43 protein-coding genes and 1 tRNA gene (2 of these 44 cut by a window edge) are annotated in these 57,671 nt (G+C 50.3%); 38 read left to right on the forward strand and 6 right to left on the reverse strand.

Annotated features, from left to right (window positions below; translation table 11 throughout):
* From MUG84_RS23410 to MUG84_RS23420, 3 genes are all read left to right on the forward strand, one after another.
* Positions 1 to 5,499 carry the 3' portion of a phosphodiester glycosidase family protein gene (locus tag MUG84_RS23410; protein WP_244729594.1) on the forward strand. 609 nt of this gene lie to the left of the window's left edge, so only the last 5,499 of its 6,108 coding nucleotides appear in the window; its start codon lies beyond the left edge, outside the window; the stop codon is at positions 5,497 to 5,499.
* A gap of 142 nt (positions 5,500 to 5,641) precedes the next feature.
* Positions 5,642 to 6,145, forward strand: a complete 504-nt coding sequence (locus tag MUG84_RS23415; protein WP_244729596.1) for a CYTH domain-containing protein — start codon at positions 5,642 to 5,644, stop codon at positions 6,143 to 6,145.
* Between the two features lie 65 nt (positions 6,146 to 6,210).
* Complete coding sequence (locus MUG84_RS23420) at positions 6,211 to 7,080, forward strand: EamA family transporter (RefSeq protein ID WP_244729598.1); 870 nt, start codon at positions 6,211 to 6,213, stop codon at positions 7,078 to 7,080.
* A gap of 70 nt (positions 7,081 to 7,150) precedes the next feature.
* Here the strand turns inward: MUG84_RS23420 and MUG84_RS23425 are convergent, their stop codons facing one another.
* Positions 7,151 to 8,101 (reverse strand): helix-turn-helix transcriptional regulator, encoded by a 951-nt coding sequence (locus MUG84_RS23425; protein WP_244729600.1) that lies wholly within the window; start codon positions 8,099 to 8,101, stop codon positions 7,151 to 7,153.
* Positions 8,102 to 8,276: 175 nt separating this feature from the next.
* Here MUG84_RS23425 and modA point away from each other — a divergent pair, with 175 nt between their 5' ends.
* From modA to MUG84_RS23480, 9 genes are all read left to right on the forward strand, one after another.
* Positions 8,277 to 9,134, forward strand: a complete 858-nt coding sequence (modA, locus tag MUG84_RS23430) for a molybdate ABC transporter substrate-binding protein (protein ID WP_244729602.1) — start codon at positions 8,277 to 8,279, stop codon at positions 9,132 to 9,134.
* Positions 9,135 to 9,151: 17 nt separating this feature from the next.
* Entirely contained in the window at positions 9,152 to 9,844 is a 693-nt protein-coding gene (modB, locus tag MUG84_RS23435; RefSeq protein WP_244729623.1) for a molybdate ABC transporter permease subunit, read from the forward strand.
* A 191-nt stretch (positions 9,845 to 10,035) separates the two neighbouring features.
* Entirely contained in the window at positions 10,036 to 10,290 is a 255-nt protein-coding gene (locus tag MUG84_RS23440; protein ID WP_244729626.1) for a hypothetical protein, read from the forward strand.
* 97 nt (positions 10,291 to 10,387) lie between these two features.
* Positions 10,388 to 11,506 carry a response regulator gene (locus MUG84_RS23445; RefSeq protein ID WP_244729630.1) on the forward strand — a complete coding sequence of 373 codons (1,119 nt, stop codon included), beginning with the start codon at positions 10,388 to 10,390 and terminating at the stop codon, positions 11,504 to 11,506.
* The gene (locus tag MUG84_RS23450; RefSeq protein WP_244729633.1) at positions 11,479 to 12,147 is read left to right on the forward strand and encodes a class D sortase; all 669 of its coding nucleotides are present in this window, start codon (positions 11,479 to 11,481) and stop codon (positions 12,145 to 12,147) included. The genes MUG84_RS23445 and MUG84_RS23450 overlap by 28 nt, the downstream gene beginning before the upstream one ends.
* Positions 12,148 to 12,360: 213 nt before the next feature.
* Positions 12,361 to 16,785, forward strand: a complete 4,425-nt coding sequence (locus tag MUG84_RS23455; RefSeq protein WP_280521471.1) for a collagen binding domain-containing protein — start codon at positions 12,361 to 12,363, stop codon at positions 16,783 to 16,785.
* 254 nt (positions 16,786 to 17,039) lie between these two features.
* Entirely contained in the window at positions 17,040 to 17,861 is an 822-nt protein-coding gene (locus tag MUG84_RS23470) for an MBL fold metallo-hydrolase (RefSeq protein WP_244729636.1), read from the forward strand.
* 178 nt (positions 17,862 to 18,039) lie between these two features.
* Positions 18,040 to 18,113 (forward strand) — tRNA-Pro (locus tag MUG84_RS23475).
* A gap of 587 nt (positions 18,114 to 18,700) precedes the next feature.
* Positions 18,701 to 20,428, forward strand: coding sequence for a methyl-accepting chemotaxis protein (locus tag MUG84_RS23480; RefSeq protein ID WP_244729639.1), 1,728 nt, complete (start codon positions 18,701 to 18,703; stop codon positions 20,426 to 20,428).
* A gap of 65 nt (positions 20,429 to 20,493) precedes the next feature.
* Here the strand turns inward: MUG84_RS23480 and MUG84_RS23485 are convergent, their stop codons facing one another.
* Positions 20,494 to 21,387 carry an AraC family transcriptional regulator gene (locus MUG84_RS23485; RefSeq protein WP_244729642.1) on the reverse strand — a complete coding sequence of 298 codons (894 nt, stop codon included), beginning with the start codon at positions 21,385 to 21,387 and terminating at the stop codon, positions 20,494 to 20,496.
* Positions 21,388 to 21,561: 174 nt separating this feature from the next.
* On the opposite strand from MUG84_RS23485, the gene MUG84_RS23490 reads away from it, so the two are divergent.
* Both MUG84_RS23490 and MUG84_RS23495 read left to right on the forward strand, forming a co-directional pair.
* Positions 21,562 to 24,912, forward strand: a complete 3,351-nt coding sequence (locus MUG84_RS23490) for a DUF5107 domain-containing protein (RefSeq protein WP_244729645.1) — start codon at positions 21,562 to 21,564, stop codon at positions 24,910 to 24,912.
* Positions 24,909 to 25,859 carry a DUF4432 family protein gene (locus MUG84_RS23495; protein WP_244729648.1) on the forward strand — a complete coding sequence of 317 codons (951 nt, stop codon included), beginning with the start codon at positions 24,909 to 24,911 and terminating at the stop codon, positions 25,857 to 25,859. The genes MUG84_RS23490 and MUG84_RS23495 overlap by 4 nt, the downstream gene beginning before the upstream one ends.
* Before the next feature lie 67 nt (positions 25,860 to 25,926).
* Here MUG84_RS23495 and MUG84_RS23500 read toward each other — a convergent pair whose 3' ends face one another.
* The 3 genes from MUG84_RS23500 to MUG84_RS23510 all read right to left on the reverse strand — a co-directional run bounded on the left by MUG84_RS23500 (position 25,927) and on the right by MUG84_RS23510 (position 28,570).
* Entirely contained in the window at positions 25,927 to 26,718 is a 792-nt protein-coding gene (locus MUG84_RS23500) for a CPBP family glutamic-type intramembrane protease (RefSeq protein ID WP_244729652.1), read from the reverse strand.
* Positions 26,719 to 26,790: 72 nt separating this feature from the next.
* On the reverse strand, positions 26,791 to 27,915 hold the full coding sequence (locus MUG84_RS23505; protein ID WP_244729655.1) for a cytochrome P450: 1,125 nt from the start codon (positions 27,913 to 27,915) through the stop codon (positions 26,791 to 26,793).
* Between the two features lie 76 nt (positions 27,916 to 27,991).
* On the reverse strand, positions 27,992 to 28,570 hold the full coding sequence (locus MUG84_RS23510; protein WP_244729657.1) for a TetR/AcrR family transcriptional regulator: 579 nt from the start codon (positions 28,568 to 28,570) through the stop codon (positions 27,992 to 27,994).
* 234 nt (positions 28,571 to 28,804) lie between these two features.
* Between MUG84_RS23510 and MUG84_RS23515 the strand changes: the two genes are divergently transcribed.
* The 13 genes from MUG84_RS23515 to MUG84_RS23575 all read left to right on the forward strand — a co-directional run bounded on the left by MUG84_RS23515 (position 28,805) and on the right by MUG84_RS23575 (position 40,428).
* Positions 28,805 to 28,993, forward strand: a complete 189-nt coding sequence (locus MUG84_RS23515) for a DUF3934 family protein (protein WP_244729659.1) — start codon at positions 28,805 to 28,807, stop codon at positions 28,991 to 28,993.
* An 18-nt stretch (positions 28,994 to 29,011) separates the two neighbouring features.
* A complete protein-coding gene (locus tag MUG84_RS23520) occupies positions 29,012 to 29,464 on the forward strand; it encodes a HEAT repeat domain-containing protein (RefSeq protein ID WP_425313272.1) in 453 nt (150 codons plus the stop codon).
* 78 nt (positions 29,465 to 29,542) lie between these two features.
* Complete coding sequence (locus MUG84_RS23525) at positions 29,543 to 29,698, forward strand: VOC family protein (RefSeq protein WP_244729673.1); 156 nt, start codon at positions 29,543 to 29,545, stop codon at positions 29,696 to 29,698.
* A gap of 75 nt (positions 29,699 to 29,773) precedes the next feature.
* Positions 29,774 to 30,712 carry an aldo/keto reductase family protein gene (locus MUG84_RS23530; protein ID WP_244729676.1) on the forward strand — a complete coding sequence of 313 codons (939 nt, stop codon included), beginning with the start codon at positions 29,774 to 29,776 and terminating at the stop codon, positions 30,710 to 30,712.
* Positions 30,713 to 30,758: 46 nt separating this feature from the next.
* Positions 30,759 to 31,607, forward strand: coding sequence for an NAD-dependent epimerase/dehydratase family protein (locus tag MUG84_RS23535; protein WP_244729679.1), 849 nt, complete (start codon positions 30,759 to 30,761; stop codon positions 31,605 to 31,607).
* Positions 31,608 to 31,848: 241 nt separating this feature from the next.
* Positions 31,849 to 32,460 (forward strand): glycerol-3-phosphate responsive antiterminator, encoded by a 612-nt coding sequence (locus MUG84_RS23540; protein ID WP_244729681.1) that lies wholly within the window; start codon positions 31,849 to 31,851, stop codon positions 32,458 to 32,460.
* Between the two features lie 195 nt (positions 32,461 to 32,655).
* The gene (locus MUG84_RS23545) at positions 32,656 to 33,969 is read left to right on the forward strand and encodes an ABC transporter substrate-binding protein (protein WP_244729683.1); all 1,314 of its coding nucleotides are present in this window, start codon (positions 32,656 to 32,658) and stop codon (positions 33,967 to 33,969) included.
* 15 nt (positions 33,970 to 33,984) lie between these two features.
* Positions 33,985 to 34,893: an HAD family hydrolase gene (locus tag MUG84_RS23550; protein WP_244729686.1), complete on the forward strand. Its 909-nt coding sequence runs from the start codon at positions 33,985 to 33,987 to the stop codon at positions 34,891 to 34,893.
* Complete coding sequence (locus MUG84_RS23555; RefSeq protein WP_244729689.1) at positions 34,847 to 35,920, forward strand: ABC transporter ATP-binding protein; 1,074 nt, start codon at positions 34,847 to 34,849, stop codon at positions 35,918 to 35,920. Before MUG84_RS23550 ends, MUG84_RS23555 begins: the two co-directional genes overlap by 47 nt.
* Positions 35,917 to 36,789: a carbohydrate ABC transporter permease gene (locus MUG84_RS23560; protein WP_244729692.1), complete on the forward strand. Its 873-nt coding sequence runs from the start codon at positions 35,917 to 35,919 to the stop codon at positions 36,787 to 36,789. Before MUG84_RS23555 ends, MUG84_RS23560 begins: the two co-directional genes overlap by 4 nt.
* A 108-nt stretch (positions 36,790 to 36,897) precedes the next feature.
* Positions 36,898 to 37,716 (forward strand): carbohydrate ABC transporter permease, encoded by an 819-nt coding sequence (locus MUG84_RS23565; protein ID WP_244729811.1) that lies wholly within the window; start codon positions 36,898 to 36,900, stop codon positions 37,714 to 37,716.
* A gap of 214 nt (positions 37,717 to 37,930) precedes the next feature.
* Positions 37,931 to 39,124 carry an amino acid deaminase/aldolase gene (locus tag MUG84_RS23570; RefSeq protein WP_244729695.1) on the forward strand — a complete coding sequence of 398 codons (1,194 nt, stop codon included), beginning with the start codon at positions 37,931 to 37,933 and terminating at the stop codon, positions 39,122 to 39,124.
* Positions 39,112 to 40,428 (forward strand): D-arabinono-1,4-lactone oxidase, encoded by a 1,317-nt coding sequence (locus MUG84_RS23575; protein ID WP_244729697.1) that lies wholly within the window; start codon positions 39,112 to 39,114, stop codon positions 40,426 to 40,428. Before MUG84_RS23570 ends, MUG84_RS23575 begins: the two co-directional genes overlap by 13 nt.
* Positions 40,429 to 40,534: 106 nt before the next feature.
* On the opposite strand, the gene MUG84_RS23580 is transcribed toward MUG84_RS23575, so the two are convergent.
* A complete protein-coding gene (locus tag MUG84_RS23580) occupies positions 40,535 to 41,290 on the reverse strand; it encodes a YheC/YheD family protein (protein ID WP_244729699.1) in 756 nt (251 codons plus the stop codon).
* Between the two features lie 232 nt (positions 41,291 to 41,522).
* Between MUG84_RS23580 and MUG84_RS23585 the strand changes: the two genes are divergently transcribed.
* The 11 genes from MUG84_RS23585 to lacZ all read left to right on the forward strand — a co-directional run.
* On the forward strand, positions 41,523 to 42,629 hold the full coding sequence (locus MUG84_RS23585) for a glycosyltransferase family 4 protein (protein WP_244729702.1): 1,107 nt from the start codon (positions 41,523 to 41,525) through the stop codon (positions 42,627 to 42,629).
* Between the two features lie 122 nt (positions 42,630 to 42,751).
* Positions 42,752 to 44,632 carry a molecular chaperone HtpG gene (gene htpG / locus MUG84_RS23590; protein ID WP_244729708.1) on the forward strand — a complete coding sequence of 627 codons (1,881 nt, stop codon included), beginning with the start codon at positions 42,752 to 42,754 and terminating at the stop codon, positions 44,630 to 44,632.
* A 122-nt stretch (positions 44,633 to 44,754) separates the two neighbouring features.
* A complete protein-coding gene (locus tag MUG84_RS23595; RefSeq protein ID WP_244729711.1) occupies positions 44,755 to 45,966 on the forward strand; it encodes an SEC-C metal-binding domain-containing protein in 1,212 nt (403 codons plus the stop codon).
* A gap of 183 nt (positions 45,967 to 46,149) precedes the next feature.
* Positions 46,150 to 46,623, forward strand: a complete 474-nt coding sequence (locus tag MUG84_RS23600; protein ID WP_244729714.1) for an SRPBCC family protein — start codon at positions 46,150 to 46,152, stop codon at positions 46,621 to 46,623.
* Between the two features lie 176 nt (positions 46,624 to 46,799).
* Positions 46,800 to 48,506: an amylo-alpha-1,6-glucosidase gene (locus MUG84_RS23605; RefSeq protein ID WP_244729716.1), complete on the forward strand. Its 1,707-nt coding sequence runs from the start codon at positions 46,800 to 46,802 to the stop codon at positions 48,504 to 48,506.
* Positions 48,507 to 48,718: 212 nt separating this feature from the next.
* Positions 48,719 to 50,464, forward strand: coding sequence for a sensor histidine kinase (locus MUG84_RS23610; RefSeq protein ID WP_244729718.1), 1,746 nt, complete (start codon positions 48,719 to 48,721; stop codon positions 50,462 to 50,464).
* Complete coding sequence (locus MUG84_RS23615; RefSeq protein ID WP_244729730.1) at positions 50,442 to 51,626, forward strand: response regulator transcription factor; 1,185 nt, start codon at positions 50,442 to 50,444, stop codon at positions 51,624 to 51,626. The genes MUG84_RS23610 and MUG84_RS23615 overlap by 23 nt, the downstream gene beginning before the upstream one ends.
* A gap of 133 nt (positions 51,627 to 51,759) precedes the next feature.
* Complete coding sequence (locus MUG84_RS23620; RefSeq protein ID WP_244729740.1) at positions 51,760 to 53,031, forward strand: ABC transporter substrate-binding protein; 1,272 nt, start codon at positions 51,760 to 51,762, stop codon at positions 53,029 to 53,031.
* A 41-nt stretch (positions 53,032 to 53,072) separates the two neighbouring features.
* Positions 53,073 to 54,062 carry a carbohydrate ABC transporter permease gene (locus MUG84_RS23625; protein ID WP_244729743.1) on the forward strand — a complete coding sequence of 330 codons (990 nt, stop codon included), beginning with the start codon at positions 53,073 to 53,075 and terminating at the stop codon, positions 54,060 to 54,062.
* Positions 54,059 to 54,871, forward strand: a complete 813-nt coding sequence (locus MUG84_RS23630; RefSeq protein WP_244729745.1) for a carbohydrate ABC transporter permease — start codon at positions 54,059 to 54,061, stop codon at positions 54,869 to 54,871. The genes MUG84_RS23625 and MUG84_RS23630 overlap by 4 nt, the downstream gene beginning before the upstream one ends.
* Positions 54,872 to 54,897: 26 nt before the next feature.
* Positions 54,898 to 57,671, forward strand: partial view of a beta-galactosidase, LacZ type gene (gene lacZ / locus MUG84_RS23635; RefSeq protein WP_244729747.1) — the 5' portion only. It continues 352 nt past the right edge of the window; 2,774 of the gene's 3,126 nt are visible here — the first part of the coding sequence; it begins with the start codon at positions 54,898 to 54,900; the stop codon falls past the right edge of the window.

Below are 57,671 nucleotides of genomic sequence, written 5' to 3' on the forward strand. Positions count from 1 at the left end.
ACCATGACCAATGATTTGGGTGATGAAGTGGTGCTTGATGTGGTGCAGGGAGAAGTGAAAAGCGGGCAGACCCTGCAGCTGAAGGTGGAACGGATACATAATGACAAGGGGAACACGTCGATTGATCAAGGCAAAGTCGTATTATCTGCTTCGGGCAATCAGCGTAATGTTCTCTCTGGTCTGAAGGTCGGCGATGATGTTACCTTGAGTCTGAATCTGGAAGGGGCTTGGAGCGATGTGACGATGGCGATCGGAGGCTCGACGCTGCTTGTCAAAGACGGGGTCGCCCAGCCTAACGGCGATCCTGCGGCGCATCCGCGTACGGCAGTCGGGACGAAAGCCGATGGCTCTGTCGTGCTGCTTGAAATCGACGGCCGCCAGCCGGGATTCAGTGAAGGGGTGACCTTGGCTGAGCTGGGACAGATCATGCAGGATATGGGGGTTGTGAATGCCATCAACCTGGACGGAGGCGGTTCGTCGACCTTCATTGCCCGGATGCCGGGTGAAACGGAAAGAAAGCTGATGAACTCTCCTTCGGATGGTGGAGAACGCAAGACGGCAAACGGCCTTATGCTGGTGAACAAAGCGCCAGAGGGAGCGGTGGACAAGCTTGTCGTTCAGCCGGAGATGCAGCGTGTACTTACAGGCTCGATGGTATCCTTCAAAGCTAACGCGGTTGATGCAAATCTGCATCCGGCAGCCTTTAACGGAACTTTGCAGTGGAGCGTTGATCCGCAGTTTGGAATCATAGACGATCAAGGGAAATTTACCGCGGGCGCAACTGCGGGCATGACGGATATCTCCGTTACATCAGGAGCTTTAAGCGGAAATGCGAAGATCGAAATCGTGGATACGCTGACTGAGCTTTCTTTTGGCGACCAGGTGAAGAGTATTGCGCCTGGCAAATCGGAAACGATGAAGGTTACTGCGCTCCGGGATGGCCAGGTCATTCAGGCGGATAACAGCCAGCTTCAGTGGAGCGTTGAAGGTCCGATTGGCACGATTGACTCAAATGGCGTATTCACGGCAACCAACGAGACGGAGCAAAGCGGAAAAATTATCGTCAGCTATAAAGGCATTACAGCCTCTGTGGACGTGAACATCGGTCAGCCTCCGGTTGTGCTGGAGGACTTTGAAAATGGTCTCGATAAGTACCTTCCATCGGCTGGTGCTCAGTTCAATTCGACGAAAGTGAGCATCGAAACCAATGAGGATCTGGTTCGGTTTGGCAACGGCTCATTGAAGCTGGAATATGATTTTACCGGTAAACCGGGTACTTCCGGCGCCTATCTCCAGACCAAAAGCCCTGCTGAAAACATCGTAATTCCGGGCTATCCGGAGAAGATCGGCATGTGGGTCTACGGGGATGGCAAGTCTCACTGGCTGCGTGCACAGCTGCGCGACAGCAAAGGGACGATCCCGCTTGATTTTACCCCTCAGGACATCGGCGTCGACTGGGTAGGCTGGAAGTATGTCGAGGCAGACGTTCCGAAGGGCAGAACGCTGCCGCTTACGATAGATATGCCGGTGCGTTACATGGAGACTTCCGGAGCGAAAAAAGACGCCGGTGTCATCTACGTGGATCAGATCCGTGCGCTGTACGGTCCGAATGAAGATGATTTGGACCCTCCAATTTTGAAAAACAACTCACCTGCGGAAGGGGCGACGGTTCATAAGAATCAGCCGACCATCACGGTATACGGTGAGGATGCAGGATATGATCCGGTGAAGAATCCTGGAACGACGCTGATTGATCCGAATTCGATCCGGTTTGATCTGGACGGCGTGCGGGTGCAGCATACCCTTTATCCGCCGGAGGGGAAAATCTACTATACACCGACTACGCCGCTGGCGGACGGAATTCATCAGGCAAAAGTGTCGGTGTGTGACTTGTCCGGCAACCGGACGACGAAAGCCTGGACCTTTAATGTGGACACCGGGTCTTCCAAATTAACCTATGACACTCCGAAAAGCTTGTATGCAGGAAATAAATATACGGTAGATATTAAGGGTGTTAAAGCTTCAGACTTGAAGGATGGACAGCTTAAGCTTACTTTTGATCCATCCAAAGTAGAGAACCTGAGCTTCATTCCAGGCGATAAACTGAACGCATCCCAAGCTCAGGCCGATATCGACAGCAGCACAGGGACGGTGACCCTGACATTAAATAGTCTTAATACGGCTTCATTAACGGATAACGATCTTATTGGACAAATTCAATATGATGTGAAAAAGGATGCCACGGGGACGAATATCATCCAGTTTGTGTCCGGAAGCATTTCGTTTGTCAGCACGGGTAACGTGCACTATACCTTCTTCGGTCTGCCGTTATCTTCTGAGATCAAGAACAATCTGTCGCTGGCCTGGAATGAAGACGGGAATATTCAAGGCTATGAGACCGTGTTCCAGGTCAAAGATGAGTCCGGAGCTCCTGTAAAAGGAGTTGATATCCTTGCCGACGGCAATGTCATTGGAACGACGGATGTAGAAGGCAAGCTGAAGACGGGTACTCTTACGTCGTTAGTGAAGACATACAAGGTACAGGCTGTAAAAGGGAATTTATACAGCCAGGTAGCGGGATTCAAAGTGTCCCCGCTATACGGAACTGAAACGCCATACAATATTAACGTCAGTATGGGTGAAGATCCTTCCGTTTCGAGAGGATTCACCTGGCATACGAATCCGGGGACGGAGCCAACCGTTGTCGAATATGCGAAGCAGGCCGAGTTCAGCGGATTTGATCAGCCTAATGTACAGAAGGCGGATGGAACAAGCTACCTGTATCAAACGCTCGATTTGGGAGCTGTCCGGGTGCATAAAGCGACCGTTAACGGCTTGGAGCCAGGTGCCACTTATGTATATCGGGTAGGCGACGGCAATGGGCATTACAGTCAGCAAGGAACCTTCAAGACAGCCGGAGCTGTCGGCGAACCAACGAAGTTTTTGTACTTTGCGGATTCCCAGGCCGGTGACCTTGCCGGGTACAAGCTGTGGGGCAACACCGTGAAAAAAGCGATTGAGAATACGCCTGACGCAGATTTTATGGTGCATGTCGGGGATATGGTCGACAAAGGATATCTTGAGCAGGAATGGAATTGGTGGTTCAGCGAGGCCCAGGATGCGCTGATGAATACGACGCTGGTTAGCGCCATCGGCAACCATGAAGTGATGGGTACGAAGGAGAATAATGATTTTCTGGCCCATTTCAATCAGCCGGGGAACGGGCTGGAGAGCCTGAAGGGAAGCAATTTCTCTTTTGATTACGGAGATATTCATTTCATGGTTTTGAACAGCGAATACCAGTATGAAGAACAGCAGCAGTGGCTGGAACAAGATCTGTCCAACACAACGAAAAAATGGAAAATTGCGATCTTCCACCGCGGTCCGTACGGCAGTATCTATGATACGGAGGAAATCAGACGGTTGTGGGCGCCGGTACTCGAAAAACATCAGGTCGATCTGGTGCTGAACGGACATGATCATATTTATCTGCGGTCGTACCCGATGATGAATAACCAGATCACGGAAGACGGCAAGGGTACGACTTATGTCATTGCAGGCTCCACAGGACCGAAGTTCTACTCGCTGACCAAGCGGGAGTGGCAGCGGGTGACGGATGACGAAGCCACGCAAATGTACGCCTCGATTGAGGTGGATGGAGATCAGCTGAAATATGTGACCAAAACGGTAGGCGGCCGTATCGTCGACGAGTTTACTTTGACCAAGCAGACGGTGGCTCCTGAAAGTGTCGACATTGAGGAACAGGATCTGCAGCTGGCCATTGGGGAGACCCGGCAGCTGACCGCACATGTGAAGCCGGAGCAGGCGACGGATAAGCGTGTTACATGGTCTGTATATAGCTCCAATCCTGCAGACCAAGAAGTGGTAACTGTATCTCCAGAAGGATTGGTAACAGCCCGAGGTATGGGAACAGCAGTCGTAAGAGCAACCAGCACAGTGAATCCAGATGTGTATGGAGAAACGACCATTACCGTGAACCGGGTTCCTGAAGGTCTGGTGGATTCCATATCACTGAAGGGTAAAGACACCCTGAAGGTTGGTGAGACGGATCAGACCGTAACGGAAGCCGTATATCAGGACGGAACGCATGTACCGCTTTTGGATGGCGTGGTATATAGCAGCAGTCAGAGTGACATCGCATCCGTGAATGACCAAGGTACGGTTACCGCATTATCGGAGGGAACGACGGTCATTTCGGCAACCTATGATTCCTTCCATGCAGAATATGTCCTGAATGTTCAAGCTTCCGACAATCAAGGTGGAGGCGAAGGCAATGGGGGAGATCAGGGTAATAACGGCGGAGGTTCGGGTCCTGTCACTCCACCGGTTCAGCCTCCTGTACAGCCAAAACCACCGGAGAATACAGGAAAGTGGAACGTGTCTGCAAGTGAGCTTTCAGCACTTTTGGCAAAAGGGGAGCCTGTCTTCAGCACAGATAAGCCTTTTGAAGAGCTGACCCTGCCTGGTAATGCTGCCTCGCTGCTGAAGGATACGCCGGTAACCGTGAAAGCCGGGAACGTTGGGGTGACGATTCCTACCGAAGTCTTACGCTCCCTAAGCGAGCTGGTCCCTGCCGATCAGCTGGAAGGAAGCACAATGAAGCTGAGAGCAGAACGGATGACCGGAAACGAAGGTAAGCAGTGGATCGCGAATGCAGAGAGCGAATCAGGCGCTTCGCTTCGTGCGGGAAGCGACCTGCTGAAATTCAGCCTAAGCATTATTACAAAGGATGGCAAAGAATATCAGCTGTCTGAACTGAAAAAGCCTCTTACGCTGATGCTTCCGGTGTCTTCCGATGTGAACCGTAAGCTGTCCGGCATATATACTCTGGATAGCTCAGGCTCGCTGAAGTTTATCGGAGGCGCAGCAGACAATGGTAATCTGAAAGCCGATATATACAGCCTTCAGTCTCCTTATGCCGTATTGGAATACAACAAAACCTTTACGGACACTGCTGGGCACTGGGCTTCTGAGGTTATTCAGGAGCTGGCGGCGAAGCATCTGATCGAAGGCGTCAGCAGCAGCCAGTTTGCACCGGATCAAAAAGTCACCCGCGCGGAAATGACTGCTATGCTGGTACGTCTGCTGGATCTGAAAGGAAACGGCGTGACTCCGTTCCAGGATGTATCTGCGGATAAGTGGTACGCGGAGGCCATCTCGGCGGCTGTTCAAGCAGGCATCGTTCAAGGTGTCAGCGAAACAAGCTTTGCACCGGATGCCGTGATTAAGCGCCAGGAAGCAGCTGCCATGATCGTTCGTGCCTACAAGGCTGCGGGAGGGCAGATCGGCAGCGATGCCAGCAAGGCCGTGTTTAAAGACGTAGCCGCATCGCCGGCATGGGTGCAGGAAGCGGTGCAATCCGCATATGCGAGCGGTTTGATGCAAGGGCAATCGCCGGAGCGCTTCAATCCGGTAGGAGCAGCGACCCGTGCGGAAAGCGCGCAGATGATCTACAATATGTTGAGCAAGCTGAAGTAGGATAGGGGAAACCCAAGCAGCGGCAGGGCCAAGCGAAATGCTGGTCCTGCCGTTTTTTGTTCTGAATCCATTTCATTTGTCTCTTCTATGTATTCATTCGTATAATGGATATATACAGACAACAATTGGGAGGGACCAACACATGTCGCTTGAAATCGAACGTAAATTTTTGCTGCCGGCATATCCGGCGGATTTAATGGAGAAACATGTGATTCGAATTCAAAAGGAGCAGCTCATTGAGCAAACGTATTTGGCCTTGGCAGGAGATCAGGAGCTTAGAGTCCGGAAAATCATAGATTTAACCGATGACCAGACCGAATATACCCATACGTTCAAGAAAGGGCATGGTATTGCCCGTGAAGAGGTGGAGTACTCCATCTCGGAGGGACTTTATGAGCAGATGATTCATACACATCAGGCTGTACCGCTGATAAAAAAACGGACCACGGCGATGTGGGGCGATACATTGATTGAAATCGACGACTATAAGCAGATTAACTTGATGGTACTGGAAGTGGAATTTGCCTCGGTGGAAGAGGCAGAGAGCTTTGTACCACCGGACTGGTTTGGCAAGGATATCAGCACCGAGAAGCAGTACAGCAACAAAAAAGTGTGGAGGGAGCTGCAGGAGCGGAAGGAGGGCTGAATGCGGCAAATATAATAATATAAAGGAAGCCGGAGGGTCTCCTCATATATAAGGGGGATTACACCATGTGGATCGCCTATGCATTCGGTTCGGCGCTGTTCGCCGGCGTTACATCCATACTCGCCAAGATCGGAATCCGGAATGTGGACTCCAACCTGGCGACGGCGCTCCGGACCTGGGTGGTGCTGCTCTTTTCGTGGCTGATGGTTTTTATTGTCGGATCGCAGGACACTATCAAGGATATCTCGGGGAAAAGCCTGCTGTTTCTCGTATTGTCCGGTTTGACGACAGGCGCTTCATGGATTTGCTACTTCCGGGCTCTGCAGCTCGGGAACGTCAACAAGGTCGTGCCGGTCGACAAATCGAGCAATGTGCTGACGATGATTTTGGCGTTCATTTTTCTCGGCGAGCAGATGACGTGGATCATGCTTGTAGGTATGGTGGTTATCGCGATTGGTACCTATATGATGATTCAGCCCAATAAATCGGAAAAGGCTGCTTCTGCCGAACATAAAGGATGGCTGATATACGCCTGCCTGTCGGCGCTGTTTGCGGCTTTGACCTCGATTTTGGGCAAAATAGGGATTGAACATGTCGAGTCTAACCTGGGGACAGCGATTCGGACCATTGTCGTGTTGATCATGGCTTGGCTGATCGTGTTCATTCAGAAAAAGCAGGGAGACATAAGGCGCATCGACCGGAAAAGCTGGCTGTTTATTGTTCTATCCGGTTTTGCGACGGGGCTTTCCTGGTTGTGTTTCTACAAAGCGCTCCAGGACGGACCGGCAAGCGTGGTGGTACCGATTGACAAGCTGAGCGTGCTCGTCACGGTGCTGTTCGCACTCTTGTTTCTCAAGGAAAAGCTGTCGCTCAAATCCACGATTGGACTGCTGCTGCTTACCGTTGGTACGCTGGCACTATTGATTAAAGTTTAACGAAGAAAAGCCCGCCATTAGGCGGGCTTTTCTCTTTCCTTTGTAACCATCCGGCATTGCCAGTTATCGATCAGGTCTCGAATAAAATTCCCCCCGTGCGGGAGAGATCATACCCAGCGATTGCCTTCAGCTCCTTCCGGAACTCTTCCGAACGTAAAATATCCAATAAAGACTGGATCCATGGCATATTATCCGCCGTTTTTAGCATCACCAGGTCATACCGCTCTTCGATCAGCGGGATAAAATCCACCTGACCGACGATGGCGGCGGCCTTTTCGATCCCGACACCCGCATCGGCTTCACCGGAAGCAACTTTGGCGGCAACGCCGATATGATTGGTCTGCTCCAGCTCGTATCCGTTCAATTGCTGCTGCTTGATGCCGTGCAGGCGGAGCTGCTCGTCCAGAAGAACGCGGGCGCCAGAGCCTTTTTCCCGGTTCATCAGGCGCAGGCCTGGACGGCTCAGGTCAGACCAGCTTTGAAGCCCCAGCGGGTTGCCTTTTTGTACATATAGTCCGGCATTTCTGGACAGCAGGTTGACGACCATATAGGATGAGCCGACCAGCAGCTTGCGGATGTATGGGATATTGTATTCGCCAGTGTCGCCGTCCAGCAGATGGGTACTGACGATATCGGCTTCGCCGCGGTACATGGAGATCAGGCTGTCGAGGCTTCCCACGTATTCCCGCAGCGGGCGGATGCCGGAGATTTTTTTCTCCATATATTTGACCAGAATATCGAGGCTGATGTCCTGCCCTGTAATGACAATAGGCCGCATACCGTTTCCAACTGTAGTGGAAGGATGTTGAGCATGCTCTGCCGCTGGAAGGATCTGAGGGACCGTCTTAATCCCTTTGGCTCGCTGTTTGTATGCTTCAAAATCCGTAGCATCCACCCGCATCTGCTTGCCGACTCGGTAGGAAGGAAGCTCGCCCTTTTTAATGAGATCGTAGACGGTGAGCTTGGATATTTTCAGCATTTTAGCGATTTCTTCAGTTGTATAGGATATATCGCTGGACATGGGAATCCTCCTCATTCAAAAAACAATCCGTTCGTTCACGTCTTTCTTGATTCTTATTGTAACATACTTGATGATTAGATTTTCTTGAAGAAGGTTTACAACGCAAAACCAAACTAGGTATAATTTATATTATTTATATCTAATTATATCTAAACATAACAATGGGGGCAGAGAGATGGATGCTAGAAAGAAAAGTAGTATAATCCTGTGTGTTTTAGTAGCCATGATGCTGCTTGTGGCAGGCTGCGGCAATAGCTCCGAATCTAAAGCGGACAACAGTGCAAGCGGTGCGGCTGCAGGTTCCGATACGAACACTTCGAATGACACTCCTACGGAAAAGGTAGACCTGACCATCTCCGCGGCAGCAAGCATGACCGATGCATTGAATGAGATCGCGAAGACCTATGAAAAAGCACATCCGAATATTCAATTGAGCTTTAATTTTGGCGGATCAGGGGCCTTGCAAAAGCAAATTGAGCAGGGAGCCCCGGCGGATCTGTTCCTCTCCGCATCCACCAAGAACATGAAACCGCTTGTTGAGCAGCAACTGATCGAGGAAGGCCAGGAGAAAACGCTTCTAAAAAATGAGCTGGTGGTTGTTGTTCCGTCGGATGCCAAGACTTCCGTTGCGAGCATCGGAGACCTAAGTAAAGCGGAAGTGAAAAAGGTTGCGATCGGTATTCCGGAAAGCGTACCTGCGGGGAATTATGCCAAAGAAGCCTTGATGAGCTCGAAGCTGTGGGAGCCGCTGCAGTCCAAAACGGTTCAGGCCAAGGACGTTCGCCAGGTTCTTCAATATGTGGAGACAGGAAATGCCGATGCCGGATTCGTGTATAAAACGGATGCCTTAACCTCACCCAAGGTGAAGATTGCGTTTACCGTGGATCCTAAAGCGTATTCGGCGGTGGAATATCCAATCGGAATCGTGAAGGCGACCAAGCATGCCAAAGAAGCCGAGGATTTCTACAACTATCTGCAATCCCAGCCGGCGATGGATGTATTCACCAAGTACGGATTTACGGTTCCTGAGTAAAAAAGGATGTGTCATTCATGAACTGGCATGATTTTTGGTCTCCCATCAGGCTGTCATTGCAGGTATCGCTGCTGTCCAGCGTGGTCGTTTTAATCCTGGGCGTGGCCGCGGCCTTCTGGATGTCCAAACGAAAGTTCAAAGGGAAAACTCTGCTGGAAACCGCGTTGATGCTGCCACTGGTGCTGCCGCCAACGGTCGTCGGCTTTCTGCTCCTCGTTATTTTGGGCCGGAAAAGCTGGGTAGGACAGGCCATCGAATGGCTGTTTCATGCTCCTGTGATCTTTTCCTGGTGGGCGGCGGTGATCGCGGCGGTGGTGGTATCCTTTCCGCTGGTGTATCAGACGATGAAAAATGGTTTTGCCTCTGTAGACCCGGAAATCGAGAACGCGGCACGATCCAGCGGCGCCAATGAGTGGCAGGTGTTCAGATACATTACACTTCCAATGACGCTTCACTCGCTCGGTACGGCTTTTATCTTGGGCTTTGCGCGGGGATTGGGTGAATTCGGAGCGACGCTGATGATTGCAGGGAATATTCCTGGGAAAACTCAGACCCTCCCGACAGCCATTTACGTGGCCGTGGACGCGGGCAATATATCCATGGCTTGGGCGTGGACCTGTGCGATCATCCTCATTTCATTTCTGATGCTGCTGCTGACAGGTCGCGGTAATCCGGCGGCAGAGGTAGAGACCGTTTCGAAAACCAAATAATCATTTTGAGGGCGAAAGCTCTCTTTTTTTATTACAAGATATAAGTGTCCGGACAACCCCAATGTTCAGAAAATATTCAGAGACTTGTGTTGTAATGGTTATATACTCGCTGGAATTGGGATGAACGGGTAGCTGAACCAGGCCCGGGGCCCAGCAGCCATTTTCAATGAATGAAGTGTGTGGTGAATCGTATGGTTTTATCGGAAATACAGCAGGAAGCGCTGGATCAGGCGCGAAAGCATGGCGGAAAACTCATACGCTGGGAGCAAGGCGGATATTGGACGTATGCGGAGGCTATACCGGAACAAGAGCATCCTTCCTCGGGAGCTTCGGCTCTGGATTGGTACTGCACTACGAACACCATCTTTGCTTTGGTCAGGCGCGGATATATGATCATGGATGATTGGAAGAACTGTTCGCTTATGGATAGGTATGTTCAGGATTAGCTATATGAAGTGGAAAGTGAAAAGAATATACTCCTCTGAGTATTTTGTTGCTAAAATGAAGAAGACATGCAACAAAACTCAGGGGGAGGGAAAGGCATTGAAGACCATCATCGTCGACGATGAAAACCTGGCTTTGCGGAAAATGGAAAAGCTTCTGCAGTCACAGGATGGATTTGATGCGAGCGTGGAGCTGATTGGAGTATTTCAAAGTCCACACAAGGCGCTCACTGCGGCTGGTGAAGAGGTGCCCGATCTTGCTTTTCTGGATATCGAGATGCCTGAAATGAGCGGCTTTGAACTGGCTGAACGGCTTTTGGAGCTGCATCCATCCATGCAGATCGTTTTCGTTACCGCCTATCAGGATTTCGCGGTGAAGGCTTTTGAGATCAATGCCCTTGACTATCTGCTAAAGCCTGTACATTCCTCGAGACTGGCTGTGACCATGAACAGGGTATCCCAGTTTTCATCTAGCAGGCAATATCAATCCGCATCGCTCTGCTGTCTGCAAAGCCTGCATTTGCTGGATCAACATCAGCGGCCGCAGTCTTTCCCATGGAAAACGCTGAAGGCGCCCGAGTTATTTGCATATCTGATTTATTACCGTGACAAATCGGTAAGTAAACAAACACTGATGGATCTTCTCTGGCCAGATCACGACATCAAAAGAGCGACCACGCAGCTGCATACTGCGATCTATCAGATCCGTAAAATGATCAAAACCTACGAACTGGATATAAAAATCAAATATCAGGATGAGGGTTACCGGTTGGAATGGGGGAACGTTACACTGGATGCAGAGGTGTGGGAAACCAGCTTGCGGGAGGCTCCTTCAGTCACACCGGCGACGCTCGAGCAGCATCTGTCGATTATGGAAAAGTACACGGGGGATTTTCTGGAGGAACATCGGTATATGTGGGCGGAACCGGAACAGGAGCGTATTCGTCTACTCTGGCTGAAACATGCCAAGGAAATCGCGGAATGCCATTTTGAGCTGTCACAGAACTCAGAGGCGATCGGAATGTACCAAAATATGATTGAAAAGCTGCCATATATCGAAGACGGCTACGCAGGCTTGATGCGTATATACGCGCTGCTTCACCATCCGGGTGAGGTTAGAAGGCTGTATCAGCAATTGGAGGAGGCGCTTGAGGAGGAATATGGCATAACTCCGAGCAAGGAGCTCACAGAATGGTATTGGAAGTGGGAACGGGAGTGAAAATCAAAATAGGATCCATACTGCTGATCATCGCCGGCATTATCCTGCTGTGCTACCCAAAATTCTCGGAAATGATCGAGGATGCGCAGCAGCAGAAGCTGGCCCGGGAATGGGAGACGAGCTTTCAAAATATAGACAGCCCCAATGATACCGCGGTCTCCGGCAAGCAGGCGCCAGCAAAGGTTGAGTCCTTGTCTGCTTCGAACGCAAAACCGGCGTTTAAAGCTCCTTCAGATGCTGAAGTCAAGGTAGAGGGAATGCTTACGATCGATAAAATTAATCTGAAGCTTCCCATTCTGCATGGTGCGACCAAGCAAAATATGAAATCGACTGTAGCCAGTATCGAAAACACAGGCGAAGCCGGAGAAATCGGAAATTATGCCATTGCGGGACACCGGAACCGGACGTACGGCAGAAATTTTAACCGGCTGGATGAACTCGAAAAGGGCGACAAGATTGACGTAGAAACGGAAGCGGGGCGGTTTGAATATACCGTAACAGAGAAGCTGATCGTGAAGCCTGAGGATGTATGGGTGCTGAAGGGTAACGGCAAGGATCAGGAAATTACGCTGGTGACCTGTCATCCGATAGTGAATCCAACGCACCGCCTGATCATTAAAGGTAAAATCACCAATATGTAAACCACGCATGTCCCCCTGAGGGAAATGGGTGGTTTTTCTGTGTACCTATCGTGTTCAGAAAATATTCAGAAAATATCCAGATATATTCAGAAAATATTCAGTGCCATGCTGTATAGTTTGATTGTTATGTCGCAGTTCGACATAAACGGGCAAAATATATGTTTTTTTGTCAGCTGCATATCAAAAAAAGAGAAAGAGAGGGGAAACATTCGGATGTTAAGGAAATATAGAAAGCTGCCTTATTTGATGATGGCGTTCGTCCTGCTGCTTAACCTGCTGTCTCCTTCTGGCCTGGTCAGCGCTGATGCGGCTGCAGTCGGAAATGCAGTGGAAGAGACGGTGGGAACCGCTCCCGCAGATGCAGGCAATTCAAGTAATGATGTGACAGCGGAAGATTCTGATGATGCTTCCAAGAATGATATACAACCCATATCAGATTCGACTATAGAGAAGAACAAGACCATCACGGAAAATATCATTACCGGTGTTCAAATGAAGGATGAGAACGGCAACAATCTTCAGGAAGTGCGCGTCGACCAAGGTGCAAGGGTTCAGGTTGACGTCTATTGGGAACTTCCTGCTGATCATGATTATGGGAAAGGGTCAACCTTTACGTTCCAGCTGCCGGACAAATTCGAGGTCACGAAAATCTTGACCGGCGATCTGGACGGTAACGTCGGTACATATGAGGTAACGCCTGAAGGCCAGGTCACCTTTACCTTCAATGAAAAGATTGAAGGCCAAGGGATGCAGGGCAATTTCTATGTCTGGAGAGAATTTAGCGAAGAAAAGCTCTCGGGCGGCACCCATCAGGATATTGTCTTTGATATCCACGGTGACTCATTTAAAGTTCCTGTTCATTTCAAAAGTAAGTCAAAAAGTGAAATCGACAAGACCGGTACACCGGATAAGGTCATGAATCCGGGGAAGATCAACTGGACGGTTGATGTTAACAAGGGTGAGAAAAAAGTTACCGATATGCTGTTTGAGGATACGCTGCCTCAAGGTGTAACGCTGTATCAGAGCTCCTTGCAGGTATATGTCCTTGAAGTACAGCTGGACGGCACGGTTGTGGAAAAAGGGCTTATTGATCCAAGCAAATACGCTTTTACCCAAACGACTGGCGGTTTCCAGCTGAAGTTCAGCGGTACCTCCGACACCGCATACCGTGTGAAGTATGCTACCGCGATTGATTCGCCGGGGGATGCGACGTACAGCAATACGGTAAAGGTAACCGGCGATGGGTTAACGAATCCGCTGGAAAAGACGACAGGCGTACCTGTGAAATTCAGCAAACCGCTTGGCAAGGAAGCCAGAGATTATAATTCCGCGACCCAGACAATTACATGGGCTATTCAATACAACTATAACGAACAAACCATGCCGCAGGATAAAGCATGGATTGATGACAAGTTCGATACGCTGAATCAGGAACTGGTCGATGGTTCCTTCCATGTCTATGAGATGGCTATCGATGCAAACGGCAATGCTTCCAAGAAAACGGGAACGGAGCTCGTTAAAGATACGGATTATACCGTAACCCCAAATGCGGAGGGCTTCCGCTTCCAATTCACTAAGGGAGTAAACGCCGCTTACGAAATCACATATCAAACGAAAGCGAAAGACCGCATTCATGATGACAAACTCAACGTGAAGAATACGGTGAGCATGCCGAATGTACCGGCGATTACAGTCGGCAAGGACATCAATCAGGTGATTTTTTGGAAGAGCTACACGGGTATTCATTATGACAGCAAAACGATCGACTGGAAGATCAGCCTGAATGACGATAACAAGACAATGACCGATGTCGTCATTACCGACCACTTTGCCGGACAGCATATGAAGTTGATTCCAGGGAGTGTGAAAATCGGCGATTTAAAGAAAGACGTTGATTATAAGCTCGAAGCCGATCCTGATTTTAAAACCGGCTTTAAGATCACCTTCCTACATGAAATTTCAACAAATTACGTGATTACGTATCAAACCACCTTCGACCCGACAGCAGTGAAGAAGGACTCTTACAGCAATACGGCTGAGCTGAATTGGAAGGAAGGCGGCGTACAGCAGCCGAGCATTGATAAGACGGTGTCCAGACCAGTTGATGAATATACACAGGATAATGGCGGCAAAACTGGTTCCTATGACGCCAGAACCAAAGAAATTACTTGGACACTGGACGTAAACTACAATCTTCATGAGATTGAAAAGGCTGTGGTTCGGGACTTCTATACGGGTGAACAGACCTTTGTAGAAGGGTCTCTGGTTGTCCAGCCGCTGAAGCTTACTGGCGGGGCGAATGGTGTGGCGCCAACAGGCGCACCACTCAGTGTAGATCAAGACTACACCTTTAAAACCGACAAAAAAGACGGCAAAGACGGGTTCGAATTGAAGTTTAATCACAAGATCAACTCCCCTTACCGGATTACGTACAAGACCAGCCTGGTAAATCATCCGGTCGCAGCCGAGTACAATAACGATGCCGAGCTGTATGATGAAAGCCAGCCTAATACCAAGCTGTTCGAAAAGTCGGCATTGGTAAAACCGAAGTTTGGCGGTGAGTATATCGTAAAAACCGGGGTGCAGGGAAAAGGAGAATTTGAAGATTACGCGTATTGGACGCTCAATATCAACCGGAGCCAATCGATCGTCGAAAATGCGGTAGTGAAGGATCACTTATCCGCGAATCAAATCCTCGTACCTTCTTCGTTCAAGCTGTACCAAACCACGGTAGCCTCAAACGGCAATCTGTCGAAGGGCGCACTTGTGAACGAAGCCGACTATACACTTGAAGTGAAGGACAACTCGTTTACTCTGACCTTCAAAAAGCCGCTTCACGAAGCTTACGTGCTGGAATATCAGTCGTTTATCAACGCGGAACACGGCGAGGAGATCAGCAATAATGCCGAGTTTGCCGGTCAATCCTCAGGCGCTGTTGATAAGAACGAAGATAAGATCATTAAAGTCAGCTTTGCGGGTGCCGGAGGCGGAGCACAGCCTGCGGGCAAAGGCGATTTAACCTTGATTAAGGTAGATGCAGCCGGCGGTAAGCCACTTGAAGGAGCACGCTTTGGATTGTATGACAAGACGGGCAAAACGCTCCTGCAAGAGCTGGTAACAGATGCCGAAGGTAAAGCAGTATTTAAGAATTACAAGTACAATAGTAATTTCATTATTAAGGAGCTGTCCGCCCCAGAGGGTTATCTCATCGATGATGCGTACCTGAAAGGCAAGACAATTAACTTTACCAAGACTGCAGATACGGTAACAGTCGAGGATACCAAAGGCGTTTGGGATCTTGAACTCACGAAAGTGGACAAGGATGTCCCTAGCAAGTTTTTACCTGGATCGGTGTTCAAGCTGCAAAAGCATAACGGCCAGGTCTTTGAGGATGTGGCAGGACAAACAGAGCTCGAGACCAATGAGAACGGCAAAATTCTGCTGGCACATCTCACTCCGGGAAGCTATCAACTGGTCGAAGTCAAGGCTCCTAAGGGGTACAAACTTGATCCGACTCCAATCGCTTTTACCATCGATGCCAACCAATCTAAGTCGAAACAAGTAACGGCGAAAAATGAAATCTATATAGGTTCCGTCGAACTGACGAAAACCGATGCATTTAACGGAGCGCCGCTTGCCGGAGCTGAATTCGATCTTAAGGACGAATACGGTAATACGCTGAAAACCGGATTAACGACAGATGCAGACGGGAAACTGTCCGTGAAGGATCTGAAAGCTGGTAGCTATATGTTCGTAGAGGTTGCAGCTCCTGCAGGCTATGAGCTGAATTCCGATCCACTGAAATTCGAAATTGTGGACGATCAGCTTCTGCAACTTTCATTCAAGAATGATATGACTACCGGATCGGTTAAGCTGACCAAGATCCAAACCGGACGTTTGGATGTGCCGCTGAAGGGCGCAACGTTCCGGATCTTGGATTCGGACAAAAAACCGGTTAAGGACAAGGATGGGAAGGAAATCGCCGGATTACAGACAAACGATAAAGGTGAGCTGAACGTTTCCAACTTAAGACCCGGCAAGTATTATTTTGAAGAAACTGCGGCTCCTGCAGGTTACACGATAAAACAGGCACTGACTGAATTCGAAATCGTGCAGGGGAAGGAAACATTGGTTACTGTCGAGAACAACCGCATTACTAGCGGAGGCGGCGGAGGCGGAGGCGGTACCGACCCGAATCCACCAGTGACTCCACCAGTGACTCCACCGGTGAAGCCTGAAGAACCTGATACTCCGAGTGTACCAGGAACGGTTGTAGATCCAGATACACCAAGCAAGCCTGGTGAGACGACCGACCCCGGTAAACCCGGTGAGACGACGGATCCAGGGAAGCCAGGGGATACGACGAATCCAGGCAAGCCTGGCGGAGGAACCACTCCGGGTTCGAATGGCTCCGTTAAACTTGATGCCGGAAATGAGCATAAGAAGCCTGGCAAGGGCCATGATCAAGGGACTACACCTGCCGGTGACGGAAGCGAGCCGGATCCGCAATCTGAGGGAGGAATGCTGCCAAAAACCGGTGAAGAAAGCCATCTTCCACTCCAGCTCGCGGGCCTTGGCCTGATTGTCCTGGGCGGAGCACTGTTGCTATTCAGAAAGATGCGTGTACATCATAAGTAATCATAAGAAAGCAGCCTGCTGATGAACTTAGCAGGCTGTTTTTTATATCTACCATTCTTATATAGCAGAGAAGGTTGAAATGTCGATACTTGACAGGCCTTACAATCAGTCATACCATTATTGCAGCCTGACATGAAATGAGTAAGCAAACCGCCATCTAGAGGAAGGATTTCATCTGTTCACAGCTTTCTCCGTCGGGACTGATTAGACTTTAGCATGAATAGCTATGAATACAATCAGGGAGTGATGAAGCAATGAAAATCCGCTTTTTGGGTACGGCGGCCTTCGAAGGCATTCCGTCGTTGTTCTGCCGGTGTGAGTTATGCGCCAAAGCTAGAGCCGCTGGTGGCAAGGAAATTCGTTCCCGTACCTCGGTCATGCTGGATGATGACCTGAAAATCGATTTCCCGCCGGATACCTTTATGCATATGGTAAGGGACGGGCTGGATTTGGAACGAATCAAAGACTTGATATTCACGCATTCGCATTCGGATCATTTATATGCGGAGGATATGGCTGCAAGGCTCCCGGGCTATGCTCAGTCTGCGGCTCATCCGATCGATGTATATGCCAATGATGCTGTCCTGCTGCGAATCAAGCAGACGCTTGATTTTAACGGGGGACTGCAGGGGAAATTCACGCTGAACCAGGTAAAGCCTTTTGAGCAAAAAGAGCTGCAGACGGCAGTCATTGTGCCGCTTCCAGCCAGTCATGATCCGATCGAGACCTGCCTTTTGTATTACATCGAAAAGGATGGCAAGTCGATTTTGTACGGACATGACAGCGGCTGGTTTCCTGACGAAACCTGGGCTTGGCTTCAGGATAAGACATTGGATCTGGCTGTGCTTGAATGCACAGTGGGGCGGTCGAATTACCGTAAAACCCATATGAACATCGATGCCGTGCTGGAAACGAATCAGCGTTTCGAGGAGTATGGCATTTTGAAGCCAGGGGCAAATATCGTAGTCACTCACTTTTCCCATAACGCACAGCTGTCCCACGCCGAATTGACGGAGATATTCGAGCCGCATGGAATCCAGGTGGCTTACGACGGCATGATCCTTGAACTTCTATAGTATGAAACCAACGCTGATGCCGCCAGGCATCGGCGTTTTTTTATTCAAGGCGGCAAGCTGTGCCGATGGAGGCATCAAAGCATCAGATAAGGTATAGCCTTCACCTCTATTTTTGCTATTGAAATAAATGGAATGAATTCATATAATGAAATTGCGATCGTTAAGTAATCGCTTTCATCGGGGTATGGCGCAGTCTGGTAGCGCGCACCCTTGGGGTGGGTGAGGCCGTGGGTTCGAATCCCGCTACTCCGATTTTTCACTTTGACAGTTCTCGTTTTTATTTATGGCAACAGCCCCTTTAGGAGGGCGAATAGACAAATTGGAAGATGCATCAGCTGCGCGCCTGACTTCTGCGCAATGGACCATAAGGATGCTGAAGGTCAAAGCAGCAGCGACAACGGAGTGCGTGGACTTGGTTTTCACGATTTCACCGCCTCGTGTTCTCTTATTTATATAACGCTTTCATTTCTGAAAAGTTCCAAATTATTTGATCGATCCATCATTAAACCGCAAACGTGGAATTTGCTTCATGTTACTTTTTTTGGTTGCCATCAATAAAAAATCGGACGTTTCTTAGGGCGTAAGCCTGAAAGCTGTAGCTTTCGGTTTGCGCTTTTTTTTGTATTATATATTTCCGGGGTCCCCGCAAAGTACCTGAATCGGCTGCGAAGCCAAGGCCCCACTTTGTGGGGTTATTTTGCTGGGGACAGTGCTTGATGCAGGATTCACATAAAAAGCTGTGGCGGGATGCCGATAATACCTATGGGGGAATTTGAAAAGTTTTGTAGGCCAAAATAGGTTACGAGAATAACAACTAGAGAACATAGGGAGGTTTTGGCATGATATTTCAGCGGAAGCTTTCAAAGGCCGATGTGGTTAAGCCGCTGGCGCCATCAGATATTTTAACGACGGAAGAGATGAAAGCGAAGCTGTATCTGCTTCAGATCAACAAGGTGGATACGGACAATATGCACAAGCTGGCACAGCTCATGGATGAGAAGGCAGAGGGAATTACGAAACGTCATTATGAGCTGCTGTCACAGGTGCAATATACGCGGGAGCTGATTGAGGGCAACAGTACGTGGGAACGGCTGATGCGCACATTTACCGATTATTTAAAATCCATTCCCCGGATGGAAATCAACAGTGAATATATCGAATCCAGAATACGGATCGGGCTGGTTCACGGCCGGATTAAGCTCCCTTTGGAGTGGTTTATCGGATCGTTCATGCGCATCTATGAAGAGTTGGTGCCGGAAATTTTGGTCCGGTTCCCGAACCCGACAGAGGCTGCTTCCATTCTGTTGTCACTGAACCGGATTCTGACGCTCGACTCGCAGCTGGTGGTGGAGGCGTATCAAGGCTTCCATGATTTCAAGCTGGTGGAGAACAACAGCAGGATCATTGAAGAGCTTATTCAAATGGACCAAATCAGACCTCTCCTTGAGGCGGTCGAATTGTCTATACATGAAACGACGAATGTCAGTTCAGGAGCCGGGCAGCTATCGGTCTCCATACAGGAAGTGGCGCAGCATGCTGTGCAGGTGGCGGAGAACAGCGATGCCATGATCAAGCAGGCTAAACACGGGCAAGAGGCGATCGATGAGGCGCTGAACGGCTTTTTGGCTGTTGTGGAGCAGTTCGCAGAAACACGCAATCAATTTGAAGAGCTGCATACGTCCATTAGGGATGTCACGAAGATGGTGGGCTTTATCCGCGAGGTTTCGGAACAAACGCAGCTGCTGGCCTTGAATGCGGCGATTGAAGCAGCAAGAGCAGGAGAAGAGGGACGGGGATTTGCGGTCGTAGCCAGCGAGGTCAGAAAGCTTGCCGATCAGGCTAGGGACTACACGGAACGCATCACATCGGTCATATCCCAAGTGGACCGGACAGCGGATCAAGTTGGCATGCAGACTCAAAAAATGGGAGACATCATTGCCAGCCGTGTTGAACGTACACAGGAGGCGATCGGCATTCTGGAGCAGATGATGAAAGGGGTTCAAACGATCGGAGACGCTACATCGTATATCGCCGGCATCGTAGAAGAACAGTCCGCAGCTACCGATGATATTTCATCGCGTACAGCCATCATGCTGGGGCATCATGAGCAGGTTCAACAGCATGCCCTGGCGACAGGCCGTGATATTTATGAGGTCAGCCAGAAGGTGAATTCGTTAAGGCTAGAGACGCTGGAGGTGTTCCCGGAATTAACGGAAGAGCAAACGCTGCGGACGGTTCAGACGGATCATCTGTTGTGGCGCTGGTGGGCATATAACAGCCTGCTTGGATTTCATCAAATAGAGGCTGCGCAGGGGGATCATCATGCATGCAGACTCGGGCAATGGATTGACCATAAAAAATCCGACAGCCGAACGGCGGGTTTGCATTCATTTCAGGTTCTGGAGGAACCGCATGCGAGAATCCACAGGCTAGCGAAGGAAGCGGCAGATCTGCTGAAGGAAGGGCGGATAACGGAGGCCAAGCAGCTCCTTGAGCCTATAGAACAGGCTTCTCATGAAGTTGTCGGACATCTGGAGCAGCTGCAGAAGGATTTACATAAGCACTAAAGGGTTATCCGCAGCCGAGTGTAATGCTGTCACCCGCCTCGTAAGGGCGGGCGGATATGGGAAAGCTACCCCTTCCGAGTGTTCCGGTACTCGGTAGGGGGCTTTCCCATTATTTTTTTGAACAGGCGGGAGAAATAGTAAGGGTCCTGGAATCCTAGGCGGTGGCTGATCTCCTTGATACTTTGCCCTGTCAGATCAAGATGTCTGCAGGCGAGCTGGATTTTCAGGCGCAGGTAATAATCGATTGGAGAATATCCAGTTGCTTCTTTGAAGCGTTGCGTAAAATGGGGAACCGACACATTGGCATGGGCCGCCAGCTCTTTCAGCGTCACGCTGCCCTCCAAATGATCCATCATATAACGCACCGTTTGCGTGATATCCTGCTTGCTGTGCTGGAAACCGCCCGCTTGCGGCTGCATCCGGGAATACCTCAAAATCGCGGCCAGATGGCAGGCTAGCTGCGAGACATAAATAATATGGTTCAGTGTATATCCCTGCTCCAGCAGGTCATATCCCTCGTGAAAAAGCTCTGTCACCTGCCGGGATTTTTCAATGGGTAAGGCGATAGGGTCCCATGTTGAACCGAGTCCGTCGAAAAATGCATGTACATGCTCGCCTTTCATATGCCACCAGTAAATACTCCAGGGATGCTCTTCCGACGAAGCGTACTCATGAGGTGTATTTGCTGGAATGACAACGGCATGTCCCTGCTGAATCGTCTGTTTCCGGCCGCCGTCCAGTCGGTACCAGCCTTCTCCTTCCATACAGTAAATGAGTATATACGCTTCGCTGCCCGCAGGTCTCTCCCGGTAGTGATGCAGGGCTTTTGGAAAGTATCCCGTATCCGTTACATAGAGTGGGCGGACAAGGGGATGTTCGGCTGCTTCTTTCATAATATGGTCCGGTAAAACGATCAATTTCTCGGATCTGAATCCATCGGGTTTTCGTATCATATCCATGAATACACTATGCTTTGTGGCCATGAGGTTTGTCAATGTCTGATTCCACATTAAATCATCAAATAGTCCATCATCATCATGATATCGTCAATGGCAGGCGGCGGCGCTTGCACTTAAGATGAGGTTAGATCAAGTAGATGTTCAGAAGTTCTGATGAGGAAAGGATGAGTCAACATGGCAAAAGCGCCTGAAGCAGTAAAGGTATGGGAAGAAATGGTCGAGATTCCGACCTATGAGGTGGGCAAGCCCGACCCCAACCCGATGTTTTTGGAAAAACGCGTCTATCAGGGCAGTTCAGGACGGGTGTATCCGCTGCCTGTAATTGATAAAATTTACGATGAAAAGGTATCGAAGCCATATCGCATCGTGTTTCTGGAGAACGAATTCGTGCAAATCCAGGTGATGCCGGAGATTGGCGGACGTATATACCGGGCGATTGACAAAACGAACCAGTACGATTTTGTATATCACAATCAGGTGATCAAACCTGCCCTGGTAGGCCTTGCGGGTCCGTGGATTTCCGGAGGGATCGAATTTAACTGGCCTCAGCACCACCGCCCTAACACGTTCGGTGAAGTCGAATACAAGGTGGAGCATAATGCGGATGGCAGCAAGACGGTGTGGGTCGGAGAAATCGACCGGATGTACGGGACGAAGGTATCAACCGGTTTCACGCTGCATCCCGGAAAAGCCTATCTCGAAATCCATGCCCAGCTGTATAACCGCACGTCTGAGCCGCAAACGTTCCTGTGGTGGGCGAACCCGGCCGTAGCTGTTAACGATCATACCCAGTCGGTGTTTCCTCCGGATGTGCATGCGGTATTTGACCATGGAAAACGGGATGTGTCCAAATTCCCGATCGCAACCGGAACCTACTATAAAATGGACTACTCTGCCGGCGTAGATATTTCAAAATACAGCAACATTCCGGTTCCGACGTCATACATGGCCTATCATTCGGACTACAACTTTGTAGGCGGGTATGATCATGGGGTGGATGCAGGCATTTTGCATATCGCTAACAAGCATGTTTCGCCAGGGAAAAAGCAGTGGACCTGGGGACATGGTGAATTCGGCCAGGCCTGGGACCGCAATTTGACGGATGAGGACGGACCTTACATTGAGCTTATGACAGGGGTATACACCGATAATCAGCCCGACTTTAGCTGGCTGCAGCCGTACGAGGAGAAGAGTTTCAAGCAGTATTTCATGCCTTACAAAACAATAGGAATGGTGAAAAACGCTTCGATTGACGCCGCTGTGAACCTGGAACTATCGGGACGAAAGGCGATCGTCTATGCCTACGCAACCTCTGTGTTCGAAGAAGCACGCATCCTGCTGAAGGGAGCCGGACGGATTTATCTAGACAAGAGCGTGAAGCTGTCGCCGGTGGATACGTTCAAGGTAGAGGTGGAGATTGGAGAGGATACGCGGGAAGAGGACCTGCAGGTGATCGTGCTGGCAGCTGGTGGAAGAGAGCTAATCTCTTATCAGCCGAAGCCCAAAAAGATCGAGCAAATCCCTGATCCGGCCAAAGCCATTGAGGCACCAGAGCAGCTCCGGAACACGGAGGCGCTGTATCTGGCAGGACTGCATCTGGAACAATACCGGCATGCCACCTATGAGCCGGACCCATACTATCTGGAAGGTCTTAAACGGGATGCCGGTGATATCCGGCTGAACAATGCTTACGGTCTGCTCCTGCTGCGGCGCGGACGCTTTGAGGAGAGCGAGACTTACTTTAGAAAAGCAATCGAGACGCTGACGCGGCATAACGCCAGACCTTATGACAGCGAACCATTTTACAATCTGGGCAAAGCACTGAAATGGCAGGGTCGGCTGGAAGAAGCGTATGGAGCCTTTTACAAGTCAGTATGGTCGGCGGCATGGCAGGGTGCCGGATATTTTGCCTTGGCCCAGATTGCCTCCGAGCAGCAGGAGTATGATGAAGCACTTGAGCTTATCGAGCGGTCCTTGAATGTTCAATACCGCAATTACAAAGCCCGTCATCTAAAAAGTGTTATCCTGAGAAAGCTGGGGCGCGTGGCGGAAGCTGAGCAGCTCGTGCTGGAAACCATCCGCCTGGATCCGATGGAGTTTGCCGCAAGAAATGAATGGATTGCCATACACCGAGAATTGAAACGTACAGACGCTGCAAAAGAAGCGCTGGAGACACTGACAGGACTAATGCGCGGTGACGCACACAATTACATCGCCCTAGCCCAGGATTATGCCGATGCAGGCCAGTATGATGAAGCGCTGGATGTACTGGACCGGATCGGAGGCTTGAATCAAACCGGGGTATATCCTATGGTCCACTATTATCAAGGTAGTTACAGCATGAAATTGGGGAATACGGAACAGGCCAATCTTTATTTTGCAGCGGCGGCCAAGGCCGATCCGAAGTATTGCTTCCCGAACTCTATCCATGATTATGTGGTGCTGAAGGAGGCGGCTGCTTTACATCCGGAGGATGCGAAGGCATTGTATTATTTGGGCAACTTGCTCTATGACAAGAAGCGGCACGAAGGAGCGGTGTCCTGCTGGGAAGCTTCGGTCGCCTTAGACAGCAGTTTTGCCACACCTTACCGGAATCTTGCGCTCGCCTATTTCAATAAATTGAACAGCCCTGAGAAAGCCCTGAAGGCGCTGGAAACCGCATTTGCTTTGAACACATCGGATGCCCGGGTATTTTACGAATTGGATCAGCTCTATAAAAAAATCGGATATTCGCCACAGGCCCGCCTGAAGGCGCTGGAAGAGCATCTTGAGCTGGTGGAGCTGCGCGACGACTTGTTCCTCGAATACATTACGCTTCACAACACGCTTCACCGGCATGATGAAGCGGTTCGGCTGATCCTGAGCCGTAATTTCCATCCATGGGAAGGCGGAGAAGGCAAAGTCCCGGCCCAGTATGTGATGGCCCGCGTCGAGATCGCTAAGAAGCTGCTGAAGGACGGGCAGCCGGAAGAAGCAATCGAGCAGCTGCTTCATGCAAAGCAATATCCACTGAACATAAATGAAGGCAAACTGGAGGGCGCGCAGGAGAACAACATTGACTATTACTTGGGCCTCGCCTATATGCAGCTAGAGCGGTCTGGCGATGCGGAAGCCTCTTTCCTGAAGGCATCCGAAGGTCTGGATGAGCCGGCCAGCGCCATGTATTACAACGATCAGCCACCGCACATGATCTTTTATCAGGGAACGGCACTTCGTAAGCTGGGCAGGGAGCAGGAGGCGCGAAGCCGCTTTAATAAGCTGGTGGATTACGGGGAAAAGCATATTTTCGACCAGCCGAAAATCGATTATTTTGCTGTATCGCTCCCGGATTTCCTAGTGTTTGAGGATGATTTGACCAAAAGGAACGAAATTCACTGCCATTACATGATGGGTCTCGGCCATCTGGGTCTTGGGCAGCTGCAGGAAGCCGAGAAGCACTTGAAGCAGGCGCTTACGCTTGAGCCTCATCATCAGGGGGCTGCGCAGCACCTTGTGCTCTGCACTGGGAAGGGTGAATCACATTGATATGGACGCACCACATGATGAACGGCCATAATGCATGGACGGGGCAAACTTCTGCCATGCAGGTCACACTACTCCCGGAGCTGGGGAGCAAAATGGTTTCGCTTAAGAACCGCCTGACGGGCCGGGAGTGGCTGTCCCAATCCGAGGGGCCACTGGGCAACCTGGGCTATGGGAGCTCATTTAAGGGCAGTGACGGAAGCGGCTGGGACGAGATGTTCCCGACGATTAATGTCTGCCGGTATCCGGAATTTCCTTGGCTTGATACGACCCTTCCTGATCATGGGGAGGTCTGGTCCATTTCTTGGCAGGCCGAGGCGATAGAGAATAAACTTGAGTGCAATGTGCACGGGGTAAGGCTCCCCTACCAATTGCGCAAAACGTATTCCTTCCCTACAGAGGACCGTCTACGCATCGATTATGCGGTGACTAATCTCAGCTCGTTTCCTTTTTCGTTTTTGTGGGCAGCCCACCCATTGTTCCAAATAGAAGAAGGGATGGAGATTATCGTGCCGGAGGGACTATCGCAGATTGCCGTCTCATACTCGGAAAATGGCAGGCTTGGGCAGACAGGCGAGCTTCGTCCTTGGCCGCAGCCTCTCGGGGACAATCCGGAGATTCGCTTGGACCGTACCGGAGGTAAGCAGGAGAAAACGGCCGAGAAGTTTTATTTTACCGGTGACCTGCCGGAAGGAAGGGCTTCAATATACGATCCGAAGAAGCAGGAAGGCTTATCCTTCGCTTTTCCGAAAGAGAAAGTACCGTATTTATCGGTCTGGGCCAATTATGGCGGATACCAGGGACAATATCATTTGGCACTGGAGCCAGCCACGGGTTTTCTGGACGACTTGGCTTATGCCATGGAGCGGAAGTCAGTGGCAACCGTAGAGGCAGGGGAAACATATGACTGGCATTTGGAAGTTAGTTGGATAGGGCATGAAAAAGCCTAGCGCCGCACAAATAAATCCTGCATCCATTCGGATGCAGGATTTTTGGGGAGAGGGGGAACTCGTAACATCAGGCGTACCTGTACCGGGCCAATGTTCTGTAACCCCACAGGAAAGTAACGATCACAGCCGTAATGCCGGTCAATACTCCTGTCATACCGGGGACGTAACTCGCTTCATAGTTTGGTAAAAAAGAACCGATGATATTCAGCATATCGTGAATGATGATAGCTCCAAACATGCTTTTTCCCGTATTGTTATACACCCAGACGATGATGACTCTTGCTGCGACAGTTCCAAGGAACCAGCCTGCGATCCACACCGGGGGATGATGGGCCTCAATCAGCGGAATAACATGCCATATTCCCCACACGCACCCCAAAATAAAGCTTGCTCCCAGCGCGCTCCACCGGTCCTGCATCGGCCCGATTGCGTAGCCCATCCATCCTACTTCTTCAAACGCAGCGGAAATAAAAAACAAAGTGAACAGGAGGGGGAGGGTCAACCAATGAGTCGGAACACCGGATAGAGGCAGCCCCATCATGCGCAGGATCACATATGAGAGCAGTCCGACCATCGGAATGATAAAAATAATGGGTATATACCAGACTTTATGCGTGATTCTTTTGTAATCGAACACTCTTGCTAGTAACCGCTTTACGCCTTCTGCTTGATCTTGTTTATAAACTAGAATAACTGCAGCGATCGTGGGGCAAAAAACCATCAGGGCACTCGTTGGGAGATTCATCGGAAGCCAGTTAATGCTTCCCGTCATGGCACCAACCACCCAAAACGGTATCGAGAAAGTAAAAATGAGGGTAAGGAATACGAACAATGATCTAGAGGACGTGACGGATTTCATGTCTTACAGCCTCCTTAATATCATTTGTTTGGTAGAAGCGTTTTATCTAGCCGAAAATACTCGGAAAAGGCATTATTTTAAAATGATAGGCAATTCCTTCAGCGCGAACATCATCGTGCTGTCCTGCCGTACAAGCTCTACCGACCGGTCACGGCGGTAATTCGGGAAACGTTCCAGCAGCGTTTCGATGGCAATTTTGGATTCCAGGCGGGCAAGCTGTGAACCAAGGCAGAAGTGAATGCCGCTGCCAAGACCCAGATGCGGATTCGGATTCCGGTGAATATTGAATTCTTCCGGCCGCTCAAACACATCTTCATCGTGGTTAGCCGATGCCATCCAAATGTGGATGAATTGTCCCTTTTTCAGCTCCTGCCCTCGCAGCACGGTATCCTCTTTGACCTGGCGGAACATCAGCTGCACCGGCGAAAAGTACCGGAAGGTTTCTTCGACCGCTGCTGGGATCAATGTTCGGTCGGCGAGGAGTTCCGCACGTACTTCTGGCAAACTATCGATGCCGAGCATGGCTGAAGCGATTAGATTGGTTGTCGTCTCATTACCTGCTACCAGGAGAAGAATGCAGAAACCGATGATTTCCATATCGCTCAGGTGCTCATTGTCGATGCGGGCCTGCACCAGTTTGGTGATCAAATCATCCTGTGGATGACGGCGACGGTCATCGGCGATGACCGAGAAATATTCACTCATCTCCTGCTGGCACTGGTAATAGTTTTCAGGATGATCGCCAACAAGGGCGTCTGACCATTCCTTGAACTTTTCCCGGTGCTCCATAGATACGCCCAGCATTTCGGCAATGACGGTGATCGGGAGCGGGCTGGTAAAGTCAGCGATGGCATCCATCCTGCCGTTTTTCTCCGCCTCGTCAAGCAGTGAAGTTGTGATGGCCTGGATTTTTGGAGTAAGAGATTCAATAACGCGCGGGGTAAAAGCCTGGGACACCAGCTTGCGCAATTGTCGGTGTTTCGGCGGATCCTGGCGCAGAAGACTGGATTCAAGCGGATCTTCGGAAGAGGGAAGGCCTTGTGAAGAGAAGACCTCATAATTCGTGAAGATGGCTTTGACATCCTCATATTTGAAAACGCTCCAGACTTGCTTATTTTCGGATTCGATCACCGGAGAATTCATGCGCATTTGTTTGAACCATTCCAGAGGCAGCAAACCGTTTTCGTTCCATTCCATGCTAATACACCGTCACTTTCATTTAAGATTTTTTGAACTGACTGGTCAGTTTTAAAAGCTTAAAAAGAAGGCCATACTAATCGATCGATACAAACAGGCCTTTGGTAATGATCGTGAAGACGAAATGCTCCAAGTCATCGCGTGAGTATTCATTTTGATGGCTCAAGTAATAATTGCATGTGCTCTCCAGTGTACCGACAATGCTGGCTGCGGCCAGATTCGGATCAACATCACGGAGCAGATTTTCCTCGCACTTCCCTTCTTCGAGAATCGCCGCCAAAAAACGGAGATGCTCGCGCCGGAGCTCCTTCAGCTCATCCAAAACGTCCTGCTCGATTCCGTTCGAAATCTCATTGAACACGATATGAGCAAAATGGCGGGATTCCAGGAACAATTCCAGATGGTGGCGAATCGTCCGCAGAATCATCTCCTCGAGGGGAAGGGGAGAGTTCAGATCGGCCTCTGTCCGCCGCATAATGTCCTCAAATCCAGCTTTGACAACCGTTTTGAACAACTGGGATTTACTCGGGAAATTGTAGTAGAGCGTTCCCTTGGCGACCTGCGCCCGTAGGGCAATCTCGTCCATGCTCGCTCGGTGATATCCGTTTTCGGAGAATACTTCAATGGCTGCGCGTATGATTTTATCTTTACTCAAGGTTAATCTACCTTTCACAAGCGATTTCGGATAATGATTAATCTGACTGGTCAGTTCAAAAATAAAATAACATGCTGGGAAAAATTAGTCAACCGAAAAGGGCTCTGATGCTTTTTCCATGTGCAGCATGTACATATTGGCCGTAGTGGTGTATATTTCTACAATGCTGGTTAATTCATCAGTAGAAATGGAAATGATTAAACCAAGAACACCACACGGTAACGGAGTGATCAATTGAGCAAATCAAAAGGCAAGGGTGGAACAGGCAGAGGAACGGGCAAGAAGGGCTGGACCCGCTGGGATGCGAAAGCCCGCCGGATCAAAAGCGCCCCGAAGCCTTATACCAGCAAAGGTACGAAAAAAGCTGACGATGCTAAAGGTGAAGGACCCGTCAAAAACGACAGCAGCGTAAAGCGCGGCTGACATTCATAAGGAGATGACATGCAATTGGAAAATACAGAACCAGAAGTAAACGTGGCAAGCGACTTACCGGAGAATTACAATGAACTAAAAAATGCTGCGAACCGCACGGCGAACTGGAGAGAGCGGTTAGAAGCGGTCGAGCAATTAGGTCAATGGAAGAGCCAGCAATCCATCGACATTTTGAAGCACAGATTGCATACCGATCCGGTATTTCAGGTTCAGGAAGCGGCCTACGAGAAACTGAAGGCTTGGGGAGAAGATGCCCTACAGCCGGTCCGCAGCAAGTATGATGTGGTGAAAGGCATTCAGAAAATTTTGCTGCGTGTGAAGAAAAGCCTTCCGAGAGATCACTCGTATGAAGAGTTTAAAGAGAAGCTGAAAAAAATGAGAATCGACGTGTATGACACGTATGAAGGAGATAAGGGCGCTGATTTTGATGCGTGGCTTGAGGGCATGTGGAAGTCGCTGTAAAGCACAGAATCCTAATCTTCGACTAACTTAAAATTTCACGGATATCGCTGATGCCAAGAGCATCGGCGATTTTTTTGTGTGGGAGAATTGCAGGGCATCGAAGCTTTGCGGGCATATTTGCTGCAAAAGAACATAAACGTTATAGATGATGATGCCCGTGTGGATGAAGGGGTTAAAAGGTTCTATCTGAACGATCCGTTTGGCAATCGGCTTGAATTTTTGGAGTGGCTGTAACTTCTTCTTCAAATCGGATACGAACTTTTATAGAATGAAAGTATAATCAGGATTATCTCAAGGAGGAATGTAAACATGAAATACCGGAGATTAGGAGGCAGCGGCCTCAAGGTCAGCGAAATCAGCTTGGGAAGCTGGCTTACATATGGCGGTTATGTGGAACGCGAAAATGCGGTGAATTCAATTAAAACAGCATATGATCTGGGTATTAATTTCTTTGATACAGCAAACGTTTATGAAAGAGGCGCGGCGGAAGAGCTCGTAGGCGAAACCCTGAAAGCGTATCCGCGCGAATCGTACGTGCTGGCGACCAAAGCATTTTGGCCTATGGGCGACGGTCCCAATGACCGCGGTTTATCCCGCAAACATATCATGGAACAGGCTCATGCCAGCTTGAAGCGTCTGAACCATGACTACGTGGATATTTTCTATTGCCACCGTCATGATCCGGAAACGCCGCTGGACGAAACGCTCCGTGCGATCGACGATCTGGTTCGTCAAGGCAAGGTGCTGTATGTGGGCGTAAGCGAATGGCAGGCTTCGCAAATCGCGGAAGCGCTTGGCGTAGCCGACCGGTACCTTCTGGATCGCATTGTCGTGAACCAGCCGGAATACAACATGTTCAACCGGTATATCGAAAAAGAAATCATGCCTCTCTGCGAGCGCTCCGGCATCGGTCAAGTGGTATTTTGTCCGCTGGCACAAGGCCTGCTGACAGGCAAATACACATCCGTTTCTGAGATTCCGCAGGACAGCCGTGCTGCCAAGCTCGAATGGATGCGCAAAGGCATTACGGAAGAAAAAATCAATCAAGTTAAGCAGCTTGAAGGCGTTGCCAAAGAGCTTGGCATTTCCGTGGGCAACCTGGCTCTGGCCTGGATTCTGCGTAACAGCAACGTAGCAAGTAGCTTGGTTGGCGCGAGCCGTCCGGAGCAGGTCATTGAAAATGTGAAGGCTTCCGGTGTGGAATTGAGTACAGACGTAATCGAACGTATTGAAGAGATTTTGAAATAGAGGGAAGTTCCGAGACCACTTTTGATCAGCGAGGAGGGTATTTTCGATGGCAAAGGTAGTGATTACAGGCGGAAGCGGTATGCTTGGACGCTGGGTTGTGAAGCATTTTGTCGAGCAGGGGTATGAGGTATTGAACGTGGACTCCCGCCGTCCGGAGGAGGAGCTCTGTCCAACACTCATCGTGGATTTGGAGGATCTAGGACAGACCTATAGTGCCTTGGCCGGAGCGGATGCCGTTGTGCATCTGGCCGCGATACCAGCAGCACATATCCGGACGCCAGAGGTCACATTCCGTAACAATGTCATGTCAACATATAATGTGCTGGAAGCCGCGTCGAGCCTCGGAATTCGCAAGGCAGTCATAGCGTCCAGTGAATCATCATACGGCATTGTGTTCGCGGTGAATCCATTCTCACCTGAGTATGTGCCGCTTGACGAAGAACATCCGCAGCTGCCGCAAGACAGCTATGGACTATCCAAGGTTGTCAATGAAAAGACAGCGGAGATGTTCCACCGCCGGACAGGAATACAGGTCGTGTCACTCCGGCTTGGAAATGTCATTCCGCCAGAGTGGTATGAACGCTTTCCGTCATTTATCCATAACCCGCAGGAGCGCGAGCGTATCCTATGGAGCTATATTGATACCCGCGATGCAGCCGAAGCGTGCAGGCTCGCCATTGAGACGGACGGATTGGGAGCGGTAGCCCTCAATCTGGCTTCCGATGATTCGAGCATGGCGATTCCAAGCCGTGAACTCATGTCGGAATGTTATCCCGGCGTAGCAGACTTCCGAGCGGTGCTCGAGGGCCATGAATCACTGCTCAATAGCGAGAAGGCCAAACGTCTCCTCGGCTGGCAGCCGAAGCACCAGTGGCGTAAAGAAGTGAACCAATAACAGTCAATGTACCAGAAATGATTGACCCTAGGGAGACTCGGTCCCTGGGGTCTTTTCGTGTCTCGTACTCTCGTCTGATTTCCGTTTAAGGGAAAATGAAACTTAATTTACATAATGTGCCTGTTAAATTAATAGTAAAAAAACACTCCTACGCTATGATAAGGAAAACCTTCCTCGGATTTGGACAGGCTGGGGAGGCTCCGCAAACGGATAGAAACTATATATGGGAGGCTGAGCACAGATGAATGACGTGATAACTCGCGAAGTGTTTTACAGAGGTCTCGCCAAGCATAAGCGTATCGCCTCGATTAAAGATCCACGGCATATTGAGCTGGCTCTGAAGCTGCGGAATCAATTAAGCGGCATCTTTTTACTGATGGGGCATATCGGGGTGGTGAAGGGCTACGTCGATGTGTTTAAAGAACACGGGTTGCCTGTTTTTCTACATCTGGAGAAAATCGGCGGTCTTAGTACCGATCACTATGGTCTCGAATATTTGGCGAAAAGCATCAAGCCTTCCGGGGTCATTTCAACTAAAACGAATGTCGTGAAGAATGCCAATAAAATGGGACTGCTCACCGTTCAGAGATTTTTTCTCGTGGACAGTGAAGGTCTGGACAATATCTCGAAGAGCCTGTCGCAGACCGAGCCGGACATCATTGAGCTTATGCCTGCCCGGATTCCGGATATGATCTGCAAGGTGAAGTCTTTTACATCGGTCCCGATCATTACGGGAGGACTATTGTACGAGGAGTCCCATGCGGAAGAATGCCTGAGCCATGGGGCCACGGCGATCTCTTCCTCCAGGCCGGCGCTATGGGGGAAGCCGGAGCGTAATTTGATCAAGATTTAATCTTTTGCCTGAACAGATTTAACAATTGTCCTTTAACATAGGCTTTAGTTCAATTAATTTAACAAGTAAATACAACGGTTGGAGCCTTGGAGAAACCTGATCTGCTGTGGACGTATACGTTCGCGGTGGTATTCAGGTTTCTTTTTTGCTGCTTCAAACAAGAAACTGTACAAAAAATAGGGTGGAGGAATGGTTATGTTGAAGAAAAAGCTAACGGCTTTTACGCTGGCAGCTCTGATGATGACAACACTGGCAGGATGCGGTTCAGGCGGGAGCGCAGACAGCGCCGGCGAGGGGAAGGCAGAAGCAGCTGCATCCTCGAAGAAGATTGTCATCAAGTATTGGTACGCTTACGGGGACAAGATTGAAGAAGCGAAGCAGCACATGGTCAAGACGTTTAACGAATCCCAGGATAAATACCAGGTCGTAGCCGAGCATCAGGGGAATTACGGTGATCTTCATGCCAAAGTGCAGGCCGCATTCGCAGCAGGCAATGCTCCTGCCGTAACGGATCTGGAGATTGCATCGACCGGTGTTTTTGCCCACTCGGGCATGCTGGAAGAGCTGACGCCTTATGCGGAGAAGGACAAGGAGCAGCTCAAACTGGATGATTTTATTCCGGGTCTGATGGGGAACGCCTATGTGGACGACAAGCTGTACGGGCTTCCTTTTATGCGCAGCACCCCGATTATGTATAAAAATGTGACGATGCTTAAAAATGCCGGCCTCGATCCTGCCGGTCCCAAAACATGGGATGAGCTGGAGGAGTATTCGCGTGTGCTGAAGGAAAAAGGTAAGGTTGGCATGACGCTTCCGGTGGATATTTGGTACTACGAAGCACTGGTAGCCCAAAGCGGCGGTCAAATGCTGAGCGATGACGGCAAAAAGGCGGCATTTAACGAACCTGCGGGCGTGGCTCCCGTTGAATATTGGAAAAAGCTGTCCACAGAGGGTCTGATCAAAATGCCTGTCGGCGATGAAGCAGGAGCGACCGCGGGGAAGGATTGGGCTAACCAAATATCTGCCTTCAAATTCGGTTCGACTGCCGGCGTAGCGGGTAGTCTGGAAATTGCCAATGGTAACGGATTCGAGCTGCAAACGGCATTTATGCCTGCCAACAAGGATTACGGCGTTCCAACCGGCGGCTGTCAGCTTGTGATGACGTCCAAGAGCACTCCGGAAGAGAAGAAAGCGGCATGGGAGTTTATCAAATGGATGACCTCCAAGGAAAATACGATTTACCAGCATAAGCATGTCGGTTACTTGCCAACCCGCACGTCTGCTGTTGAAAGCGATGAGCTGAAAGAGCATTTTGCACAGAATCCGCAGTTTAAGGTCGCGGTGGATCAATTGGAATATGCAAGACCACGCCCGATGGAGAACGCTTATCCGGAAGTGGAAAACATTTTGACCGATGCTATTCAAAAGGCGATCATCGATCCGAAAACGACGCCGCAGGATGCGCTGAATCAAGCGGCTGAGAAGGCAAACAAACTGCTTGGAAAATAGAAAGGATACGTAGATATGGCAGACGACAGCTGGCTCGCGGACATCAAAGTCATTATTTTCGATATGGATGGCACCTTGTATCAGGAAGACACCTTCATGGAGCGTTATATCCGTCATCTGCTGAAGGGAACGGAGCATGAGCCGGATACGGAGGCAGCCGTGATGACGGCAGAAGCGATTCGCTCTGGAGAGCATGCCTTCGGGCTCGGGCACTTCTATCATCTCCGGGACGGCCTTATGCTCACCTGGCAGGGAGACCGCATGGCGCAGGGATATCTATGGGACGGAACAACCGTCCCCGTACAGGGGGAAAGATACGATTTCGACTCCATTCATCGGGCGGATTTGCTCCATATCGGCGATCCCTGGGGCATTGTAGCCATGCTAAGCCATCAATACAAGCTGCCGGATACGAAGCTGAGTGAAGCTTTTGACAAGGTGCGCCAGGAAATGCTTCTTGCCCCATACCACTTTGAGATTCACACAGGCTTAATGCAAGCTATCGAAGAGCTCGATGTGGATAAAAGAGTGCTGATGACCAATACGCCTCTGGAGTCAGGCATCGAATTCCTGGAATATATGCAAATTCGGCATGCTTTTGACGAAGTCTACTTTGGAGCAGGGAAGCCATCGGGGCTGGAGCTTTACTTGGCCTCCCTGCTGAAGCAGGGGTACAGAGCGTATGAAATTTTATCGATCGGGGATAACCCGTGGAATGATCTACATCCGGTGAAGCGGATGGGGGGAAGAACCTGCTTCATATCCCCTTATGCCAGCCGTGATACTGAAGTCTGGGATTTGCGCCTGACCTCCCTGGATGAACTGGAGCAGCTCCTACGCGCCATACGAAAGCAGCAAATGAAGGAGGGAATGACGGATGGCACAAATTCTGCTGAAGAGCATCAGCAAGAAGTTCAAAGATGAAACTGTGATCGAGGACTTGAACTTGGAGATTAAAGACGGCTCCTTTACGGTTCTCGTCGGACCGTCAGGCTGCGGCAAATCGACTACACTGCGCATGGTGGCGGGGCTTGAGAAGCAGACCAGCGGCGAAATATGGATTGACGACATATGCGTAAACGATACGCCGCCCGGGCTGCGGGATGTTGCCATGGTGTTTCAAAACTATGCGCTGTACCCTACGATGACCGTTCGCGGGAATATCGAGTTCGGCCTGAAAAACAAAGGCGTATCCAAAAGCGAACGCGAGAAGCTGATAAAGGATATTTCCGAAATTGTCGGCCTCGCTCCCTATCTGGATAAAAAACCGCAGAACCTGTCCGGTGGACAACGGCAGCGGGTGGCTCTGGCCCGTGCCATGGTCAAAAAGCCGAAGGTATTCATTCTCGACGAGCCTTTGTCCAATCTGGACGCCAAGCTGCGCAACCAAATGAGAACAGAGTTGATCCAGCTTCATAAGCGGCTCGGAACCACTTTCGTATACGTTACGCATGACCAGGTGGAAGCGATGTCGATGGGGGATGAAATCGTCGTCATGAACAAGGGCGCTATCCAGCAGGCGGATTCACCGATGAAGCTTTATCAGGACCCGGCGAATCTGTTTACCGCCCAGTTTATCGGCACGCCAGCCATGAACATCATGAACATGCAGGACGTGAAAGGGCTTGGTGTCCGTTCCGACCGTCCTGTCGGTTACATCGGCTTCCGGCCGGAGCAAGGGCTGATGAACCCAGCGCAGCAGGTGGAGGGACTTGTTCTGGAAGGCGAAATATTGACCCGCGAAAGTCTGGGGGCAGAGAATATCTATCAGATCCGTTCGCAGGCAGGGGTGTTTTTCGTCAAAGCCTTCCTAAAACCTTTGGAGTCCGCGGATCACGTGAGCATTACGGTTCCGTATAACCGGCTCTTTTATTTCGGACCGGACGGCGAGAGACTGTATGGCGCAGAAATCCATGCGAAGCATGTGGCGGCCGGAGGCGTGTTGATATGACGGTATGGCATAAGCTTCGCCCTTATAGCATGGTTGCACCGGCCATTATCGTGTTTTCGGTGTTTTTCATTTATCCGATTTTTTACATGATCTATCTGAGCATGTTCGATTGGAACTTCGTCAGTCCCACCAAGGACTTTGTGGGTATTCAGAACTTCGTGGATCTTCTGACAGAGCCGGAATTCCGGCAGGTGCTCACCAATACAACCATGTACACGATCTTAACGGTGACGTTATCGACGGGGTTGTCCTTGCTGCTGGCGCTGTGGCTTAACCGGGGGAGTTTCTTTTACGGCATCGTGCAGGGCGCCATTTTCAGTCCGCATATTATTTCGCTCGTATCCATTTCACTCCTGTGGAGCTGGCTGATGGATCCGGAGTACGGGCTGCTGAACTGGGTGATTGGACTCTTCGGCTTCGAGAAGCTGCAATGGCTGTCCCATCCGGACACTTCGCTGATCTCCCTTGTCATCGTCGCGGTATGGAAAGGCGTCGGGTACAACACGCTCGTGTTTATCGCCGGACTGCAGAGCATCCCCGCCGATATCTATGAAGCAGCTTCTTTGGACCGCTCGAGACCTTGGACGACGTTCATCAAGCTGACGATGCCGATGCTGTCGCCCACGATCTTTTTCCTGGTCATCATCAACATGATCGGATCGTTCCAGGTGTTTGAGACCATCGCCATTATGACCCAGGGCGGTCCGGTTAATTCGACGAATACGCTGGTCTACTACATTTATGAATACGGCTTCCGGTTCTTCAAAATTGGTTATGCTTCGGCTGCGGGTGTGATTCTGCTGTTCATCGTTGGTATTTTAACCATTATCTATTTCAAACTGCTGTCGAACCGGGTTCATTACCGTTAGAAAGAGGTGAAGCTCTTGAAAGCCGCAAACCGAGCCATTGATATCGGAACTGCCGCCGGAAGTCCGCTGGGCGGGATCCGGACGAAGCAAATCCTTTTACGAAGAATCATGTCCTATATTCTGCGCCTGCTGAATGCTGCGGGGCTTCTGCTGCTGATACTGATCTTCGCGCTGCCTTTTGTCTGGATGCTCTCCACATCGCTGAAGACGCTGCCGGAGACGATGATTTTTCCGCCGGAATGGATTCCGCATCACCCGGTCTGGAGAAATTACATCGATGCCTGGAAGACGGGGCCATTCCTGCACTACTTAACGAACAGCGTCATTATTTCTGTGAGCATCCTGATCCTGCAGATGCTGACGATCATTCCGGCTTCCTATGCATTTGCGAGATACAAGTTTGTCGGATCGGGCTTTTTATTCGGTGTTGTGATGGTGACACTGATGATCCCGAACCAGCTCATTTTCCTGCCGGTTTACCTGGAACTGAGCGCCTTTAAGCTGCTGAATACCCATCTCGGGCTCATTCTGCCCTTTGCCTCAAGTGCCTTTGGCATCTTCCTGCTGCGGCAGGCGTTCCGGCAAATTTCGGATGAACTGCTGGAAGCGGCGAGACTGGATCAGGCGGCAGAGTGGAAAATCATTGTCCGGATTATGGTACCAATGGTGAAACCGGTGCTGGTCACGTTCGCCCTGTTCAGCTTCATTGCCCACTGGAACGACTATTTCTGGCCGCTTGTCATGACCACGAACGAGGTCGCCAGAACGCTGCCGATCGGGATTGCGAAGATCCGCGAGGTGGAAGGCGTGGGAACGTGGAATATTCTGATGGCGGGCAACATGATTCTCGTGACGCCGATCCTGATCGTGTTTTTCTTGTCACAGCGCAATATCATTAAGGCTTTTGTGTATAATGGCGTGAAGTAACTCCATGGGTTGAAAGGATAAGAAGGGATAGAGAACAAAAGCTGCCTGAATCGCTACACGGCCGATTTGGAGCAGCTTTTGCTTGTGCACGTAACAATAGGTTCACGTGAAAATAAGCGATTGCCCTCCGAAATCTTTTCAGCTAAAATAATTGCAAACTATAATGACAGCGCTTACTTCGCTTGAGATCTCAGCCTTATGAAGGAGGGGGAAGATGCAGCGGAATTATTCCTACTATAAAAAGGTATTCGAAGACGTACCTAAGCCGTTCGGGTTCGTGGACCTGGACCTGCTGGATGAGAATGTCGGGCAGATTATTGCACGGGCCGGCTCCAAAAATATCCGGATAGCGACCAAATCAGTCCGGAGCACCGCTCTTCTGAAGCGAATCCTTCATCGAAGTCCGCTTTTTTGCGGGCTGATGTGCTTTTCACCGGAGGAGGCCATATACCTGGTAAAGCAGGGCATGGATGACATCGTCATGGGTTATCCCATATGGGAGCCGTCAGCGCTGTCCGGTCTGGCCGAGTTGATCCGACAGGGCAAGTCCATCACGCTCATGGTCGATTCCATCCGCCATATCGAGCATATCGAGCGGATTGCAGAGCGCCATGGCGTCCGGTTCCCGGTCTGTCTCGACATGGATATGTCGATGGATATTCCGGGGCTTCACTTCGGAGTATGGCGTTCACCGATCCGTTCAGCTGCAGATGCGATGCCAGTCGTGGAGAAGATCTTGTCTTCCGGCGGGGTCAGTATGGATGGCGTCATGGGATATGAAGCGCAAATCGCCGGAGTGGGGGATCATTATCCGGGCATGGCTGCCAAAAATGCCTTGGTTCAGAAGCTCAAGCAGCGCTCGGTCAAGCAGATCGCTGGAAAAAGGGCGGAGCTGGTCGACATGATCGAGGATGCGCTGGGAGCGCCGCTGCGCTTTGTGAATGGCGGCGGTACAGGCAGCATGCATACGACAACGCTGGAACATGCAGTGACCGAGGTTACCGTAGGCTCCGGTTTTTTTGCGCCGGGACTATTCGATCACTACAAGGATTTCCGCTACAAGCCTGCGGCGGGATTTGCCGTGGAAATTGTGCGGAAGCCAAAAGAGCAGCTGTATACCTGCCTCGGCGGCGGGTACATTGCTTCGGGGGCGTCCGGCAAAGACAAAATGCCCAAGCCGTATTTGCCGGAAGGCGCCGTTCTGTTGTCCCTGGAAGGGGCAGGAGAAGTGCAGACGCCGGTATTGTACAAAGGGGAGGAGCAGCTTGAGCTGGGAGATCCGATTTTTTTCCGGCATGCGAAGGCAGGAGAATTATGCGAACGGTTTAATCAGCTGTATGGCGTATCGGAAGGCCGAATTGTTGAACATATCTCAACGTACCGGGGGGACGGACAATGCTTTCTTTGAGTGAAAATCAGAAGGTATGGAAAAATTGGTCTGGAATTGTCCGCAGCACGCCAAGGCATATGGTATATCCTGCTACCGTCAATGAAGTGATTTCTCTGGTACAGTCATGCGCCAAGGAGGGAAAGGGGATCCGGGTCGTCGGAGCAGGACATTCCTTTACGCCCCTGGTACAGACGGGAGATGTGCTGGTATCACTGGATCATCTGGCGGGCGTCGAACCGGTGGAGGAAGCTTCTCGCAGTGTATGGATTTGGGCCGGAACGAGGCTTCGAGATGTAAGCGAGGCGCTTTACCAGCAGGGCTGGGCACAGGAGAATCTTGGGGATATTGATACGCAGTCCATCGGAGGCGCGATCGGGACGGGAACCCACGGAACAGGGATACGGTTCGGATCACTGTCTACCCAATTGCTTGAGGTACAGGTAGTGACTGCTTCGGGTGAACTGCTGACTTGCAGCGAGCACCAAAACCGTGACATTTTCAAATCGTTGCAGGTTTCGCTGGGGATGCTGGGTATTATCGTCAAGGTCCGAATCCGTGTCGTGCCACTGACCGTTCTTCATTACAAAAGCGAGCGCTTTTCCATTGATGAATGCTTTCAGCGGTTAGCCGAATTCAGGGATAATCATGACCACTTTGAGTTCTACTGGTTCCCGTATACGGATGTCGTGCAGGTCAAGTGGCTGGATGAAACGGACGAGAGGCCGTCCGGGAGCCGTTTTTGGAATCATGTGAATCAGCTTGTGATGGAAAATGCATTTTTCGGGATTCTGTCCGAAGGCTGCCGCATGTTTCCAGGGTTGTGCAAACCTGTCAGCCGCCTGTCGGCGCGCTTTGTCCCTACGGGACAGGATGTGGCGTACAGCCACCAGCTTTTTGCCACACAGCGGCTTGTACGTTTCAATGAGATGGAATATAGTGTCCCTGCCGAAAAAATAGTGGAAGTCGTTAGCGATATCCGGGCCAGCGTCGCTACGCAATGCCATGCCGTTCACTTTCCGGTGGAATGCCGCTATGTCAAAGGTGATGATATATGGCTCAGCCCGGCATACGGACGTGACTCAGCCTATATTGCCGTTCATATGTACAAGGGGATGGACCATCAGGCGTATTTCCAAGATATCGAGGAGATATTCCGTCGCTATGAGGGTCGCCCTCATTGGGGAAAAATGCATACCCGAACGGCAGAGGAATTATCCGGTTTGTATCCGCAGTGGGAAGCATTTCAGGATGTCCGTAAGCAACTGGACCCGAGTGGAATGTTCCAGAACGAATATTTGAGGAAGCTGTTTGCCGTGGATTGAACCACCGAAGCGGCTGATTGCTAGCTTTTTATGGCTGGGCGGGACGATGGAAATGATAGGCAGAGCTCCTCGATTTAGCGAAGGAGCTCTGGAAATGAGTCGAAGACTATTTTGTGAGTGCTTTTCTGTATCTCATGACTTTACGGTACATCGTTTTATCCTTTAGCTGGTTGAAAATATACGGATCCGGATTCGTATTGACTTCAATTATCCAGGGGGTCCAGGAACGATCGAAGCCTATGTCGAGGCCGATTTGCCTAAATCCGGGATATTTCGAATGTAGAAACTTCGCCGTGTTAACCCCCAGTTTATCCAGCGCAGCAATCGTCTTCCCCATCTTTTCAGGAGGGAGATGCGCAGCTAGCAGGCTTTTTACATCTGTTGGCGTGCCCCCACTGTGGTAATTGGTTACGATTTTCTTCGGATGAGCCACTCTCCCGATCATTCCTGTTGTTTCCCATGCGCCCTTCGGACTCAGCTGCACCATAACCCGTATATCAAAGCGCCGATTATTATACTTAAGCAGATAAATTCCTTTTTGAATGAGATAGCTTTTCTTTCCTGTGGTCTTCAATAGAGAACTGTGCAATGATTGGAAATCGCCAAGGGTCTTCTTTGTCATTCCAAGCTGATAGGTATATTCTCCGGAATTCAGTTTTTCTACGCGGATTACCCCTTGGCCAAAGGTACCATTCTCCGGCTTAACGTATACCATATTGTAAGAGTCCAGCATTGCCTTCAAATCGGATTTACTGAATTTTCGGGTATCCGGAATAAACGGACGCACCGCATTGCTGCCAAGAAGAACCTTTGTTTTGGTCCATTTGCTCATGAGTGTTCTACGGGGCTTACTTTTCCACATACCATCGACCTCTCTTGTTCAAGCAAATTGATTTCATTTTCCTCTTAATATCATATGCATCGATTCTTGTCTGGGACAGGGCGCTGATACATCCTCAGAAATAATGGGTATGCTGCGATGATGGAAAACTATACGATCTATAAGCTGATTGCATAGATAGTAAGATAAAGCCGAAAATAGCGTTTGGTGTGCTACTCTCGGATCTATATAGCTGGACAGGAGGAAGCTTGATTTGAAGATATTGATTGTAGCACCTGAACAACTCCCTGTTCCTGGCAGCGGTTCAGTCGAGATTTGTATTCTGGCCATTGCCCAGCAGCTCGCCCAAAACCATAAGGTAACTGTTGTAAGCAGAGCATCGAATGGCATGCCCTTTCAAAGCACCATAAACAGGGTAAAAATCGTCAGGGTCTCTTCAGAGAGCTCCGAAGTGTATTTGGCCTCCGTGCTGCGTTTTATTCAAGGAAGTTCATATGACGTGATCCAAGTGGATAACCGTCCTCATTACATGGCGTCGATCAAAAATATGTATCCACAAATGAAAGTGACACTATTTCTACATTCCCTTACGTTTGTTCCTCATACACGGCATATTGCTAACAGCTTAAAGTATGCTGACCTCATCATTGCCAACAGCAATTCACTAATGCATGAATTGATCGTTCGTTTCCCTTCCCAAGCTCACAAAATACGTACGGTAGAACTCGGTGTCGACATCATTACATTCACCCCTCCAAGTGAATCTGAGCGTTCAGAAGCCAGACAGAAATATGGTATTGGCAATAGGTTTACTGTTCTGTTCGTAGGGCGGATTATTCCCCGCAAGGGAGTCCCTGTGCTGCTGCGAGCAGTGTATCTTGCCCGTAAACAGGTTCCTCTTCATCTCATTATTGCAGGTAAGGGGAGGGCTTCTTATCTAAGAAAGCTGCGCATGCAAGCAAAAAAGCTTGGCGTACCTGTAACGTGGCTCGGTAAGCAAGATCATTCAGAGATTCATAGGATCTACCAGATGGCCGACTGCTTTGTCTGCCCTTCCCAGAAACATGAGGCCTTCGGTCTTGTTAATGTGGAAGCCATGGCAACCGGTCTGCCTGTTATTGCCTCACGGATTGGGGGGATTCCTGAGATTGTGAAGCACGGCAGCAACGGCTATCTAGTAGATGCATACCGCCATCCGAGTCGTTTTGCGAAATATTTGATCAGATTAGAGAAGAACAGAGAGCTGCAGTGTACTCTGGGCAATAATGGCCGCAGCACCGTACTTCAACATTTCACATGGAGTCAGACTGCGTCCAAGATCGTCTCATTGTACTCACAAGCCACCAGATCAGAAGTCTGAAGCTCTCATTCTTCTGTTACATATTGACTTCGAAAATAAAGGTATGATATATAAAAATAAGAATTAGCACTCGGGATGATAGAGTGCTAACGAAACGTTTGATATCGAAAGGAGCCTGACCCATGATCAAAAAGGAGTTTAAAGCCGAATCAAAACGATTGCTGGAAATGATGATCAACTCGATTTATACGCAGAAGGAAATCTTTCTGAGAGAATTGATCTCGAATGCCAGCGATGCGATCGACAAAATCTATTACAAAGCGTTAACAGATGATCAGCTTGTATTCAATAAAGATGATTATTACATCCGCATTACTGCCGATAAGGAAAACCGCACATTAACCATTGCAGATACAGGGATCGGCATGTCGCAGGAGGATCTTGAAAATAACCTCGGTATTATCGCGAAGAGCGGATCGCTTGCTTTCAAGAGCGAGAACGAAGCGAAGGACGGGCACAACATCATAGGCCAGTTCGGGGTCGGCTTTTATTCCGCGTTCATGGTTGCAGATCAGGTGACGGTAATCAGTAAAGCGCTGGGCAGCGACCAAGCTTACCGCTGGGAGTCCGAAGGCACGGATGGCTACACGATCGAGCCGTGCGAGAAGGATTCGGTCGGTACGGAAATTACGCTTAAGATCAAAGAGAACACCGAAGACGACCGGTATGATGATTACCTCGAGGAGTACCGCCTGAAAAGCATCATTAAAAAATATTCCGACTTCATTCGTTATCCGATCAAGATGGATGTTACCGGACACCGTCCAAAAGAAGGCGGCGAAGGAGAGTTCGAGGAATACAAGGAAGAGCAAACCGTCAACAGTATGGTACCGATCTGGCGCAAGAACAAAAGCGAGCTGACGCAGGAAGACTATGAGAACTTCTATGCCGAGAAGCGCTACGGGTTCGACAAGCCGCTGTCGTATGTACATGTTAAGGCGGATGGCGCTGTCGTATATAATGCGATTCTTTTCATTCCGGAACATACGCCTTTTGATTATTACACGAAGGAATACGAAAAAGGGCTGGAGCTCTATTCGAACGGCGTGCTGATTATGGACAAGTGTGGCGATTTGCTGCCGGACTATTTCAGCTTCGTGAAAGGGATGGTCGATTCCGAGGATCTGTCCCTCAACATCTCCCGGGAAATGTTGCAGCATGACCGCCAGCTAACGCTGATCGCCAAGAATATCAAGAGCAAAATCAAGAGCCAGCTGCAGTCCCTGCTGAAGGATGACCGCGAGAAATACGAAACCTTCTTCAGAGCGTTTGGCAGACAGCTGAAATTCGGCGTATACAATGATTACGGCGCGAATAAGGACACGCTGTCCGACCTGCTGATGTTCACATCCTCCAAAGAGAAGAAGCTGGTTACTCTCGATGAGTATGTGTCCAGAATGCCGGAAGACCAGAAGTATATCTATTATGCTTCCGGTACATCCGTAGAGCGCATCGAGAAGCTTCCTCAGACCGAGCTTGTTGCTGACAAAGGCTACGAAATTCTGTACCTGACCGATGACATTGACGAATTCGCGATCAAGATGCTGATGAACTATAAAGAGAAGGAGTTCAAATCGGTATCTAGCGGCGATCTTGGCATCGAAACAGATGCGGAAGACGCTTCGTCCGAAGCAGAAGCGGCTGAGAACAAGGAGCTGTTTGAAGCCATGTCGAGCCTGCTCTCCGGCAAAGTGAAGATCGTTAAGGCTTCCAAGCGGCTGAAGTCCCATCCGGTGTGCCTGACGGCCGAGGGCGATCTGTCGATCGAGATGGAAAAAGTGCTGAAAGCCATGCCAAACGGCGAAGGCATTCAGGCGGACAAGGTGCTGGAAATCAATGTCCATCATGAAGTGTTCCAGTCGCTTAAGGCTGCGTTTGAAAAGGATCAGGAGAAGCTGGGACTGTACACCAGCCTGCTGTATAATCAGGCGCTGCTGATTGAAGGGCTGCCGATTCAGGACCCGGTTGATTTTACAAACGATATTTGCAAGATTATGGTGTAACCTGTTTATAGGCAAACATCAACGATGCCCGGCCTTCCGGAGGCCGGGTGTATTTGTAAATTATTAGTATAGAAGATGATTTTGCCGGAATAGTGTATAATGGGTAAAGGTGCGGCTTTTTTTTGGTTACGCCGCGCATGTTTATCAATCTGGAAGAGGTGTACATGTTGGAAGACCCTAGGTTACAAATGGAAGAACGTAATATACAGCACGCCATCATTGGGGACGTGATGACACGTTTGCCGGAAATCTTGCAAAGCTTGACCAAATCAAGACTTTCTTCGCTTGCTACCGTCAATCAAATTTCCGGACGTTCCAAGATGAAGAAGGAAGAACTTGCGGATGCTCTTTCAGCATATTTGACCGATCCCGAGCAGTTGAAGTCCATCGTTCTAGTCACGGATGCGGACGAGTGGGCTCTTCTGGAAACGTTTATTAAGGAACCGTCCATTCAGAATAATGAACTTCCTTTTGGACAGTATTCATACTTTTTGGAGCGCGGACTGGTATTCAGCTTTTTCAGTGAAGGCAAGCTGTACGTGTTGATGCCGGAGGAAATTAAGGCCGCTGCATCCCAGATTAATCTGTCCGAGCTGAACAAGGAGCATGGCTCCAAGCAGGAGGCCTATGAATATATCGCCGCTGCCGCTCATTTGTATGGTGTCATCAAGCTGGACAAGCTTGTTCATATATTCAATTCTCAGAATAGCGAAGCCGTAACCGAAGAGGAACTTTCTAAGTATGCAGGTGAGATGATCGAACGCGGTCAGAATGTCCTGCTCCACGATGGTGTTCTTTTCAACGGATTCGTTGCAAACGGTGCGGATGCAGACAAGCTGGCTGAACTGGCTCAAGACCTGGACAGCAAGCCGTTTTATATTCCGGAAAAAGAAGAGCTTCTCCGCTATGCGGACCTGAGCTACTTCGAAATGACGCCGCAGCTTGCCGAATTGAAAGGTTTCGTACTTAACAATATGACCAAGGATCAGGAACTTGTAGAGTACCTGATTGACGATATTCAATTGGCCTGCATGAACAAATCTTCGATGCAGGAGCTGATTAATCAGTTCGAGAACCGCAAGATTTCCTTCAAAACACCGGTTCATGCACAGCGCGTCATTTCCCTGCTTGCAGAGGTGTACAACAGCACCAGAATGTGGGCGAACGGCGGACATACGCTGGTAGAGATGAGCGCTATGAAAGAGGGAGAAGATCAGGGCAAAGGGCTTGTCAGACTCGTGGACGATTCCGAAAACGTTGTTACTAAAGTCGGAAGAAACGAACCTTGCCCATGCGGAAGCGGCTTGAAATATAAGAAATGTCACGGTAAGTAAGGATTAATTTAAATCATATGATATGATGAATGATTCACCCTGCAGATTTGGATTCTCCTTAGGGAGTCCGATGTACTGCAGGGTGTTTTTTTTGCGTCCCTGATTGATACCTGCAATAATAAGGGAAATGATAAGTATGGCATGAATCAAGAAAACCCATTGACCAGAAAGGAATGAGAATGAATGACCGAACCTATCACTATACCTGATCTTTCTTCAAGACCGTTCCATTTACAAGTGGAGCGTCGAATGGAATCAGCACCGGGCGTGCTTTTCAGAGCGTGGACACAGCAGTTTGACCGGTGGTTTGCAGCACCTGGGACGGTAATCATGAAGGGGGAAGTCAATACGCCTTTTTTCTTTGAGACTGTCTTCAAACCCGAAACGGAGAGCGAAGCAAAGCGACATCCCCATTACGGACGTTTTTTGAGACTCGAACAGGATCGTCTCGTCGAATTAACGTGGGTGACTGGGGAAGGGGGAACGAAAGGGGCGGAGACCGTTGTTACCGTTGAACTGGGGCCCCAAGGCAGCGGCACGCTGCTTCGTCTTACCCATGCGGGGTTTCCGGATCAGGAATCGCGGGACGGGCATGAACAGGCCTGGCCGTTTGTCCTTGAACAACTCGATACGCAAATGATGGCGGGGAATGAATGAGGCGGGTGATTCTAACAGTACTACACCTTTTCTCTAACAAAAAGACACCCGGAGTGGACCAGTAACTGAATTCCCAACAAAATTCCCTCTGCCGCAAAAACACCTGAACGTCCTCATCTCCTGAGCAAAGAGGTAAAATGAAAGCGTATTATTCCTCTTGATGAAGGAGAAAAGCCATGAAATTTGACCTGAGCATAGTGCCCTTCAGCCGCAGAGAAACGTTCCTAGCGGTATCACTTCTGCCTGAAGGAAAGAATAGACAGCAAGGCCTTTACCTGCGAACCGTCCGTGGCGGTGATGACAAGTTCGGTGAGGCATTCCGTATTGAACTGATCGATCAGCACAGCGAGCCGATTCCGTTTACGGCTGAAGGCTATCCCGAAGTTGTCAGGCTGAATTCCAAAGCGCCCTCTATTTATGCCGAAATCTGCATTTCGGACAGCCGGACGTTCCGAATCCGTTCCAAGGGCTGCGGCGTCCGGCTAACCTTTATGCCCGCAGCATACGATTATGCCTATGAAGTGAACAAGGACAGCTGGGAGATGAACAGCTTTACCCATGAATGCCGCTTTATGCTGACCCGGCTTGCGGGCGGTATGAAGATGGAAGTGCCGTGGGACAAAATCAAGAGCTCGCGTGTGGTAGCGGAGTTCAGCGCGGATCCACTCACGAAAACTTCGGAGTTTGCGGTAGAGGAGTTTCGTACCGTGTGGGAGCCGAGGGAAGTGTGGGAGTCCTTTGATGCTGCAGCGGATTCTGCCCAAAAGGATTTTTCGATGTGGCTTGAGCGCAGTCTCACAGTCCCTGAGCGATGGCAGGAAGGGAGAGACCTGGCCGCCTATATCACCTGGTCCTGCCTGGTACCGGCAGAGGGATGCCTGACCCGTCCAGCCATGTACATGTCGAAGAACTGGATGACGAATATTTGGAGCTGGGATCACTGCTTTAATGCCATGGCCCTTGTGCGCCACGATCCGAAACTGGCATGGGACCAATTCATGATCTTTTTTGACCGGCAGGATGAGAGCGGCCTTATTCCCGACTTTGTGAATGATAAATATGAGCTGTGGAACTGCAATAAACCGCCGATTCATGGCTGGACGCTGGCCTGGATGATGCAGCGGACCGATTACATCCGTGAGAGGCAGCTGCGGGAGGTTTACGGACCGCTGTCCAAGTGGACGAAATGGTGGTTCCGGTACCGTGACGGGGATGGCGATGGCATTCCCCAATATAACCACGGCAATGATTCAGGCTGGGACAACAGTACGGCGTTTAATCTCGGGATTCCGGTCGAAAGCCCTGATCTGGCCGCTTTTCTGATCATCCAGACCGAGCTTCTTGCTGAAATCGCCGGACTGCTCGGGCTTGCGGAGGAATCCTCAGCATGGAGACGGCTCGCTGAGGATACGCTGGCGAAGATGATCAGCCACTTCTGGAAGGATGGGAAATTCATATCCTGCCGCTCGGGCACGCATGAGCCGTCCGATGGGGACAGCCTGCTGCTGTTCGCACCGATCCTGCTCGGCAAACGGCTTCCCGACCATATCCGTATAGCGCTTCTGGAAGGATTACGGGAAGAAAACCGTTTCCTGACCGCGAACGGCTGGGCAACGGAAAGTGTCAGCAGCCCCTATTATGAGCCGGATGGATATTGGCGTGGTCCGATCTGGGCGCCATCGACGATGCTGCTCGTGGAGGGCGCCTCTGCAGCAGGTGACATGGAGCTGGCGCAGGAGGTATCCCGCCGCTTCTGCAGCATGCTAAGCCGCAGCGGTATGGCGGAGAATTTCGATGCCCTTACCGGCGAAGGTCTGCGTGACAGGGCATTTACATGGACCTCGAGTGTATTTTTAATTCTGGGGCATGAGTATACAACATAAACGTGAAACTGCACTTCTTCGGGCCGGTTTTAAACGGCATACCCGTGGAAGTGCTTTTCCCGTTTATCTGTTGAAATAGTTCAGCAATGAAGAAGTATTTTCAAAAATAGGGTTGAAAGTGATATCATCCAAAATGTGTGTTTTAATCTATTGAAGGCCTTTCCATGCTAGAATGCAGATATATATTACTTGCAGGCGAGGGGGAAACGTGCGTGAAAGTCCAGTGGCTTCAGCGGTTTTACCGCCGCATCTTGTCCGGTTCCTACCGCAGCATCCGGACCAAGCTGTTGTTTTGTTTTCTCATCGTGACTCTCATTCCGCTGCTATCACTGGGAGCGTTATCCTATTACCAGTCTGCCAGAATGATCAATTCGCAGTTTGGGAAATATGGTGAAAATGCCGTCGCCCAGCTGGAGCAGCAGACGAATTCATCCTTAAGCCGAATGAAGCAGATGAGCGAGACGATCTATTCCTATTTGATGGATCCGGCCCGTACGGATCTTGGTAATCGAGCTCCTGTAACCTATAATGAAATCATCGAAAAAAATGACTTTGAGGCGCTTCTGACATCACTCCGGACCGATTTGACAGCTGGAATTTATATCATAACCCCTTCAGGCTATTATTATGGGGAGAACAACCTCGATGTGAACAAGCTGGGTAACATTCCTGCATGGAAGGCGAAGCCGGCATCCTATCAAGGAACCTACTGGCTAGGTTTTTATATGCAAAATCATGCGAGCAGTAGTGAAAGCGATTCCAGTCCGCCTGTGCTCGGACTTGCGATGCCCATTCACAATTCGAACGGGACGCATGATGGCAGCACGATATTGATTGAGGAAAATGCTCAGGAGCTGCTTCACATGTACCGGCTGTTTGAGGAGGATACTAAAGCCCATTTAACGATCAAGGCGCCGGATGGAAGAATCGTATACAAGAGTGCTTCGGCTATCACTCCGAAAGACAGCGATATCATCTGGAAGCGGACGCTGGCCGTCAATCAGTGGACGATCGAAGCGAGGCTGCCGTCCAAAGCCTTTTATCAGTCGTCGGGAATTATCCGCTCCAATACGATTATAGTGGCTGTGATCTCCTGCATTCTTGCCTTTGGGCTTGCTTATATTTTTTCATCCCATTTTACCTCACGGATTCGCACGCTGAAGGATTCGATGCAAAAGGTCAGCTTCGGCAAGCTGGATACACGGATGCCCGTCGAAGGCAGGGATGAGTTGGGAAGCCTCGATATGAGCTTTAACCGGATGGTGAGCGGTGTTCAGACGCTAATTCAGGAAGTGGAACAAAGCGAGAGGCTGAAAAAAGAAGCCGAGCTGAGAGCTTTTCATTACCAGATCAATCCGCATTTGCTGTTCAATACGCTGAATTCGATCCAGTGGAAGGCCCGGCTCGAAGGGGCCGAGGATATCCGCCAAATGCTGTACCATTTGACGATGGTGCTGGAGGGGAATCTGGACATTTCACAGGAGTTGATTACACTTGGCAGAGAGCTGCGCATGATTGAGCATTTTCTGAAAATCCAGGAGATCAGGTACGGCGCCGTTTTCCACTATGAGCTGCATTGCAGGGAGGAGCTGAAGCAGTACCTAATTCCGCGGATGACGCTGCAGCCGCTGTTTGAAAATATATTTTTCCATGGCTTCACCGACGGCATCGGTGTCATTGAACTGGATGTCAAGGAGGAAGCGGAAGAACTTCTGTTAACAATCAGGGACAACGGCGCAGGAATGACGGCGGAGAAACTGGAGCATTTGTTTACAGCAGGTCCGAAGCGCCGCGGGCGCGGTGGACTGGGTGTTCAGAACGCAGATCAGAAGTTTAAGCTGCATTTCGGCCCACAGTACGGGCTTACGGTATATTCCACTAAAGGTGAGGGCACAACCATTATCATTCGTTGGCCCCAAAAGGAGGAGCGTTCCGATGGATACAGCCAAGAAAATTAAGGTGCTGATCGCTGATGATGAGAGCATTGTACGCAAAGGACTCCGCTCGACTGTTGCTTGGGAGCGGTTCGGGATGGAGGTCGTCGCTGATGCGCCGAACGGGATGAAAGCCTGGGAAGCTTTTCTCGAATACCGTCCTGAAGTCGTGATCACGGACATTGTGATGCCGGAGATGGATGGGATCGAGCTCTCCCGTAAGGTCAAAGAGACGGCGGAGGATACCCGAATCATATTGCTTAGCTGCCACCGCGATTTCGAATATGCACAGCAGGGAATGCGCCTCGGGGCATCGGGTTATCTTCTGAAAACGGCTTTTGAAGACGAGGAGCTGGAGGAGATGCTGGAGAAGTTTCAGCGGGAGCTGTCGGTTCCAGTTCCCGAGACTCCGCAGGATGGCGAACGGCTGGAGACGCTGCTGTTTTCCTGGCTGAACGGGCGCAGCGATAAATTTCCTGCAGAGCTTGCCAAGCTGCATGAGGGCCCGTGGCATTATAACGGACAACCGCTGCATATTTACTTGATCCGGACGGCGGAATGCGGCTCATCCTGGAACGGGCTTTTGCAGGACGCAGAGCAGGCTGAATGCGGTATGTGCGAAGGAACGCTGATCCCATACGGGGAAGAATACTGCTATTGGATTGTGTCTGATTCCCTTAGAGAGGCCGCGAACAGCTTGCTGGTTGAATGCAAAAGCAGATGCGGCAGGCTGCAGTGGAGCCGCAGAGGGTCATTGATGCTCACCGAGGATTTGAAGGAGGCGTTCCTGTCTCTGCATAAAGAGGCGGAATTGGAGCGAATCTATGGCGTATCGGGAGAAGACTGGCCGGAACCGATCTGGAAGGCTGTCCATCTGCTGCATGCGAACCCGGCTGCCGACTGGTCGGCGAGCGATCTCGCAGAGGAGGTCGGTCTCAGCCGCAGCCACTTCTCCATTCTGTTCAAGAAGGCTGTCGGTGACAGCTTTATCGCATTCCAATATAAGCGCAAACTGCGCCTGGCCTCGGGTCTGCTGCGGGATACAACGCTGACGATGCAGGAGATTGCCGAGCGGACAGGGCTTGGGGACAGCAAATATTTCAGCAAATGGTTCAAGCGCTGCACAGGGCAGACGCCAAGCCATTACCGTGCCCAACAAAAAGGCGACGCTTCCCAAACAGTTTGACACCCTCCTCGCGAAATTCGAACAAAATCACAACAACATTCGAATAGATGCACGTTTTGAACCGCTTTCATTTTAGGTTACGATGAAAGCGGTTCAATTATTATACACCTCATTAAATAGGGGAGCTGACAATATGAAAAAGAGAATTTCACTCATTGTCCTTGCAACAACGATGATGGTATCCGTACTGTCTGCATGCGGCGGCAGCGGTGGAAGCACCGATACTGCCGGCCAAGGGGAAAGCGGCTCGAATGGAACGAAAACGCTTCGCTTTGCGACCTGGGATACGGGAGATACGCTCAAAATCGAGCAGGATATCGCCAAGAAATTTGAAGCGGAGCACCCCGGCACGAAAGTGCAGGTGGAGGCTTATGCGGATGGTTTCGACCAGAAAATGGCCGCGGGCTTTGGAGCAGGAAACCCGCCGGATGTGATGTATATGTGGGACTTCCCAACCTATCATCAATCACTTGAGCCACTTGACAGCTTTGCAGAAAAGGATAAAGACCTCAACATAGATGACTTTTACAAAGGATTGTTTAACTACGGCAAAATCGATGGCAAGCTCTACGGCATTCCAGCCGGATTCACGACTCGCGTCGTCTATTACAACAAGAAGCTGTTTGATACTGCAGGGATCCCTTATCCGAAAGACGGATGGACCTGGAGCGAGTTCCAGGATATCGCCCAAAAGCTGACTGACAAGTCCAAGAAGCAGTATGGCTTCGGGGTTCGGGCTGAAAATGACACCTATGACCTGCAGGGCCTTGTGTGGAGTAACGGTGGCTCCTTCATTTCGCCGGATGGCAAAACCATCGACGGCTACATGAACAGCAAAGAAACGGCTGAATCCATTCAAATGTTCGGCGACATGGTGAAAAACGGCTCCGCAGTGCTGACAGGCGGCAAAGGCCAGCAGAGCGGTGACGATATTTTTAAAGCCGGCAAAATCGCCATGTGGGAAAGCGGAATCTGGCCGCTGGAATCGTTCAAAAAAGCGGGGATCGATGTGGGTACCGTTGAAATGCCTGCATTCCCGGGCAAACCGTTGAAGGGCGTGCTGGCCGAATCCGCGCTGTCCATTGCAAAAGACTCCAAGCAAAAAGATCTCGCCTGGGAGTTCATCAAATTCTATGTATCCGATGAATCGATCAAAATGCGCGTAGCAGATCTGCCTGTTCGTCAAAGTGTCGTAACCGAACTCAAAAAGGATCAGGATCCGCTCTACAAGCCTTACTACACGATGCTTGAACGCTCGGACAATACTCCTGCGTTCCTGCTGAATCCGAAATGGAATGAAGTGAACCGCCAGCTGTCGGCAGCCGTCGAAGCGGTTATGCACGGCAGCAATGCCCAAGACGTGCTGAACCAGGCCGTTAAGGACAGCGAACGTTACATGAAATAACACTTGCTTTCATTTATTTTAAGTAGAAAGAAGGTTAGGAGATGGCTCAGACCTACCTGCAGAATACACGGGAACAGACAGCCGCCCTAAAGCTCTTGAGAAAACGCAGATGGGGTGGGGCTGCTCCCTACCTCTTCATTTTTCCTTGGATTTTCGGATTTGTTGTCTTCACGTTAGGACCGCTGTTGTTCTCGCTAATCATTTCTTTTTTTGACTGGCCAATCGTCGGTAAAGTAACCTTCATCGGTATCGACAACTACGTGGAGATGTTTACGGATGATCCGATGTTCTGGAAATCGCTTTCTGTTACCTTGAAGTTTGCGGTGCTTTTCGTTCCGCTCAACATTGTGCTCGCACTTGCGCTCGCCATGCTATTGAACCAAAAAGTGCGGGGGAGCGCGATCTTCCGGACGGCATTCTATCTTCCTTCTGTAATCTCAGGCGTGGCGCTGGCCATGATTTGGTCTTGGGTGTACAGCGGAGAATACGGGATTCTGAATTACTTCCTGTCTTTGTTCGGCATTCAGGGGCCTGACTGGCTCAATGATACCAAGTGGTCGCTTGTGGCGATGGTCATTGCCAGTCTTTGGGGCCAGGGTTCGATGATGTTGATTTTTCTGGCAGGGCTTAAAGGCATTCCAAAGGATCTGTACGAATCGGCTTCGATCGACGGTGCGGGTAAAATCCGTCAATTCTTCAGTGTGACGATCCCGATGATTACGCCAACGATTTTGTTCAACTTAATTACTTCGATTATTGCCGCGTTCCAGCAGCTGACCCTCGCGTTATTGCTGACGGGAGGCGGGCCGATGAAATCCACGTACTTCTATGCGATGTACATGTATGAGAACGCATTCAAATATTATAAAATGGGTTATTCCGCCGCGAATGCCTGGTTCATGTTCCTGATTGTGCTTGTGCTGACGTTCCTAGTGTTCAAGTCATCGGAAGCCTGGGTGTTCTACGAGGGTGAAATGAAGAAGAACCCGCAGAAGAAGCTTAAAGCAAGAAAAGGGGGGCAGACCGGATGAGAAAAGTAATCACGTACACCCTGCTGATTGTATTTTCGCTGCTCTTCATCGCACCTTTGTTCTGGGCAGTTACGACGGCGTTGAAGTCGCCGCAGGAGCTGTACTTGTTTCCGCCCAAATGGATTCCTTCCGAATGGAAATTCAGCAACTTTGCTGAGGCATGGAATATCCAGCCCTTTAATCTCTTTTTGAAAAATACGGTGACCGTAACGGCCTTATCTACGCTCGGTCAGCTGATCTCCTGCACTCTTGTTGCATACGGCTTCGCCAGATTCCAGTTCAAGGGGCGCGATTTCCTGTTCCTCATCGTCCTTGCGACCATGATGATTCCATGGGAAGTCACGATGATTCCGCAGTACATGGAATTCAACTATCTGGGCTGGATCAACACGCTTAAGCCGCTGATTGTGCCGTCCTGGTTCGGCTCGGCCTATTATATCTTTTTGCTGCGGCAGTTTATTCTGACATTGCCGAGGGAACTGGATGAAGCGGCTACGATCGACGGTGCCAGCAAGCTCACGGTATTGTTCCGAATCATCGTGCCGCTGATGGGGCCTTCATTGATTCTGGTAGGCGTATTTCAGGTCATGAGCTGTTGGAACGACTACCTCGGTCCGCTCATTTTCTTGAATGATCAGACGAAATATACGCTGACGCTTGGCCTGTCCCAGTTCAAGGGCATGTACGGCGTCGATATGCAGTCGATTATGGCGATTACTTGCCTGATCTCCATTCCGCCGCTGGCTATCTTCTTCTTTGCACAGCGCTATATCGTCGGCGGAATTGCGACAACAGGCATCAAAGGATAATTAGAGAGAAAGGAAGGGAAAGAACCATGAAGGATATCATGATTCGCAGGGACTGGGATAACCTCAGCGTACTGGAAAGAAACCGCTCGAAGAGCAGGGCCTATTTCATTCCATTCGCGGACCGGGATGGCGCTTTAAGCTACGAAAGGGGAAGCTCACCTTGGTTTAAATCGCTGAACGGGATTTGGAAATTTCAATTTGCCGAGGGGCCGGAGCTGGCTTCGGAGGATTTTTATGAGGAAGAATTCGACGCCTCTAGCTGGGATGACATCCGCGTACCTGGACACTGGCAGCTGCAGGGCTATGGGCATCCGCACTATACGGATCTCTATTACCCGTTTCCGGTAGATCCGCCGCATGTGCCGAATGATAATCCGACGGGGAGCTATGTGAGAGAATTCGAGCTGCCGCCTCATTGGGACGGAAAAGTCGTATCCATCAAGTTCGACGGCGTGGACAGCGCCTTTCACGTTTGGCTGAACGGTTCGTTTATCGGGTACAGCCAGGGAAGCCGCCTGACATCTGAGTTTGATCTGACTCCATATCTGCGATCCGGCGTGAACCGTCTGGCCGTCCGGGCATATCAATGGTCCGATGGCAGCTATCTTGAGGATCAAGATATGTGGTGGATGAGCGGCATTTTCCGGGATGTGTATTTGGTCGCTGAACCTGCCGCCGTCCGCATCACCGACTTCAGGGTCGTGACGGAGCTGGATGGCGATTACACGAATGCGGTGCTGTCGGTTCGCATGGATATTCAAGGCGAGAATGCTCAGGGAAAAGTGCAGCTTCAACTGCTCAACCGGGCAGGGGCAGAGGTTCTGACTGCAGAGAAAGCTTTGTCCGGTCTATCCATGGCGGAATTTAACCTGCCAGTGGCAAAGCCTGTTTTGTGGAATGCCGAAGCTCCGTATTTATATCATCTGGTCCTGACCGTAGTGGATTCGAAGGATCAGATTACGGAAACGATCGCCCAGCGCGTAGGCTTCCGCCGGGTGGAAGTGAAGGACGGCCAGTTCCTGGTGAATGGCAAGGCCATCCTGCTCAAAGGCGTCAACCGGCATGATCATCATCCGGATACAGGCCGGACAGTAACGCTGTCGACGATGCTTCAAGATATTAAGATGATGAAACAGCATAATATTAACGCCGTACGTACGGCGCATTATCCGAATGATCCGCGGTTCTATGATCTCTGTGACGAATACGGTTTGTATGTGATGGAAGAAACGGATCTGGAGACGCATGGCTTTGAGCCGCTTGGCAATATTTCGCGCCTCAGTGACGATCCGGCTTGGAAGGATGCCTATGTGGACCGGATCAGCCGTATGGTCGAACGTGACAAGAACCACCCGTCGGTTATTTTCTGGTCGCTTGGCAATGAGTCGGGCTTCGGCTGCAACTTCCGGGCCATGTCCGAATGGTGTCATGAACATGATTCGACCCGTCTGGTTCACTACGAAGAAGACCGGGAAGCGGAAGTATGTGATGTCGTAAGCACGATGTATTCTTCCGTGGAGAAAATGGAAGGCTTCGGCCAAATGACGGATCATCCGAAGCCGCATATCCTGTGCGAATTTGCGCATGCGATGGGTAATGGGCCGGGAGGCCTGCGCCCGTACTTCGACACCTTTGATGCCTATCGGCGCCTGCAGGGTGGCTTTGTCTGGGAATGGATCGACCATGGCCTCAGCCGGAAGACGGCGGACGGCAAGGACGATTATGCCTATGGCGGAGATTACGGTGATGTGCCGAATAACAGCAATTTCGTCATTGATGGACTGGTTCAGCCGGACCGTACGCCATCGCCGGGACTGATTGAATACAAGAAGATTATCGAACCTGTGCGGGTCGAAATGATAGATATAGGCAAGATCCGCATTACGAACCGGTATGACTTTGTGGCACTCGATCATCTGCAGGCGCATTATAGCGTAACGTTAGATGGCCGCGCGGTAGACAGCGGCGTGCTTGCGCTGCCGCATATTGGTCCTGGAGAAAGCCGTGAGGTGACGGTTCCACTGCGAACCGGCCAGCCTCAGATCCGTGTGGAATCTGACACGGAGCTCTGGCTGAATGTCGGTTTTACGCTGGCGGCCGACAGTGATTGGGCGCCGCCAGGTCACGAGGTGGCCTGGGCACAGTTCGAACTCCCTGCCGATGTATATGCCGTGTCCGGCACCCCGTCTCTGCCGCTTGTAAAGCATACGCTATCGGTAACTGAGGAAGGACGGAATCTCGTTCTCAAGAATGACCTGTTCCGTATGTCCTTTGACCGCCTGCGTCCGGGAATCGCTTCGCTTCACATCGGCGGCAAGGAACTGATCCAGCGCGGACCCCGCCTGAATTTCTGGCGTGCGCCGATCGATAATGACATGTATGTGCTTCCGGATTGGCGTAAGGCCCATCTCGACAGGCTGACGGAACGTGTAGATAGCTTCAGCTGGGAGCAACTTCAGGATGCAGCGGTGCGGGTGACGTGGATTTCGCGCATTGCGCCTCCTGTCCATGACTGGAGTTTCCGCTGCGAAGTTTCCTATACGGTTACCGCAAGCGGGCTGATTATGATGGATGTGAACGGGAAGCCGGAAGGAACGCCGCCGGCTATGCTGCCGAAGATCGGCTTGCAGCTCGAAATTCCCGGCGATATGAATCATGTACAGTGGTACGGCCGGGGACCGGGCGAGAGCTATTCGGACAGCAAAGAGGCGGGACGCTTCGGGGTATATCGGAGCACGGTCGACGGCTTGTTTACTCCTTATATTTATCCGCAGGAAAACGGGAACCGGACCGATGTCAG

Source organism: Paenibacillus mangrovi (assembly GCF_022898935.1).
Taxonomy (GTDB): Bacteria; Bacillota; Bacilli; order Paenibacillales; family Paenibacillaceae; genus Paenibacillus_AQ; species Paenibacillus_AQ mangrovi.

Coding starts and splice junctions, on each gene's coding strand:
- MUG84_RS23620 (WP_244729740.1), top strand. CDS start 51,760: ATGAAAAAGAGAATTTCACTCATTGTCCTTGCAACAACGATGATGGTA.
- MUG84_RS23505 (WP_244729655.1), bottom strand. CDS start 27,915: ATGGAATGGAACGAAAACGGTTTGCTGCCTCTGGAATGGTTCAAACAA.
- MUG84_RS23440 (WP_244729626.1), top strand. CDS start 10,036: ATGGTTTTATCGGAAATACAGCAGGAAGCGCTGGATCAGGCGCGAAAG.
- MUG84_RS23485 (WP_244729642.1), bottom strand. CDS start 21,387: ATGGATATGATACGAAAACCCGATGGATTCAGATCCGAGAAATTGATC.
- MUG84_RS23490 (WP_244729645.1), top strand. CDS start 21,562: ATGGCAAAAGCGCCTGAAGCAGTAAAGGTATGGGAAGAAATGGTCGAG.
- MUG84_RS23520 (WP_425313272.1), top strand. CDS start 29,012: ATGCAATTGGAAAATACAGAACCAGAAGTAAACGTGGCAAGCGACTTA.
- MUG84_RS23605 (WP_244729716.1), top strand. CDS start 46,800: ATGAAATTTGACCTGAGCATAGTGCCCTTCAGCCGCAGAGAAACGTTC.
- MUG84_RS23575 (WP_244729697.1), top strand. CDS start 39,112: ATGCTTTCTTTGAGTGAAAATCAGAAGGTATGGAAAAATTGGTCTGGA.
- MUG84_RS23480 (WP_244729639.1), top strand. CDS start 18,701: ATGATATTTCAGCGGAAGCTTTCAAAGGCCGATGTGGTTAAGCCGCTG.
- MUG84_RS23545 (WP_244729683.1), top strand. CDS start 32,656: ATGTTGAAGAAAAAGCTAACGGCTTTTACGCTGGCAGCTCTGATGATG.
- MUG84_RS23555 (WP_244729689.1), top strand. CDS start 34,847: ATGGCACAAATTCTGCTGAAGAGCATCAGCAAGAAGTTCAAAGATGAA.
- MUG84_RS23415 (WP_244729596.1), top strand. CDS start 5,642: ATGTCGCTTGAAATCGAACGTAAATTTTTGCTGCCGGCATATCCGGCG.
- modA (WP_244729602.1), top strand. CDS start 8,277: ATGGATGCTAGAAAGAAAAGTAGTATAATCCTGTGTGTTTTAGTAGCC.
- MUG84_RS23420 (WP_244729598.1), top strand. CDS start 6,211: ATGTGGATCGCCTATGCATTCGGTTCGGCGCTGTTCGCCGGCGTTACA.
- MUG84_RS23455 (WP_280521471.1), top strand. CDS start 12,361: ATGTTAAGGAAATATAGAAAGCTGCCTTATTTGATGATGGCGTTCGTC.
- MUG84_RS23570 (WP_244729695.1), top strand. CDS start 37,931: ATGCAGCGGAATTATTCCTACTATAAAAAGGTATTCGAAGACGTACCT.
- modB (WP_244729623.1), top strand. CDS start 9,152: ATGAACTGGCATGATTTTTGGTCTCCCATCAGGCTGTCATTGCAGGTA.
- MUG84_RS23500 (WP_244729652.1), bottom strand. CDS start 26,718: ATGAAATCCGTCACGTCCTCTAGATCATTGTTCGTATTCCTTACCCTC.
- MUG84_RS23470 (WP_244729636.1), top strand. CDS start 17,040: ATGAAAATCCGCTTTTTGGGTACGGCGGCCTTCGAAGGCATTCCGTCG.
- MUG84_RS23425 (WP_244729600.1), bottom strand. CDS start 8,101: ATGTCCAGCGATATATCCTATACAACTGAAGAAATCGCTAAAATGCTG.
- MUG84_RS23530 (WP_244729676.1), top strand. CDS start 29,774: ATGAAATACCGGAGATTAGGAGGCAGCGGCCTCAAGGTCAGCGAAATC.
- MUG84_RS23615 (WP_244729730.1), top strand. CDS start 50,442: ATGGATACAGCCAAGAAAATTAAGGTGCTGATCGCTGATGATGAGAGC.
- MUG84_RS23625 (WP_244729743.1), top strand. CDS start 53,073: ATGGCTCAGACCTACCTGCAGAATACACGGGAACAGACAGCCGCCCTA.
- MUG84_RS23540 (WP_244729681.1), top strand. CDS start 31,849: ATGAATGACGTGATAACTCGCGAAGTGTTTTACAGAGGTCTCGCCAAG.
- MUG84_RS23560 (WP_244729692.1), top strand. CDS start 35,917: ATGACGGTATGGCATAAGCTTCGCCCTTATAGCATGGTTGCACCGGCC.
- MUG84_RS23535 (WP_244729679.1), top strand. CDS start 30,759: ATGGCAAAGGTAGTGATTACAGGCGGAAGCGGTATGCTTGGACGCTGG.
- MUG84_RS23565 (WP_244729811.1), top strand. CDS start 36,898: ATGTCCTATATTCTGCGCCTGCTGAATGCTGCGGGGCTTCTGCTGCTG.
- MUG84_RS23630 (WP_244729745.1), top strand. CDS start 54,059: ATGAGAAAAGTAATCACGTACACCCTGCTGATTGTATTTTCGCTGCTC.
- MUG84_RS23450 (WP_244729633.1), top strand. CDS start 11,479: ATGGTATTGGAAGTGGGAACGGGAGTGAAAATCAAAATAGGATCCATA.
- MUG84_RS23600 (WP_244729714.1), top strand. CDS start 46,150: ATGACCGAACCTATCACTATACCTGATCTTTCTTCAAGACCGTTCCAT.
- MUG84_RS23580 (WP_244729699.1), bottom strand. CDS start 41,290: ATGTGGAAAAGTAAGCCCCGTAGAACACTCATGAGCAAATGGACCAAA.
- MUG84_RS23550 (WP_244729686.1), top strand. CDS start 33,985: ATGGCAGACGACAGCTGGCTCGCGGACATCAAAGTCATTATTTTCGAT.
- htpG (WP_244729708.1), top strand. CDS start 42,752: ATGATCAAAAAGGAGTTTAAAGCCGAATCAAAACGATTGCTGGAAATG.